Origin of the sequence: Myroides guanonis (genome assembly GCF_900114085.1) — a bacterium.
GTDB lineage: Bacteria > Bacteroidota > Bacteroidia > Flavobacteriales > Flavobacteriaceae > Flavobacterium > Flavobacterium guanonis.
The window spans coordinates 1-51,665 of sequence record NZ_FORU01000019.1 but is presented as its reverse complement, the minus strand read 5'-3'; the positions used below and the strand labels follow the sequence as shown (position 1 = coordinate 51,665).

Below are 51,665 nucleotides of genomic sequence, written 5' to 3'. Positions count from 1 at the left end.
AAAATAATTCATCAATTGCGGAAGTAGCTCAGTTGGTAGAGCTCCAGCCTTCCAAGCTGGTTGTCGCGAGTTCGAGCCTCGTCTTCCGCTCTTTGAAAAAGGTTATCGATATCGATAACCTTTTTTTGTTTTTATACAAAAGCAGAAAATCCTGTTATACTTCTACCAACAATTAAAGAATTGATTTCTTTAGTACCTTCATAGGAATAAATCGCTTCGGCGTCCGCAAGAAACCGTGCTACATTGTACTCTAAAAGAATTCCATTGCCTCCCATTACTTCTCTTGCTTTAGATACTATGTCTCTTGTTCGTAAAGTACAAAATACTTTTGCTAAGGATGCATGTTCGTCCTTCAATTGATCGGAATCTTGTAATTCAGAAAGTCTAAATACTAGGGTTTGCATAGCAGTTAGGTTGGAGAGCATTTCTACTAAATGGTTTTGTATGAGCTGAAATGAGGCTATCGGTTTGCCAAATTGTTCTCTTTTTTGAGTATAAGCCAAAGCATTTTCGTATGCTCCTCTAGCACATCCTACTGCCATCCAGGCGACTCCTGCTCTTGTTTTTTGTAATACTTTTGCAGTGTCTTTAAAGCTATTAGCGTGTTGTAATCTATCTGTCTCTTGCACAACGCAGTCTTTCAATGTTATTAAACCATTTTGTACTATACGTAACGCCATTTTGTCCTTTATCTTTTCTACACTAAAACCAGGGTTGTCTTTTTGAACTATAAAGCCTTTTACTTGGTCGTCGTCGATATCTCTTGCCCATATAATTACTATATCTGAGAAAGTAGCATTACCTATCCATTTTTTCTGTCCATTGAGAATCCAACCATTTGGTGTTTTTTTAGCGGTGGTTGTTAATCCTCCTGCAACAGCAGATCCTACTTCTGGTTCTGTTAATCCAAATGCCCCTATAACTTCTAGCTTTTGCATCTTTGGTAACCATTTTTCTTTTTGTTCTTCAGAGCCACAATGGTAAATAGATCCCATTGCTAATCCGCTTTGAACTCCAAAAAAGGTTGCAACAGAAGAATCTGTACGGGCCATTTCACTTGCTATTATTCCTTCCATTAATGATGATTTTCCTGCACATCCATATCCTTCATAGGTTAGTCCACAAATATTAAGTTGTGCTAGCTTGGGAATTATTTCAAAAGGAAATTCATCATGCAACCAATATTCATTTACAATAGGTTGTACTTCTTTCTCCATAAATGATCGAACCTTTAGTTGTAAAGTACGGTCTTCAACGCTTAATTTTTGATCCATTTCATAGAAGTCGGCGTGAATGGGAGGAAGGGTGTGTTTTTTGTTAGTTCCTTTTAGGAGTTTTTCTAGTCCTTGTAATTGGTTGTCATTCAAGTTTGAGACTGCTTGAATCATTTCAGGTAGGTTGAGTTTCTCGTTTAAATGCTCGATTTGTTTAAAATCGAGCATTTTTAAAAGCTTGAGAGTGCTTGTAAGTCTTTTAAACATAATCTTAATGTGTTGATTGGTACCATAATGTACAAAAAATATAAATTAAGATTGCTGTCTTAGTGGTATTTAATTCATTTTGTAAAAACAAGTTTATTTCAAATGACTCAAATCGCTATTGGTTGGAATTTCAATTGGAGTTTTTCCTTGTTCAAAGAGACGTGCAGACAAACTTCCTTTTAGGGTAATGGTATTTCCCAGTACTTCTAACCAGCTTCCTTCCCGTAATCCAACGACTGGCTGCGTATTGAAGGCGTGAAACTCAGCAATTCTAGTTTCTCTGGTTTCACCCATATGTGTTGAGTTTGGTATAGGGTCTAAATAATGTGGATTTAAATTAAATGGAACGAAACCAAATGTTTTAAATGATGGAGGGTAAACAATGGGCATGTCATTTGTCGTCTCCATTGTTAGTCCACAAATATTACTTCCTGCACTTGTTCCTAAGTAAGGGGTTCCCGAAAGTACTTTTTGTTGAATAGTTGTTATTAATTCGTTTTGATATAATTGTTTTACTAACAAAAAGGTATTACCTCCTCCTGTAAATAGTGCTTTTGCTTGATTAATGGCCTCTCTAGGGTTTTCATATTCATGGATTCCTTCTACATGGATGTTTATTTTTGAAAAAGTTTCACGAACTTTTGCTGTGTAATCATCATGACTTATACCGCTTGGTCTTGCGTAGGGTATAAATGTAAGAGTATCAATTCCTTCAAAATGTTTTTCTAATTCTGGTAATAGGTATTCTAAATAACTACCGCTGTGTAATGTTGAAGTGCTTGCTATAATTATACGTTTCATTTTTTTCTTCAAAAATATAGAATTTTGACAATACTATCTAATTACTGATTTGTCAAGGAGAGAATGGGAGATAAGATTGATATGAAAAAAAAATAAAAATGCAGATTCATTGTTTTGAGAGATATGATTGAGAAAGAGTTATTTTTTTCATTAAAATGTTGAATGATTTTCTAACTGATTTAATGGTTTTAACATATTTTTATCTTCATTAAGTTTTAAAATGAAAGATATTCGGATATTTTTACGGCTGTATTATTATACTTGGAATAGAATGAGATATATATATTTAATATTAGTTTTTTTAATTACTCTTGCTGGAGTGGCACAAGAACGTGATTTGGTTCAAGGAAAGATAGTTTCTCGTTCTAGAAACTTGGAAGGAATATATGTATCAAATGTAAATACGGGTGAAGCTGTTTTAACTTCTAAGGGCGGCTATTTTGATATCGAGGCTCAAATGAACGATACCTTAATGTTTTCTGGAGCTTTGTTTATTGGATATCGAAGAGCATTGGATGATATAGATTTTAAACGTGAGATTTTATTGATTCCTCTAGAAGAGAATGATTTAATGAACCAATTGGATGAAATTATTATTACTAAGATTACATCCGAATCATTAGGTTTAGTACCGAAGGGTATAAAAAAATATACGCCTGCTGAGAGAAGATTGTATACGGCTACTTCTGGAGGAGGACTTATTCCAATAGATATGATTGTAAATGCTATCACTGGAAGGACTAAGATGTTGAAGAAAGCATTGCAATATGAAAAGCAAGAAATGAGAAAGGAAAAACTCAGTGATTACTTTTCAGTTGAATATATTGTGAATAATTTCAATATTCCTGAAAAGTACGGGATTGGGTTTATGTATTATAGTGTTTCAGATGAAGAGGTAATTTCTTTATTGGGTGGTAAAAACGTAAATAAAGTTAAATTGGAAGAGCGATTGGGCGGTTTGGCTTTGAGCTTTTTGGATTTAATCAGTGATAAGGACAATGTGGAACATGTAAAAGTAATTGAGGAGTAATTTAACATGAGGTTTTACAAGAATAAAGACAAGATTTCTGAAATCTTCGTAGCTTTGTAGTCCTAATTAAAACGAAGTACTTATGTTTGGTATAGGAGGAGGGGAAATATTCTTCATCATATTGGTTATTTTAATGTTATTTGGTTCTGATAAGGTTCCTGAAATGGCACGTTCTTTTGCAAAGATGATGGCGCAGCTGAAAAATGCTACCAATGACATAAAGAATGAAATACAAAAAAGTGCGGAAGAGTCCGGTGTCGTAAAAGATATTAAGGAGGCTTTGGATGTGAATATTAATCCGGTTGATGATATCAAAAATGAAGTGGATAAAGTGAAGGAGGATATTGAAGATATCACTGGTCCTATTAAAAGACAGATGTAATGTTGGAGAATCTTATAGCGCTTGATAAAGAACTTTTGATTTATCTGAATAATCTTGGTTCGGAAACTTTTGACCCTTTCTGGTTGATTATTACTAAACAGCTGAATTGGCTACCATTTTTTTTGATGTTATTTTATTTCATGAAAAAAAAGTTGAGCTGGAAAAAGGTGGGGATAATAGTTTTATTCTTGGCATTTCTAATTCTGTTAACAGATCAGCTAACAAATTTGGTGAAATACAGTGTTGAAAGATTGAGACCCTGTAATACTGAGGATATTAAGAGTATGATTAGAATTGTAAAATCTAGTAGTAGTTTCAGCTTTTTCTCTGGACATGCTTCTAATTCTTCTGCGACCATGCTTTTTCTGTTTTTGATTTTGCGTAGATATTATAAACATGCTTATCTTGTGTTTATTTTTCCATTGATATTTGCATATAGTAGAATTTATCTTTCACTTCACTTTCCTGGCGATATTCTAGTAGGATTTGTGGTTGGAATTATTAACGGTACTATTTTCTATAAATTGTTTCAATGGGTAGAGCGAAAATATAATATATAGGTGTTACCTCTATAAACGAAAAAAGGTTGATGTTATATAACATCAACCTTTTTTCGTTTATAGTACTCTGCTTACAGTTAGTCCGTCTCTTATTGGTAATAAAATGGTTTCGACTCTAGGGTCGTCTTTTAAAAGCTTGTTATATGAATCAATAGCAATGGTGCTTTTGTCGCTTTCTTTTATTTCTTCTAATACCTTTCCAGACCACAAAACATTGTCAGATAGTATAATTCCTCCTTTGTTCATTTTTGGTATTATTAGTTCGAAATAGTTACAATAGTTTGGTTTATCTGCATCTATGAAAACTAAGTCATATTTTTTATCTAAAGTTGGGATGATATCTATAGCACTTCCTAAGTGCTGAGTTATTTGACTTCCCCAATTTGACTCATCGAAATATTTTCGCTGAAAATCTATAAGTTCCTCATTGATGTCAATGGTGTCTAAACTTCCTGTTTCCTTAAGTCCTTCGGCTAAACATAATGTAGCGTAGCCTGTATAGGTGCCTATTTCTAAAATATTCGTAGGAGCTACAAGTTTGGAAAGTATGCTTAGAAATCTACCTTGAAAGTGGCCACTTAGCATGCGGGGTTGTAATATTTTTTGATGTGTTTCTTTGTCGAGCTTTTTTAAAAGTTCAGGCTCATTTTCGCTGTGTTCTGCCGCGTATCTTTCTAATTCTTGTGAAATGAAATGCATAATTTTGGTTTCAATATTTCGAATTGTAAAGATAGTTAATTCATAAACATTAGGAACCGCTTAAACAATGCTTCTAAAAAAGTTGTATTTTAGTATTCACTTCAAAAAGACTGTATATGAAAGTTCTGTTTAAGATATTGAAAATAGTGTTAGTAATTATCGTGGCAATTGTTGGTTTAATGTATTTGTTTAAAGTAGATTATCTTCTAACAGCAGTACGGACTATTTACTTTAATGGGCATAAAACAGCTTTTTTAGAGGATTATGAATTTTTCCCGAATAGGGTAGTTGACAATGGAGTGGCTCAGCCATGGGCACTATCTAAAGATTATAATAGCGTTAAGTCTACTGAGGTTTTGGAAAAGACAAATAAGGAATTGCAAACAGTAGCTTTTTTGATTTTTAAGAATGACAGTTTGTGGTATGAGAGTTATTACGATAACTATACCAAAGATTCTAAGTCTAATTCTTTTTCAATGGCGAAGAGTATAGTTTCTGCTGCTCTAGGTAAGGCAATTCGAGAAGGTAAAATTCAAAGTTTGGAGCAACCTGTTATTGATTTTTTGCCAGAATTAAAAGGAACATTCAAAAAAGAACTGACTGTTGGTGATTTGTCTTCCATGGCTTCTGGATTAAAGTGGGATGAGGCTTATTATAGCCCGTTTTCTATAACGACACGTGCTTATTTTGATAAAGACCTTAGAGGGGTTATGATGGGGCTAGAAATAGTTGATAAGCCTGGGGAGAAATTTGCCTATAAAAGCGGTAATACAGAGTTGCTTGCAATGGTTTTGGAAAAGGCAGTTGGGAGTTCTTTGTCTGAATATGTTTCTAAAAGCTTTTGGGTCCCAATGGGAGCAGAGCATGAAGCGTTATGGCAATTAGATCATGAGGGGAATGGGATAGAGAAGGCGTATTGTTGTTTTGCTAGTAATGCACGTGATTTTGCGCGATTTGGAAAGTTGTATAAAGACTTTGGGTTTTGGAATGGTGAACAAATATTGGATAGTGCTTTTGTTGCAAAATCGATTGTTCCGAGGTTTTCTGAGAGTCCAGAATATGGTTATGGATGGTGGTTGGTTCATTATAGAGACCAAGATTTTTTTTATATGAGAGGACATTTGGGACAATTCGTAATTGTTTCTCCTAAAGATAATTTGTTGATCGTTCGTCTAGGTCATTTGAAAGGTTTGGAAGTTGATGGAGAGCCTCATAGTCGAGATTTATACGTTTATATAGATGAAGCATACGAAATGCTTATGAATAGAAAATAATATTTTTGCTTGTTTAAAGTTAGATGTAAGAGATATGTTTGATAAGGTGAGATTGGACCAGATTTTGTTTCTGGATATAGAAACGGTTCCTGAAACAGAAAATTTTGACTCATTGGATGAGGAAATGCAACAGTTGTTTGAGGCCAAAACTGCTTACCAAAGAAAGGATGGAGAGGAAGTTTCTCAATTTTATAATCGTGCTGGTATTTGGGCGGAGTTTGGTAAAATAGTATGTATATCTGTTGGTTATTTTGTTTTTAAAAAAGGTGATAGACAATTTAGAACAACTTCTTTTTACGGTGATGAAAAAGTCATATTATCTGATTTTAGTAACCTATTAAATACACACTTTAATCAATCTTATCATGTATTGTGTGGGCATAATGCAAAAGAATTTGATTTTCCTTTTATTGCAAGAAGAATGTTGATTCATGGTGTACTTATCCCTGAGAAACTACAATTGTCCGGCAAGAAACCATGGGAAGTAGCTCATCTAGATACTATGGAGATGTGGAAGTTTGGTGATTATAAACATTTTACTTCTCTAAAACTTCTTACTAAAATATTGAAAATTCCTTCTCCTAAGGACGATATTGATGGAAGCCAAGTTGCTGATGTTTTTTATAAGGAGAAAAATATAGACCGAATTATAGTGTATTGCGAAAAGGATGTTGTAGCTGTAGCTCAGGTTTTTCTGCGATTTAAGGGAGAGCAATTGTTGGGGTTGCATGAAATCATGTCAGTCGAGATTAGTTAAATAAAAGTTAAAAACAATATATTGTAATGCTTGTTCTAAATGCAATTGTCAATTTTGCAATTCAAATCAAGATAATGAAAACAATAAAGTGCCATACAAATTTTTATACCATGTGGATTTCATCTGCAAGGGCGTCTATGGAATAAACTTAATTGATAATTAATATATAATCCAAAAGCCCTTGCATATTTGCAAGGGCTTTTTTTATGCTTAAAACTATGATTTTTACGATTTCTAAACAAAATACATTTTATAAGTGGATGCACTGCACTCCTGAGGATTTGTGTTGTCTTAAAAGAACGTAGTTTTATTTTTAAATATAATAAAATATAAAAGTCCTTTTGTTCAACACTGACAAAAGGACTTTTTTTATACCATAGATTTACTAATTTAAAAGAAGAAAAAATGAAAAATGATGTTGTGAAAGTGCTGGGATTTACTACTAGAGATACCCAGTTCGCGTTAAGAACTGCTACGACTTCCTTAACAATAGGGCTACTAGCTGATGTGTCTAAGGAGGTTGGTACTGCTGAGGAATATGAGTTGGCTAAATTAGCAGTTAGTATTCACGCGGTTGGTAATCAACTGGGTTTAGCACTAGGTTTAAATCTAAAGTCTATTCAAATAGAGGTTTTAGGAGAGTTGGCTACAAATGAAACAGAGGTTGCTGATAAACAAATATTCAAAAAAGTTGATATTGTTGTGAAACCTAGTTCAGAACGTTCTATTGTTGCATTAAAACAGTGGATGGACGAATTGAAAAAAAGAAGTGCTGTTTTTATAGACTTTCACCAAAAAGTACCAACTATCTTAACTTTGGTTAAGGAATATGAGCAAGTTAAAGTAGCTTAATGTTGTAGTGAGAGCTTTATTAGGAAATCATTTTTTTGAGTACCTTGCCGTATCAAGTTTACATATTGATTATGTCTAAAGTTATTGAAGTATCTAATGTTCAGGTAGCCTTTAAAAAGGATGGAGAGTGGAATACTATTTTACATGATAGTTCTTTTGAAGTACTAGAAAATGAAATAGTTGGAATTGTTGGTGAGTCAGGTTCCGGAAAGTCCATTACTTCTCTTGCTATAATGGGATTATTACCAAAAGGAGTAGCTCGCATCTCACAAGGAAGTATTTTGTTTAAGGATATTGAATTGGTAGAATTAAATGAAAAGGCTTTTCGACAAATTAGAGGGAAAGAGATTGGTATGATTTTTCAAGAACCTATGAGTTCTTTAAATCCATCTATGAGATGTGGTGCTCAAGTTGAAGAAATTTTGCGTGAACACACTGCTCTTCGCAGGGTGGGTTTAAAACAAGAGGTGTTGAATTTGTTTGGAAAAGTTAAGTTACCAAATCCTGATGTAATTTATAAAAAGTATCCTCATGAGCTTTCGGGTGGTCAAAAGCAACGTGTGATGATTGCAATTGCAATTGCATGTAAACCAAAGTTGTTGATTGCAGATGAACCTACTACCGCTTTGGATGTTACCGTACAGGAAGAGATTATTTTATTGTTGAAAGAATTACAGCAAGAAACCAAGATGAGTATTATTTTTATTACTCATGATTTGTCTTTGATTTCAAAAATTGCTAAAAGGGTTGTGGTGATGTATAAGGGTGAAATTGTAGAGCAAGGATTAACTGAGGATATTTTTAATAATCCCATAGAACTTTATACTCAGGCTTTAATAAAGTCACGTCCAACCATGGAGTATCGACAAAGAAGACTTTCTACTGTTGGGGATTTTATGAACAATACAATTGAATTAGGGGTGATTGAACCAGAGGAAAGAGATGCTCGTTTAAAAACGATATATGCAACTGAACCTCTACTGCGAGTATTAAATGTTGAAAAGGAATACTTGAGTTCAGGAACTTGGTTTTCAAAAAAGCGTTTCAAAGCTTTGAAGGGGGTGAGTTTGAATATTTATGAAGGAGAGACTCTCGGGCTGGTAGGTGAGAGTGGATGTGGAAAATCCACTTTAGGTAACGTTATTTTGCAACTTGATAAAGCTACTAGAGGTCATATATTTTATAGAGGAGTAGATTTAACATTGTTAGATAAAAAAACCTTACGAGGCCTTAGAAAAGAAATTCAAATAATATTTCAAGACCCTTATTCGTCCTTGAATCCTAAAATGACGGTAGGAGAGTCAATTATGGAGCCTATGATAGTTCATAAGATGTATTTTTCTAATATGGAACGAAAGGAAAAGGTGTTGGACTTATTAAATGCAGTTGGATTAGATAAAGCGAGTTTTAAAAAGTACCCTCATGAGTTTTCTGGAGGACAAAGACAAAGAGTTGGCATTGCGCGTACAATCGCGTTACAGCCCAAACTGATTATTTGTGATGAGTCTGTTTCAGCTTTAGATATATCTGTGCAAGCACAGGTTCTTAACTTATTGAATGACTTAAAAGACCAATTTGATTTTACATATTTATTTATTTCTCACGATTTAGCTGTAGTGAAATATATGTCAGACTCAGTGGTAGTGATGAGGAATGGTTTAATCGAGGAATTTGGTGAAGCAGATAGCTTATATGAAAATCCTAAAACTAACTACACTAAGAAATTGATTGCATCTATACCAAAATAAGAAGTTAATCAGTCAATGTTAAAGGTGCCTTTTAAATATTTTTCAAAAAAGGTTTTCTTGTAAACTTCTCCTAATGGAATTTCAGATTCCTGAATGTATAATGAGTGATTGTCAAATGATTCTATACATTCTAAATTCACTATATAAGACTTACTTACGCGAAAAAAGTCATCGATAGGTAATTTCTGATGCATATTCTTTAGATTCATAGCTGTTATTAGTTTTTGATTTTTGGTGTGAATAATAACGTAGTCCTTAAGTCCTTCAATGAACAATACATCCTTAAAATATATTTTATGAAAGCGTCTGTCTGCTTTTATGAATAGAAATTCAGGTGTGTTTGATTCTATTGTATTTTTATTGTTTGAAAGCAATTCATTATATAAAATAGCTTTTTTGATTGCTTTATCCAATCGATGTGTGTCTATTGGTTTTAGTAAATAATCAATAGCATCAAGTTCATAGCTCTTTAAGGCGTATTGTGGATATGCTGTCGTAAAAATAATTAATGTATTTTCTGGAATTTGTTTAGCAAATTCTAGTCCATTCATCAAAGGCATTTCTATGTCAAGGAATATTATATCCACTTGCTGGTTATTTATGAATTCTAAAGCTTTTACTGCAGTTGAAAATTTATCTAGTATCTCAATACTAGATATTTCTTTAATCAATGCTTGAAGCTCTTCTCTAGCAAGAGGTTCGTCGTCTATAATAATACAATTCATATAGGTATGGTTAAATTTACACTGTATTCTTCTTGATTTGTTGTGATGTCTAATTGGTATTCGTCTTTATAAAGAAGTTCTAAGCGACGTTTTATATTGATGAGTCCCAATCCATTGCTTTTGTTTTTGTAAGTGGTGTTAGTTTCTATACTGTTTGAATTAGTACATGTGAAGTTAAGTTTTCCTTCTGTTATATGAAGATATGTTTTTACATATGTTTTATCCCCATTTGGGTTTACACTGTATTTTATAGCGTTTTCAATAAATACTGTGAATAGACCAGGGGGAATAAGAACGCTATTGAGAGTGTTCTTGCTAATAGTGCATATGGTTTCTATTTCAAAATCGTCTTTTCTTATTTTTTCAAGATTGAGAAAATTAGTTATGAATTCTACTTCGGATGCTAGAAGTGTTTTTTCTCCACTGTTTTCGTACAATTGATATCTTAAAAACTCAGATAGTCTAATAATTACTGTATTAGCCATTTCTGGATTAGTTCTTATTAGAGCTTTTACATTGTTTAGCATATTGAATAAGAAGTGTGGACTGATTTGGTTTTTTAATACATTCATTTCCATATTGAATGTAATGTTTTTTAACTCTGAGATCCGTTCATTGTCTTTAAGCCAACGTTGCAATAATTTTATAGTGGTTGAAACAGATATTAAGGAAGCACAGAGTATGATTACTCCATATAAATCTGGTCTTTGCCTCAGTACTCCATTTTGAACTATTTTATGAGAATCGAAGTAGTTAAGCTGAAAAAAACCTAAAACTTTTATACCTACCAATGCTAAAAATAGTAGAGAAATTCCATATAGAATATATTTAGAACGGAATAGAAGCTTTGGTATTAAAACATACATGTTTACATAGAACATAATTACAAATATTATATAGATTGTTATTGCTACATAATATCCAAATGGGGCTCCATAAACGTCAACAATACCTTCTCCATAAAGAATAAGAAAAAATACGGTTAGAAATAGAATGTGTCGTTTTAATCGATGTCTTTTTTCAATTAAAAATTCCAACATTTTCCTGTCTCTATAACCTTGTGTATCTGTAGTCATGAATCAGTATTTAATTTAAAGAAACAAATTTATAATATCTTTAATGACGGATCTCATATATTATACGAAACGATAAAATTATTATATCAAGCTTTTTATATTTAGTATAATAAAGTTACTGTTTTATATAAAAACAAAAAAGCGTTTCCTTTTAAGTGATTTCTTTGAAAACTTAAAATATGTAAAGCTATGAATATCCAAGTGTTTTTAGATAATTTGAATTCCAAACAGTTAATAGGTAATAAAAGCGAAATGGTAATCGAAACTAGGGTGTTTAGTCGTATTACTAAATATTATAGTGAGAGTATTAATTTATTGGGTTGTATTCAGCTTGAAATAAATATAGTAGAGGTGGATGGTTTGAAGGTTGGGGTATTGTTTTATGAATATAGTAGATTAAAAAACAATTTATTCCATTCATTTTTATACGTTCCTTCTTCCTCGGTTTTTTTTAGAAAAGAGATCGGTGTTGATGAGTTTTGGTTTGTTTTGATTGAAGAAAATTCATTAGATGAAGTAAGGGTGGCGAATGATTTTGTTGATAAGTTTAATCTTAGAGAACGTTACGATAAAGTGTTCGTGTCTAGTTATTCAAATTCAGTGTTGTCTCGTATAATGAGAGTTTGAGTTTTATAAGATAATATTAATGGGAGTGTTTTTTTGTTAAGGAGTGTAGGTGTAGAAGGTAAGGTTTTTGATTGTTTTTGATTTGTAAATCTGGCATGTAATTATATTTCATGCCAGATTTTGATGTTTTATGCCCCCTTGTAAGGGACTTCTTTTTCTTTGAATATAATTCCGTTTTCTTCTAATTCTTTTAGGATAGGGCCATAAACTTCTTTATCGATAGGAAGTTGTACTCCGGGAGTGTTTATGATTCCTTTGAGGATTTTTGAGGTAGCGATAGCGACTGGTAATCCTACTGTTTTTGCCATTGCTGTATAGGTTTGATCATCTCCTATACATACCATTGTTGAGTCTATTTGCTTTAACTCGCCATTTATCTCATATCCGATTTTGTGATACATCACAATCATATCTTTATCGTGTTCTTTAAGAGTCCAACTGTCAGTTAGAATTCTTTCTAGAACTTGAGCTGGAGTGGCATTTTTTAATCCTATGATCTTATTAGGATTGAAAATATCTAACTCTTCTAGTTTGTCCCATAAAATGTCATCCATGTCTATGTTTAAGGCTAGTCTTAATTTTACTTCTACAGAATCTGTAGGATGATATGGGAGATATAGATTAATGAATTCTCTGTAAGACATCGTTTCTGAATTATCTATTATATAGGTATCATCAGTAATACCTAATTCAACGAATACATTCCAAGCACGAGAGTATCCAACCCTACGAATAGTTCCTCTAAATACTGTGGATGCGTCTTCTAGCCCATAGATCTTTCTGTATTTTAAAGAATCTCTATTTGCATACCCTTCAAAACGGCCATACCCTTCAACTTGCATAAATTCGGTTCGTCTAAAAACCTTGTTATAAGGAATGTATTTGTATTGCCCTTCTTGTATGAATTTTGCTGCACCTCCTTGTCCTGCTAGTACTACATTTCTAGGATTCCATGTGAATTTGTAATTCCAGATATTGTCATCTGATTCTGGGGCAACCAAGCCTCCGCAATAAGACTGGAAAGATATTGTTTTACCTCCTTTTTCTTTAATTTCATCAAGAATACGCATAGCACTCATATGGTCTATACCTGGGTCTAAGCCACATTCATTCATAAACACCAATCCATTCTCTTTTGCAGCTTCATCTAGTGCAGCCATTTCAGGGCTTATATAGGAAGCGGTTACCATGTGTTTCTTGTAGGTGATGCAATCTTTGGCTAATTCTATATGGTAGGATGCAGGTAGCATAGAAACTACAATATCTGCTTTTTGAATTTCTGTTCTTCGCGTTTCAATGTCGAACAAATCTAATTGAATTGCTGTTGCGTTTGGATGGTTTTTCGTTTTTCTAATTGCAGATTCAAGAGAGAGGTCTGCAATTGTTATATGATATGATTCTTTGTTGGATTGTTCAAGTAGATATTTTATTAAAGAGGATGCAGATCGACCTGCGCCTACTATTAAAATGTTTTTCATTGTGTTTTGGGTTGGTTAACTTTAGCACTAAAATAGTTATTTTAAAGAATCTTAGGGCTTTTAATTTGAAAAATTAGCGTAACTTTTTTAATCAACTATCGTATCTTTGGAACAAAACACATGGGACGAAAAATAATTTTTCTTGGCTGTATCCTTGGCGCAGTCGGAGTAATTTTAGGGGCACTAGGAGCACATGCTTTAAAGGAAGTATTAACGGAATCACAACTTGTAAGTTTTGAGGTTGGAGTTCGATATCAAATCTATCACGCGATTTTACTGCTTTTCGTTGGTGGAACGACTTATTTGTCTGATTCTGTAAAAAAGACCGTATCTATATTGGTTTTTTTGGGAGTTTTGTTCTTTTCAGGTTCAATTTATCTTTTGTCAACTAATGAATTAACATCGATAAACTTCAAAATATTAGGTCCAATAACACCTGTTGGAGGAATTCTATTGATTTCAGCATGGTTATTAGTAGCATTTAAAGCTTTAAAAAGCGAAAAAAGCATTTATTAGAAGATTTATACACTTCATTTTAAATTTATTTCTAAGTTTGCATACAAAACTAAATATACAACACAATTTATTGAATATGGATATTTCTGAATCAATTTCATTAGAAAAATATGGTATTAAAGATGTTGTAGAAGTGATTTATAATCCTTCGTATGACTTTTTATATAGTGAAGAAACAAAACCAGAATTAGAAGGTTTTGAAAAAGGTTTCGTAACCGAATTAGGCGCTGTTAACGTAATGACTGGTGAGTTTACAGGTCGTTCTCCTAAAGACAAGTATATTGTTAAGGACTCTGTAACAGAAAATACCATTTGGTGGAATTCTGATAAATGCGCGAATGATAACAAACCTATTGATCAAAAGACTTGGGATGCGTTGAAACAGAATACTGTATCGCAGTTATCAAATAAAAAGCTTTACGTAGTTGATGCTTTTTGTGGGGCAAATGAGAATTCTAGATTAAAAGTTAGATTTATAATGGAGGTAGCTTGGCAAGCACATTTTGTAAAAAATATGTTTATCAGACCTACTGAAGAAGAATTAGCGAATTTTGGAGAGCCAGATTTCGTAGTAATGAATGCTTCTAAAACTTCGTTTAAAGAATACAAAGAATATCAGTTGAATTCTGATGTATATATAGCATTTAACTTGACTGAGAAAATCCAGATTATCGGGGGAACTTGGTATGGTGGTGAAATGAAGAAAGGTTTGTTCTCAATGATGAATTATTATCTTCCTTTGCAAGGAATGGCATCTATGCATTGTTCTGCAAATAAAGGAAAAGATGGTGATGTTGCTGTTTTCTTTGGTTTATCAGGTACAGGAAAGACAACTTTGTCTACAGATCCAAAACGTGAGTTAATCGGAGATGATGAGCATGGATGGGATGAAGATGGAGTGTTTAATTTTGAAGGTGGTTGTTATGCAAAAACAATTGATTTAAGCAAAGAAAACGAGCCGGATATCTATAATGCTATTAGAAGAGATGCGCTTTTGGAAAACGTAACGGTTGATGTTAATGGGGTTATTGATTTCAAAGATGGTTCTGTTACTCAAAATACTCGTGTTTCTTATCCTATTGATCATATTGAAAATATAGTTAAGCCAGTTTCTAAAGCTGGACACGCTACTAAAGTTATTTTCTTAACTGCGGATGCCTTTGGCGTAATGCCTCCAGTTTCGAAACTAACTCCTGAGCAAACAAAATATTATTTCTTGTCTGGTTTTACAGCTAAGTTAGCAGGAACGGAGCGTGGGGTAACACAACCTGAACCAACTTTCTCAGCTTGTTTTGGTAAAGCATTTTTATCATTACACCCTACTCAGTATGGAGAAGAATTGGTAAAGAAAATGGAAGAGCACAATGCAACGGCTTATATGGTTAATACAGGATGGAATGGTACTGGAAAGCGTATTTCTATTAAAGATACACGTGCTATCATTGATCGTATATTAGATGGGTCTCTTGAAAATGCAGAAACTAGTATAGTTCCAATTTTTAACTTTGAAGTTCCAACTGCTTTGGAGGGGGTTCATACAGAGATATTGGATCCTAGAAATACATACGCTGATGCTTCTGAATGGGAAGAGAAGGCGAAAGATTTAGCAGGACGTTTTGTGAAGAATTTTGTTCAATACACTGATACAAAAGAGGGAGAGTCTTTGGTTAAATCTGGACCTCAATTATAGAAATCTTACTGAGTTATATATGTTGAATGGGAAGAGTATTGAATTACTCTTCCCATTTTTTTATTCTTAGTCCATAAAAAAAGCACCCTATTTAGGATGCTTTTTTATAGTTATATTCTATTCTTTGTTATTTGTTCACTTTTGTAATATAGTTCTCTAAAGCCATAGTCATTGATGGTGATTCTGGATTAGGAGCCATGATATCAACTCTTAGGTTGTTGTCTAGTGCTTCTTTTTGTGTCGTGCTTCCAAAAACTGCAATTCTAGTATTGTCTTGGGTAAAGTCAGGGAAGTTCTTAAATAATGATTTTATTCCAGTTGGACTAAAGAATACTAATACATCGTATTTAACATCTGCTAAATCTGATAAATCGCTCATTACAGTTCTGTAAAAAACCCCTTCTGTCCAGTCTACCCCAAGTTCGTTTAGGATTGTAGGAACTTCTATATTAAGCTGATCTGACGCGGGAAGTAAAAACTTCTCGTCTTTGTATTTTTTAATCAATGGTGCTACGTCGGAAAAATCTTTTTGACCAACATAGATTTTACGCTTTCTATACACTACATATTTTTGTAAGTAATAGGCTACAGCTTCAGACTGACAAAAATATTTTAAAGATTCAGGTACTTTAAAGCGCATTTCTTCCGCTACTCTAAAAAAGTGATCAACAGAATTCTTGCTTGTTAAAATAATAGCAGTAAAATTGTTTAAATCAATTTTTTGATGACGAATTTCCTTTGCGCTAACACCTTCAACGTGGATGAAAGGTCTAAAGTCAACTTTAACTTTATACTTCTGCTGTATTTCGAAGTATGGGGAATTCTCTACTTTAGGTTCTGGTTGTGAGACCAAAATTGTTTTCACTTTCATAATAGTATTTTTCTAATGCTCTAAGATTTTGTAAACCAATAATACAAGAACAAATAAGGAGCTATTTCAAGAGTGCAAAGATACAAAATAAAATAGAACAGATTATTGGTAATTGTTTTTTGATATAATTTTAAAAACTGACTATATAATATGATGTTTGTTGCTAATAATGTAATAATTATAATGATAATTGGTATATTAGAAGCAATGTTGTTGTAGAAAAGGATGAGGTCAATAGGTAAAATAAGCATTGCAACGTAATTCCTATAGTTTACTTTTTGCAAATTAAATTGTTCTGCGAATTCTTCAATATTAAAAGTTGTAGCTATGATTCGTTCTATTAAAAATTTTGAGAGAATGAATAAACAAACAATATTAAAGACGCTTATGAAAGAGCGTAAAGAGTAATAATCTATAGCTCCGAAATTCTTTAAGCAGATTTGAATAAAGAATGAAATAGAGACAACTTGAATAAAGAAAAATGATAATGTAAAGGTACTTCTCAGATTAGTCGAGTCTTTGTATATCTTGTTGTATTTTGAAGAATATGCTAGCCGTAAGAATTCCGAAAACCGAACCTCATAAATAGTTTTATTCATAGCTATTATTCCAAAGCTAAGAAGGAAGATTATAGTAGCCCAATCTTTGCTTTCTATAATCCGTTCGGTTAAAATAATTTCATTCATAACGGATACAAAATTAGTAAATTTTTGTTTCCTATCGAGATTGTATTTTATTTAAGTATCAACTTTATAGAAAAAGGTTACTTTTGTAATCAAACGTAGTGCTATGGAATCAGGAATTGTTATTATTCCAACATACAATGAAATAGAAAATATTCAGGAAATAGTGGAGGCTGTTATGAGCTTGTCCAGTAATTTTCATGTTTTAGTTGTAGATGATAATTCACCTGATGGGACTGCTTCTTTAGTTTTTCAACTTCAATCTCAATATTCAGAAAGGTTATTTTTAGAAGTTCGTGAAGGCAAAAATGGTTTAGGAACCGCTTATGTTCATGGATTTAAATGGGCGTTGAATAGAAGTTATGATTACATCATTGAGATGGACGCTGATTTTTCTCATAATCCTTTAGATTTACCTAGGCTTTTGGATGCGTGTGTGGGGGGTACTGATATGGCTATTGGTTCACGTTATGTAACAGGAGTAAACGTAGTTAACTGGCCTTTAAACAGGGTTCTTTTGTCATATTTTGCTTCGGTATATGTGCGTCTTATAACTGGAATGGAGATAAAAGATACTACTGCTGGATTTGTATGCTATAGGAGAAAAGTACTTGAGTCTATTGATTTGAATAAAATACGTTTTGTAGGTTATGCATTTCAAATAGAAATGAAATATAGAGCTTACGTTAAGAAATTTGTAATTAAAGAAGTTCCTATAATCTTTACTGATAGAACCAAAGGACAATCTAAAATGTCTAAAGGTATTATTAGGGAAGCTATTTTAGGGGTAATTGTTTTGAGGTTTAAACAACTGGTAAATCGATTGTAATATGCAGAAATATTTAATTAAAAACGGAATTATTGTAAATGAAGGGATTCAGTTTACTGGTGATGTTTTGATAGAAGATGGGGTGATCTCCAAAATAGATTCAGTTATAGAAAACATTGATGGTGTTAAAACAATTGATGCTTCGGACTGTTATGTCATTCCAGGTATGATTGATGATCAGGTTCATTTTCGTGAACCAGGGTTAACACATAAAGGGGATATTGAGACAGAATCTAGGGCGGCAATTATGGGAGGAATAACTTCTTATATAGAGCAACCTAATACGGTTCCTAATGCTGTTACTCAAGAGTTATTACAGGATAAGTATGATATTGCTGCTCGCAAATCTTATGCGAATTACTCTTTTATGATGGGAGGGACTAATGATAACTTGGCCGAGGTTTTAAAAACAAACCCGCGAAATGTTGCGGGTGTGAAATTGTTTCTAGGTTCTTCGACAGGTAATATGTTGGTTGATAATCAGGAGGTTTTAGAGAAAATATTTTCAAGTACTTCAATGTTGATTGCTGTGCACGCAGAAGATGAAGCTACTATCAAAGCAAATCTCGCTATTCAAAAGGACTTATATGGTGATGCAATTCCAGTGCAATCACATCCGATAATTCGAAGTGCTGAGGCTTGTTATTTGTCTTCTTCTAAAGCGGTAGCTTTAGCGGAAAAGACAGGGGCTAGACTTCATGTTTTTCATGTCTCAACCGCTCGTGAAACCGAATTGTTTAGAAATGATATTCCATTAAAGGATAAAAAGATAACGGCTGAGGTTTGTGTACATCATTTGTGGTTTACGGATGCTGATTATGATGTTAAAGGGAATTTTATTAAATGGAATCCAGCAGTTAAGAGTGCAGAAGATCGTGAAGGCTTGTGGAAAGCATTATTAGATGACAGAATAGATGTGATTGCTACTGATCATGCTCCTCATACTTTAGAAGAGAAGAGTAAGTCTTATAGCGAAGCTCCGTCAGGTGGTCCGTTAGTACAACATGCCTTAATTGCATTATTCGAAGCTCATAAAAATGGGAGAATAAGCGTGGAGAAAATTGTTGAAAAAACGGCACATAATCCTTCAATAGTATTTCAAATAGAAAAGAGAGGTTTTCTTAAGAAGGGATATCATGCAGATGTTGTAATCGTAAATCCAAAAGCAGATTGGGTTGTAAGTAAGGAGAATGTTGCTTATAAATGTGGGTGGTCTCCTTTTGAAGGACAGCGATTCCATTCTGAGATTACGCATACTTTTGTAAATGGGAAATTAGTATTTGAAAATGGTGTAGTGGCTAGTGAAAAGGCTGGAGAGAGAATGCTTTTTGAAAGATAAGATTATGAAATACTTTTTAATAATAATTAGTTTTTTGACATTGTTGTCTTGTGAAGAAAAACATGAGAAGCCGACTCCGTTTATTGAAGAGGGGACAATGAAGGATATTATGTATGATTTTTCTTTGGTTTCGGCAATTGAGGGGGTGAGTGCTTATTATACAGATACAGTTTCAAAAATAAACGGTGCGTCTGTTTTGAGAAAATATGGGATAGATAGTTTGACTTATGTCAAGAATAGTGAATATTATCTAAATCTTGATAAAGGAGTTTATCTCGATATGCAATTAGAAGTTAAGAAAAGATTAGAAGAGCAAAAAGCGATTATTGATACTTTGGTGAAAAGAGAAAATGATGATAAAATAAAACTAGGAGTTGTGAAAGACTCGCTGGTATTAAAGGATAGTTTAGGTGTGAAAATAAATAGTTCTAAGGTTAATGATTTGAAGAAGGCTGCCAAAGGCTTAAAGCTTGAGTCAAAACTTCAGAAGTTGAATTGAAAGTGAAGTTGAGTTCTTTCTTAGCTTTGTTATTATCATAATAATAAATTGAATGAGAAGCTTTTGCGAGAGATCGTGTAAAGCTTCTTTTTTTTGTTGTAAGTAAACTAATAATAAAGTCAATACGCCAAGCTATTGAAGTTGCTAAAGTACCAGCTTGAAGTGTTGGTGGTTTCTTTTGTAGCTTTAAAGCAATTTCATTCATTAAGTCATGATAAGAAATGTTTTCAGCCACAAGAATGAAACGTTCATTAATAACAGAGCTCTTCATTAAATAAATCATTGACTTTGCCACATCTTTAACTCCAATAATAGCAGCGATTCCCTTTGTGTAGAATGGGAATCCCTTATTTATTTTTGTAAAAAACTCTTGACTTCCATCCTTAAATACCCCATTTCCAAAAATGATGCCTGGATTAACTATAATGGCATCTAATCCTTCCTGAGTTCCTCTCCAGACCTCAAGTTCTGCGCCGTATTTTGAGATAGCGTAATCACTGTGATGTTTGTCGGGGTTCCATTCAGATTCTTCATCAATTAATTCGCCGATTTTTACTGTATCACCTAAAGCAGCGATAGAGCTCACGTAGCAGAATTTAGTGACTCCAAATTCTAAAGACATATTTACTAAGTTGGCGGTGCCTTCAATGTTGATTTTACGAAGTAATTCTTCGTCTTTTGGGTTAAAGGATATTAGGGCGGCGCAATGATAAACATGACTTATATCTTTAAAAGCTTTTTCTAAAGCGGGGCAGTCTGTTACATCGGCTCTTACCCAATTGATTTGTAAAAATAAAGCTTCAGAATTTACACTTTTGAAATACTGTAATGTCTTTTTGATGCTATCCTCATGTCTATAAATAGCTCGGACTTCCTCTCCGTTTGAGAGAAGTTGGTGCAAAAGTGTTGCACCTAATAAGCCAGTACCTCCAGTTACTAAAATCATAGATAAAACAAATGTAAGCGATAAGTTTAATATACTAAAAGAAATAGTTTCAAATGTCCATTGTTTTGTGTTTTTATAATGTTTTCGAGGTTAAGGTGTAATTGAGAAGGGCTTGAGTTTTATTTTTGAATGCTTTAATGTTCCATTTGCTTTCTAATTGAACTATATTTGCGCAAAATATATTTAAATGAAAAATTTTATTGAAGAAGTGACTTGGAGAGGAATGCTCCACGACGTTATGCCAGGCACTGAAGAACATTTGTTGGAGCAAATGCGTGTAGCGTATGTGGGAATTGACCCAACAGCGGATTCATTGCATATTGGACATTTAGTAGGTGTAATGTTGTTAAAGCATTTTCAATTAGCAGGGCATAAGCCAATTGCTCTTATTGGAGGTGCTACTGGAATGATTGGAGACCCGTCTGGGAAGTCTAATGAGAGAAATCTATTAGATGAAGCGGCTTTGCGTCATAACCAACAGGCTATTAAATCACAGTTAGAACGTTTCTTGGATTTCAATTCTGGAGAAGCGAATGCTGCTGAATTGGTTAATAATTACGATTGGATGAAAGAATTTTCATTTTTGGAATTTATTCGTACTGTTGGAAAGCATCTTACTGTAAATTATATGATGGCGAAAGATTCTGTGAAGAAGCGCTTGAATGGTGAATTTGCAGAGGGAATGTCATTTACAGAATTTTCATATCAATTATTGCAAGGTTATGACTTCTTGCATTTGTTTGAAAAGAAGAGTGTTACACTTCAAATGGGAGGGTCTGATCAATGGGGTAATATTACAACAGGGACAGAGCTAATTCGTAGAATAGCTAGCGAAAAAGCATATGCTTTAACGTGTCCGTTAATTACTAAGGCAGATGGTACTAAGTTTGGTAAATCAGAAGGTGGAAATATTTGGCTTTCTGCGGAATATACATCTCCATATAAGTTTTATCAGTATTGGGTAAATACTTCTGATGCAGATGCAGAAAAATATATTAAGATATTTACGTTCATATCGAAAGAAGATATTGAATCTTTGATTCAAGAGCATCAACAAGCACCTCATTTAAGAGTGCTTCAAAAGCGTTTGGCAGATGAGGTAACTATTATGGTTCATGGTGAGGAACAATTGGAGAATGCAATAAAAGCATCAAATATTTTGTTTGGTAATTCTAATGCTGAAGATTTAAAACAATTAGATGAAAAGACTTTTTTAGAAGTGTTTGATGGAGTTCCTCAGGCTATTATTGAGATGAGTGATGTTGAAGCTGGATTGGGAATAGTAGATGCGTTGGCTAGTAAATCTGGATTTACCACTTCTAATGGGGAGGCTCGAAGAGCTTTACAAGCGAACTCTATTTCGGTAAACCGTGAGAAGGTAACTGAAGACTATGTTATTACTAAAGAAGATTTGATTAATAATCAATTTGTCTTGTTGCAAAAAGGAAAGAAAAACTACTTTGTATTACAAATTAAGTAGTCTTTTATAGTATTCAAAAAAAGCCCTCTTTGAGGGCTTTTTTTGTTATAATGAAAAGATTAATTGTCGTTTAGTTCGTTGCTTTTATAAAGCATTGTCTTTAAACATATTCTTGTTTATGTTGTCAATGTATTCTAATAGTTCTTCTCTTCCTAGTTTATCTTCGGATGAAGTAACAAAGTAAGGAGGCATTTCTTCCCAGCCACTTGCTAAAAGAGATTTTTTATAAGTAGCAACATGTTTGTCAATTTTGGTTTTTCCTATTTTATCTGCTTTAGTAAAGATGATAGAAAATGGAATTCCATTCTCGCCTAAATATCCAATGAAATCAAGGTCGATGTTTTGTGCGTCGTGACGTATATCTACCAATACAAATGCTGATATTAATTGCTCTCGCTCTTCAAAATACTTAGTGATGAATCTCTGAAAAGTTCTTTTGGTTTGTTTAGAAACTTTAGCATAGCCATATCCAGGTAAGTCAACTAAAAACCAATTAGAATTGATTTTAAAGTGATTGATTAACTGGGTTTTTCCAGGTTTCCCTGATGTTTTTGCTAGGTACTTACGGTCTGTAAGCATATTGATTAACGAAGACTTACCAACATTAGACCTTCCAATAAAGGCATATTCTGGTAAAGGTTCTTTAGGACATTTACTAACTTCTGAGTTGCTTATGACAAATTCTGCTGAGGTAATCTTCATTTTTATAGGTTTCTTTTAGTCAGCCAAGCTTCTAATAGTTCATTGAATTCATTAGGACGTTCCATCATAGCAGCATGTCCACATTTGTCAATCCAAAACAATTCGGAATCTGGTAATAATTCGTCAAATTCAACAGCCACTTCTGGTGGTGTTACTTGGTCGTTTTTACCCCAAATCAAACAAGTAGGTGTTTGTATTTTTGGTAAATCCTTAGCCATATTGTGACGGATCGCACTTTTAGCGATAGTTATGGTCTTAATTACCTTTATACGGTCATTGACAGTTGCAAAAACTTCATCTACTAATTCTTTAGTAGCAATAGAAGGGTCGTAAAACACGTCCTCTGCCTTTTTCTTTATATATTCGTAATCACCTCTTTTAGGGTAACTGTCGCCCATAGCGCTTTCGTAAAGCCCAGAACTTCCAGTTAGAACCATACCTTTTAGTAATTCAGGGTACATTTTTGCGTGATATAACGCTATATGACCACCCAATGAATTACCTAATAAAATCACTTTATCAAAACCTTTAAAAACAATAAAGTCCTTCACAAATCTTGCGAAAGCTTTTACATTAGTTTTAAGTAGGCTGTTAGTGTATAAGGGTAATTCGGGTATAATTATTTTATAACCTTTGTTATTAAAATAATCGGCAACACCATCAAAGTTACTAAGTCCTCCCATTAATCCGTGTAGAATAACGATAGGAGTGCCTTCACCTATTTCGTAATATCGGTATTTACCTTCTACTTTTAAAGTTCGCTCCATGTAATCTTTCATGCGATTTTTAAATTCATACAAATATAGGCTTTTAAAATTTACAAAATTTAGTATCGTTCTATAAAAAGAATTTTTTTAGACAGTTTAGTATTGTCTTTTATGTGTTTTTTGGAATATAAACTGTTGTTTTTTAGTTGATAATGATATGGTGATTAGGTTTGTATAGCTTTTAAAATGTTTATAGACTTCTGATTTTTGAATATGGTTGTTTTCTGAATGTGAAATTATGAGTTTTTATGAGGATTCGACTAATCGTTAAAACTTTGTATCATTTTTCCAATTTGAAAAGCGATTGTCCTGTGTTTTTTAATTTTGAAGATGGTGGGAATATATTTAAAATGGCTATGTATAAAATGTTTAAGAATGCTATTAATATGTAAATTTGATACTGCAAAATAAATTAAACGTGATAAAAGTACTGATTATTGACGATGAGGAAAAGTTGAGAAACTTGCTGTCCAAGATTATAGGATTAGAGGGATTTGAAGTTTTTCAAGCTTCTACTATTAGAATAGGATTTAAAAGATTAGACGTTGAAGATGTAGATGTGGTAATTTGTGATGTGAAATTACCCGATGGAAATGGTATTGAGACTGCGAAGCTTATCAAAGAAAAACACCCATTCCTTGAAGTAATTTTATTAACTGCATTTGGTAATATTGCTGATGGAGTCCAAGCTATGAGGAATGGTGCTTTTGATTATATTACTAAAGGAGATGATAACAATAAAATTCTACCTCTGGTTTACAAAGCATCAGAGAAGGCTACTTTAAATAAAAGAGTTAGAACGTTAGAAAAACAACTTGGAGAAAAATATACTTTTGAAAAGATTATTGGATCTTCTAAGGTTTTACAATCTTCTATTGAGCTTGCTCGCAAGGTGGCACCAACAGACACAACAGTATTGTTAACCGGAGAAACAGGAACAGGAAAGGAGCTCTTCGCTCAAGCCATTCATCAGGCAAGTGCAAGGCGTAGTAATAATTTTGTTGCAATAAACTGTGCGGCATTCAGTTCGGAGTTACTAGAGAATGAATTGTTTGGTCATAAAGCAGGTGCTTTTACAGGTGCTAACAAAGATGAAAAAGGACTTTTTGCAGAAGCTCACAATGGAACAATCTTTTTAGATGAAATTGGAGAGATGCCTTTATTGCTACAAGCTAAGATATTACGAGTGCTCGAAACGGGTGAGTTTCTTAGAGTAGGAGATTCAAAAATATCGAAAGTTAATGTAAGGGTTATAGCGGCAACTAATCGAAATCTAGAAGAAGAAATTGAGAGAGAGCATTTTCGAAGTGACCTTTATTACAGGCTATCTGTATTCACTATTAACGTACCTTCTCTTAGAGAGCGGAAAACTGATATAAAACTTTTAGCAGTGCACTATGCTAATTATTACGCACTGTTTTCAAATCGTAACCCCATCACTCTTTCCAAAGCCTATTTAACAGCGCTTGAAGATAATCCATGGAAGGGAAATATTCGTGAATTGCGGAATGTAGTGGAGCGCAGTGTTATATTGACGGATGGTGATGTATTGGAAATAGAAACCTTGCCTACAGAATTTCATCATAGTAAAACCGAAAACAAGCAACTGTCAGCATTTTCAATGGCAAGTGCAGAAAAAATTCATATTCAAAAGGTCCTTAACCATACAAAAGGAAATAAGGCAGAAGCAGCCCGTCTACTAGAAATAGGTGTTGCAACACTTTATAGAAAAATAGAAGAGTATGGAATTGGAAGCTCCAATGTGTGATTCCTTATAAGATTAATAAAACGCTCTTATTTTGAGAAAACCCTATCATTTTGATAGGGTTTTTTTATGATTTTTATTTAGTAAAAAAATGCTATCACTTGATTTTTAGTGGTTAAGAGGGTGTTGTCTGTTTTTGGAATAGAACTTGGCATATAGAATGTCGAAGACCTTCACGATGAAAGTCAAAAATTAAAAACAATCAAGAATGACAGCACTTTTTATAATCGCCATAGCAGTATTCGTATATATCTGTTATGTACTTATCAAGCCAGAAAAATTTTAATAAATAAAAAGATGAAAAGAATTAAGAATAAAAGAATATAGGAATGAACACAGAAATTTTAGGAATACTCGTCATGTTTGGTTTGTCTATAATCTTGGCAATACCATTAGGGAAATACATTGCAAAAGTTTACGCAGGAGAAAGAACACTGTTAGATCCCATTTTCAATCCTTTAGAAAAATTGTTTTATCGACTAAGTGGTATCAACCCAAAGACAGCTATGAATTGGAAACAACATATAGTTGCATTACTTATTATTAATGCTGTGTGGTTTGTATTGGGTATGATTGTTTTAATGATGCAAGGCAGCTTGCCTTTAAATCCAGATAAAAACCCGAATATGTCTGTGGATTTGGCATTTAATACTGTAGTATCGTTTGTGGTAAACTGTAATTTACAACATTATTCAGGTGAATCTGGTTTAAGTTATTTAGGACAGTATTGGTTGATGTTTTTACAGTTCGTTAGCGCAGGGACAGGAATGGCAGCGGCCGTTGTTATTTTTAAAGCTTTTAGAGAAAAAACAACTATATCACTTGGGAATTTCTATGAACATCTTGTAAAATCCTGTACTCGTATTTTATTGCCAATATCATTTATAGTTGCAGTTGTTTTAGTGTTTGAAGGTACTCCCATGACTTTTGAAGGAAAAGACACTATGACCACCCTACAAGGTGATACTGTATCGGTTTCTAGAGGGCCTGCTGCTGCATTCGTTGCAATAAAACATGTAGGAACAAATGGAGGAGGATTCTTTGGTGTGAATTCAGCTCATCCTTTTGAAAACCCCTCCTACTTGACAAATATGGTTGAGATGATAGCACAGATGGTAATACCGATGGCTATGGTTTTTGCTTTTGGGTATTTTATAAAAAGAGGAAAACTTTCTTGGATGATTTTTGGAGTCATGACACTAGGGTTCCTATTGCTTGTTATTCCTACTATTCGAACTGAAATGTATGGAAATCCTGCAATAACAGCAATGGGAGTCGAACCTGGTTTAGGCGCTATGGAAGGAAAAGAAGTCCGATTTGGAGCAGCAACATCTGGTTTTTGGAGTATTGCCACCACTGTGATATCGACAGGGTCTGTAAACGCAATGCACGATAGTATGATGCCCTTGTCGGGAATGAATGAGTTGTTAGCAATGATGACTAACAGCTTTTATGGAGGGGTAGGAGTTGGTATTTTGAATTTCTTCCTATTTCTTGTTTTGGCCGTTTTTATCAGTGGATTGATGGTAGGTAGAACACCGGAATTTCTAGGGAAAAAAATAGAAGCCAAAGAAATGAAGATTGCGATTATCATAACATTACTTCATCCTTTCCTTATTCTGGCTATTACAGCTTTAGCCGTTGCGCTACCTGATTACACAGTAGAATCGATAAATAATCCTGGTTTTCATGGTTTTAGCGAAATGCTTTATGAATATACCTCATCTGCTGCAAATAACGGTAGTGGTTTTGAGGGCTTGAAAGACAACACCCCTTGGTGGAATATAAGTACTGGGATTGTACTGATACTTTCCCGCTTTTTACCAATTATAGGACCTGTTGCTATTGCTGGACTATTGGCAGAGAAAAAGTTTATACCAGAGGGAGGTGGGACTTTGCAGACAGATACTTCCACATTTGGAGTTGTAGTATTCACAGTGATTGTAGTAGTAGCTGCTTTAGCATTCTTTCCGGCATTGGCATTAGGGCCATTAGCAGAGTATTTTTCAAAAATTTAAAAACATCTAAAGATATTTAAAATGAGTAATAGTATAACCATGTTTAAAAAAGATCTTTTTTACAAAAGTTTGAAACAAGCTTTTGTAAAATTGAATCCCAAAAGTATGTTTCGAAATCCCGTAATGTTTACGGTTTGGATTGGTACGTTCATTATGCTTATCGTAAGTATAGCTACTTTGTTTGGAGTTAAGGAACAAGGAAGCTTCGCTTATAATGTAGCGGTTTTTCTAACCTTATTCCTCACTTTGTTATTTGCAAATTTTGCAGAAGCCATTGCAGAAGCAAGAGGTAAAGCGCAAGCAGATAGCTTAAGAAAAACACGACAAGAAACACCTGCCAAACTTCAAAATGGAAGTGTTGTTTCATCTGCTGAGCTTCAGAAAGGGGATGTATTCATATGTGAGTCTGGTGATATAATACCGTCAGATGGGGAAATCATAGAAGGATTAGCTACTATTGATGAAAGTGCTATTACTGGAGAATCTGCTCCTGTGATACGTGAAGCAGGTGGTGATAAAAGTTCTGTAACGGGAGGAACGAAAGTACTTTCTGATAAAATTGTCGTTCAGGTAACTACGCAGCCAGGAGAAAGTTTTTTGGATAAGATGATTACCTTAGTGGAAGGGGCTTCTAGACAAAAAACACCGAATGAAATAGCTTTGACTATTTTACTAGCGGGTTTTACATTGGTGTTTATAATTGTTTGTATAACCCTAAAACCCTTTGCGGATTATGCAAACGTAAGCATTACAATTGCTTCATTTATCTCTCTATTTGTTTGTTTAATTCCAACAACTATTGGTGGGTTATTGTCAGCTATTGGTATTGCAGGTATGGATAGGGCGTTACGAGCTAATGTTATTACAAAAAGCGGAAAAGCTGTTGAAACAGCGGGGGATATTGATGTACTTCTTTTAGATAAAACGGGTACTATTACAATAGGAAACCGGAAAGCAACTCATTTTTATCCTGCTAATGCTATTGATGAGAAAACACTTATAAGAGCAGCGGTATTGAGTTCTATGGCAGATGAAACACCCGAAGGGAAGTCAATTTTAGAACTAGCAGGAATCAATCCTCTAAGTTATGAGGTAAAGAACCCTGTGTTTATCAAGTTTACTGCAGAGACAAGGAGTTCGGGAATTGATTATGAAAACACACGAATTCGAAAAGGAGCAACAGATGCTATTAAAGGCTTGGTTTTGACAGCTGGAAATCAATTTCCTTTAGAGGTAGAGAATAGGGTTAAAGAGATATCTCAGAATGGAGGAACTCCTTTGGTAGTTTCAGAAAATGAAAAAGCACTTGGAGTTATTGAATTGCAAGATATTGTGAAACCAGGAATACAAGAACGATTTGAGCGTCTTCGTAAAATGGGAATTAAAACGGTAATGGTTACAGGAGATAATCCCTTAACAGCCAAGTTTATTGCGGAGAAAGCGGGGGTCGATGACTTTATAGCAGAAGCAAAACCGGAAGACAAGATGAATTATATAAAAAGAGAACAATCAGAAGGACGGTTAGTAGCTATGATGGGTGATGGAACTAATGATGCTCCAGCTTTGGCTCAGGCAGATGTAGGAGTGGCAATGAACAGTGGGACTCAGGCAGCTAAAGAAGCGGGAAATATGGTAGATTTGGATAACGACCCTACGAAATTGATTGAGGTGGTGGAAATTGGTAAGCAGTTGTTGATGACTCGAGGAACGTTAACCACCTTTAGTATCGCTAATGATGTGGCGAAGTATTTTGCTATTATCCCTGCCTTGTTTATAACAGCTATTCCCGCTTTGCAGGGGCTCAATGTTATGAAGTTACACAGCCCTGAAAGCGCCATCTTAGCTGCGGTAATTTTCAATGCAATCATTATCCCACTCTTAATTCCGTTGGCTTTGAAAGGTGTTGCTTATAAACCAATTGGTGCAAGCGCGCTTCTTCGTAGAAATCTTTTGATATATGGATTAGGAGGTGTTCTTGTTCCTTTTGTGGGAATCAAACTAATAGACATGGTGTTGTCGATTTTCTTTTAAACCCGTTAAATCACTAAAAAATAAACTAATGAAAAATCATATTATTCCCGCAATAAAACTAACGGGTGTATTAATCGTATTCCTAGCAGTAATATATCCCTTTTTAGTATGGGGAATTGCGCAATTGGGTCCTAATTCAGGAAAAGGAGAGATTGTAGAGTATAAAGGGGCTGTCTATTATTCTAATATAGGGCAAGTCTTTTCTGAAGCTCATTATTTCTGGTCTAGACCATCTGCTGTAAATTATGATGCGGTTGGTTCTGGAGCTAGTAATAAAGGGCCTTATAATCAATTCTATTTAGAAGAAGTTCAAACAAGAATCAATACTTTTTTAAGACTTAACCCAGAAATAGATAAATCGGAAATTCCCGTTGACTTAATAACCGCAAGCGGTAGCGGACTAGACCCAAATATTTCAGTTCAAGCAGCAAAAATACAAGTTAAGAGAATTGCAAAGAGTAGAGCTATAAATGAAGCGAAGCTCTATGAATTGATAGATGCGCAAACAGAAAAACCATTATTTGGATTGTTTGGACCTGAAAAGATAAACGTATTAGAACTCAATATAGCACTCAATGAAAGTACTTCTAAAAGCAATCAATAAAATGCAGACTACAGTTAGTACAAGATTCAAGCTGTTTTTGGCTTTCTCGACTGGTATTGTTACAACCTTAAACGCTCAGGAAACAGAAAATAAGACATGGAAGATTCGGGGTAATGGAGAGTTTTATTATCAAACCGATTTTAATAATCCAAAGGCAAATACAAGACCGGTTTTTGTGTATAACCATAATCGAAACAACGAGGTAAATCTAAATTTGGGTTTGCTTAGAGTGAATTATGAAAGGGAACATCTTCGGGCTAATTTAGGTGTTGCGGTGGGTACTTATATGAATGCAAACTACTCTTCAGAATCAGGAGGGTTTAAGAATATTTATGAAGCGAATGTAGGTTTTAAATTGTCAAAAGAATATGCGTTGTGGTTAGATGTTGGTATTCTGCCTTCTCATATTGGATTTGAAAGTGCTATAGCAGGAGATAATTATGCTCTTACAAGAAGTATGATGGCGGAAAACTCACCCTATTTTGAAACGGGAGCTAAATTATCCTATAGAACTAGCAGTGGTAAATGGGAAATGGCAATTTTGGTATTAAATGGATGGCAGCGGATTCAGCGAGTGGAAGGAAACACTACCCCTGCAATTGGACATCAGTTAAGTTATCGACCTAACGAAAAAGTGTTGTTAAATAGCAGTTCTTTTATAGGTAATGATATGCCAGATGAACAACGTAAGATGCGATACTTTCATGATTTATATGGACAATTTCAGTTGATGGATAAGTTTGCTTTACAAGTGGGGTTTGATATTGGAATGCAGCAACGAGAAAAGGGGAGCGAACACTATGCTGTTTGGTACACACCAATTATAATAGCTAAATATGCTCCAACAGAAAGAATGAATGTTGCAGTTCGTGGAGAGTATTATATGGATAAAGAAGAAGTTGTTATTTCAACGGAAACAGCTAATGGTTTTCAGACATTTGGTGTGTCATTAAACATAGATTACCGCGTTTTACCCAATTTATTATGGCGGTTAGAAGTAAAAAAATTGAAAAGTAAAGACGCTGTTTTTCTTATGCGTGATGGTGGATTGAATGAAGACATTACAGGGGTTGTTACTTCAGTGTCGATAAGTTTTTAATAGTGCTAATATGAATCCTATTCCTCCTGAATACTAAAGAGGAATTTGTAAATTTGATGGTAATAATTCTTTGTTATGGATGAAAGAAAGAGTGCTGAGCATTTTTTGGGTTTAATTCAAAAATCTCGAAAGGGCAAATTCAAACTTTATATCGGTATGAGCGCAGGTGTCGGAAAAACCTATCGGATGCTTCAAGAAGCTCACTCTCTTTTAAGGAATGGTATTGATGTTAAAGTAGGTTATGTTGAAACGCATAATAGGGAGGAGACCCAAGCGTTATTAAGCGGGCTTTCTGTCGTCCCTCGTCGTAAGCTTTTTTATAAAGGCAAGGAGTTAGAAGAGTTAGATGTGCAAGCTATTATACATTTAAGACCAGAAGTAGTTATTATTGATGAATTAGCGCATTCTAATATAGAGGGAAGTAAAAATGAAAAGCGATGGCAAGATGTTTTAGATATACTAGATAATGGTATCAATGTTATAAGTGCGGTAAACATTCAGCACATAGAAAGTTTAAATGATGAGGTTAAAAATATCACAGGCGTTGATGTACAGGAACGTGTTCCTGATAGAGTGGTAGCGCTAGCAGATGAGGTGGTTAATATCGATTTAACAGCTGAGGAGTTAATAGACAGATTGAAAGAAGGAAAGATTTATGAAGCCTCGAAAATAGAATCGGCATTGAGTAATTTTTTTAAAAGCGAACATATTCTACAGCTCCGAGAATTGGCACTGAAAGAGGTTACTTCACAAGTACAGCGAAAAGTGGAAACAGAAGTTTTTTTGAATCCAAATATTAGAAAAGATTGTTTCATGGCATGCATTAGTTCGAATCATAAAACAGCCCGAAATATTATTAGAAAAACAGCTCGTTTGGCAAGCTATTACAATAGTAAATGGTATGTGATGTATGTACAGACTCCAAAGGAAAGTTCCGATAAAATAGCATTGGATAAGCAACGATATTTGATTAATAATTTTAAGTTAGCTACGGAACTCGGTGCGGAATTAATAAAAATACAGGGAAAAAATGTTACTAAAGCTATTATTACAGAATGTGAAGAACGCAAAATAACAACACTCTGTATTGGTAAACCACGTATTACATTTCTTAAAATTCTTGCAGCTTCCGACACCTTTAATACTTTATTGAAAAGTTTAGCACACGGTAAAGTGGATCTAATAATACTATCATAATGAAGATAAAAACAAAATTGACGTTTGGCGTAGGGCTTTTATTTTTAATGATTATTGCGCTTGCAACGATTAGTGGATGGTACGTAAACGAACTAAAGAAAGATACCAATAATATCTTAGTGGCTAATTACAACACTATTCAATATTCTAGAAGTATGCTGTTGGCATTAGAGGATATTGAATTAGATAATGAAGCATTGGATATTTTTCAAAAGTATCTCGATAAACAACAGTTGAATATGACTGAAATAGGAGAGGTTGAGGCTACTAATCTTATTCTTAAACATTTTGAACGGTTAAAAACAGCAGGATTAAAAGATACGAAATTAGTGTCGTCTATACGGAAAGACATCACGGAGTTGATGAGGTTGAATATGGAGGCTATCGAAAGAAAAAGCCATATAGCAGACGACACCGCACAGCATGCAATTGTGATTATTTCTTTTGCGGGAACTCTGTGTTTTCTAGTAGCTTTTGTGTTATTGATTAATCTACCATCAAATATCGCTAATCCGATTGAAGAGTTAACTAGAAGTATCAAAGAGATTGCTGGACAGAATTATAAGAAGCGTGTTCATTTCGAAAGCCATAATGAGTTTGGGGGTTTGGCTAAGTCTTTCAATACTATGGCGGAAAAACTAGAAGAATATTCGGAGAGTAAACTAGATAAAATTCTAAAAGGGAAAAAACGTATCGAGACGTTAATCGATTCTATGCATGACGCAGTAATAGGAATAGATGAAACAAACAAAATATTATTTATAAATGACGAAGCATTAAAAATAACCGGATTAGACCGTCAGCAAATTTTGGGAAGGCAAATTCAAGATATAGCGGTTACCAATGATTTAATTCGGGATATAGTCCGAAAAACAATAGAATCAAACAGCGATAAAGAATTAGAAGAACCGATGAAAATTTATGCAAATGGCAAAGAAAGTTATTTTGAAAGAGAGAGTATCGATATCAATATTGTTCCCACAGGAGAGGAAAGCAGTCAATTTATAGGACAGGTAATCATGTTGCGAAATATAACCCCATTTAAAGAGCTAGATATGGCGAAGACAAATTTCATAGGGACGGTTTCTCATGAATTTAAAACTCCTATTGCTTCTATAAAAATGGGTGTACAGCTGTTAGAAAATAAACAAGTGGGAATCCTTAACGAAGAACAAGAAGAATTGATTAATGGCATTAAAGATGATGTGGATAGATTGTTGAGAATTACTGGGGAACTGATATCTATAACCCAATTAGAAAGTGGAACAGTAAAAGTTGTTAAGACAAAAGTGCCAATATTTTCTATAGTTGATTATGCTATAAATGCTAATAAGGTAATTGCAGAACAGAAAAAAATCAGATTACAAGTATTGGTTCAGGAAGGTCTTGGGACTGTTCTAGCAGATAGTGAAAAAACAGCGTGGGTACTCACAAATTTAGTATCTAATGCGGTGCGGTATTCGTATGAAAATTCTGTCGTAAATATAGAAGTTAGTTTGAGAGAGAATCAAGTAAAGTTTTCCGTTAAAGATGTAGGGGAAGGTATTCAAGACGAATATTTAGAGAAAATATTTGAACGCTATTTTCGCATTCCAGGAACTAAAAAAGAAGGAACGGGATTGGGTTTGAGTATTAGTAAAGATTATATTGAGGCACAAGGAGGGACTATATGGGTTGAGAGTGATTATGGGGCGGGAAGTACTTTTTGTTTTACGTTAGACTTAGGTAGAGGTGATTAATGTTTAAATTTTGAAAAACTTAATTACTTTAATGAAAATATTCTGAGGCTAGGAGTTTTTTCATTTACACAAGGTGTTGAGTGATGATAAAAAAAACCACCTGAATAAGGTGGTTTTTATATAAGATAAAAATAGTTTTAGACTATTTAGCTGCAGCATAACGTTTTGCTACTTCATTCCAGTTAATTACGTTGAAAAAAGCTGTAATATAATCAGGACGACGGTTTTGGTAGTTTAAGTAGTATGCATGTTCCCAAACATCCATTCCTAAGATTGGTGTTCCTCCACATCCAACTCCTGGCATCAAAGTGTTGTCTTGATTTGGTGTTCCACAAACAGATAGTTTTCCGTTAGAAACACATAGCCAAGCCCATCCTGAACCAAATTGAGTAGCTCCTGCTTTTGCAAATGCTTCTTTGAAGCTTGCAAAAGAACCAAATTCTTTAGCAATTGCGTCTGCTAATTCACCTGTAGGTTCTCCTCCTCCATTTGGACTCATTACTTCCCAAAATAAATTGTGGTTGAAGTATCCTCCTCCATTGTTACGTACTGCTCCGTTAGACATATCTAGATTTTTAAGAATCTCTTCGATTGATTTTCCTTCTAAGTCTGTTCCTGCGATTGCAGCATTTAAATTAGTTGTATAAGCATTGTGGTGCTTTGAGTGATGTATTTCCATTGTTCTCGCATCAATGTGCGGTTCAAGAGCGTCGTATGCGTAAGGCAGTTTTGGTAATTCGAAAGCCATAATTCGTATTATTTAAAAGATTAGTATTATTTTTATTCAAATTTAGTGATTTTTCAATAGAATCAAAAGGTTTTGAACCTATTAACTCTAACTTAAAATAGTATTATATTTCGTGTCTATAGCCTCATTTTCAATTTATAATGCTTCCGCAGGATCTGGTAAAACGCATACTTTGGTGAAGGAATACCTGAAAATTCTTTTAAAAGATCGTCAAGATGACGCCTATAAGAAGATTTTAGCCATCACTTTTACGAATAAGGCGGTGGAGGAAATGAAGTCGCGTATTGTAAACTCACTGTATGCTTTTTCATTGGAGACTATACCTGAAAAGTTTGTTGGAATGTTTGAGCAGTTGGTGGAGGAAACGGGATTAAAAGAGTCTGAAGTTCAAAATAAATCGGCAAAAATAATAAAGAGTATTATTCATAACTATGCAGCTTTTGATATTTCTACTATTGATAAGTTTACACACAAGGTAATTCGGTCTTTTGCTTTTGATTTGAATTTACCGGTAACTTTTGATGTTACTCTTGAATCAGAGGAATTGTTGAGAGAAGCTGTTGATGCAATCATTTCTAGAGCAGGTTCTGATAAGCAGTTAACAGATTTGCTGATTGATTTTTCTTTGGATAAAGCCGACGATGATAAGAGTTGGGATATCACGAGAGAATTGTTAGAGATTGGATATCTATTGATGAATGAGAACAATCGTGAAGAAATTGCTCTGTTCGAAGAAAAGACTTTAGATGACTTTGTTAGAGTTAGAGATTTTCTGAAAAAAGAAATTAAACGATTAACAGAATATACTAAAAATATTGGGACCGAAGCATTGGGAATTTTAACTAACGAAGGAATTGATTTAAAATCTTTTTCAAGAGGAACGTTTCCTAATCATTTGGTGAATATTGCAAAGGATGATGTGAAGCCCGCTCATAAGAGGTTTATAGTCTTTGAAGATATTCAAATAAATAAAACTGCTAAAGACAGAGATTTAATAGAATCACATATACCTCGTTTGCTAAGCTTGTTAGAGAAAGTTTATGAAGGTTATAGCAAGAGAGCTTTTAATCAGGCATTTCTAAAAAATATAACTCCACTGTCATTGCTTAATGCAATAGGTGTAGAATTAAAAAAAATTCAAGAAGAACAGAAGGTTTTGTCCATTACGCAGTTCAATTCTATTATATATAACGAAATTCAAAACCAACCAGCGCCTTTCATTTATGAACGTATGGGAGAACGCTATCGCCATTTTTTTATTGATGAGTTTCAGGACACTTCCGAAATGCAGTGGTTGAATTTAATTCCTTTAATTGATAATGCATTAGCAGGAGAAGATGAGGCAGGGGTTAAAGGAACCTTAATGATTGTAGGTGATCCTAAACAGTCTATTTATAGATGGAGAGGAGGAAAGGCTGAACAATTTATAGAATTGAGTAAAGGGAAAAATCCATTTTCAAACCCTGAGAAGGAAACAGTTGTCTTGGGTAAAAATTATCGTAGTTATTCAGAAGTTATAGCGTTTAATAATAGTTTTTTTAAAACAGCATCTGAGCGATTTAATAACATTGATTATAAGGACTTATATGAAAACAACAGTTTTCAAGAATGTAATTCCAAAGTGGGTGGGTATGTCAGTATTCAGTTTTTAGAAGAAGAGGAGGAAGAATTAACCTCAGAAGAACAATATACACGAGCAACCTTAGGTGCGATAAAAAAAATAAAAGAGCAAGGTTTCGAATATAGTGATATTGTAATCTTAACTCGTAAGCGATCTGAAGGAGTTGCTTTAGCAAACTATTTAACAGAGGAAGAAGTGCCTATTCTGTCCTCTGATTCTTTATTGATTAATAATGCTACAGAAGTTCGTTTAATTATAAATGTCTTGCGCTTTTTGAGAAATGCAAAAGATGCTGAAGCTAAAGCAATGATGCTCTATTTTGTTGCCTCTAAGCAATTAGAAGGGCTCGAAGTACATGATTTTATAGTTGAAGGATTGTCGATGGAAGGTGAAGAGGAATTAGAGAAATGGTTGCTAACAAAGGAGGTCGCTATTTCATTTGAATCGTGCAGAAGGAAATCTTTGTATGAGGCCGTTGAGCAGATTATTCGCGCATTCTTACAGGAAAAGAGTTCTATTTCTTATGTGCTTTATTTCTTGGATTTGGTGTTAGAGCGAAGCATTAAAAATCACTATGGTATTTCAGATTTCCTTGAGTATTGGGGAGATAACTATCAGAAGTTTAGTATTCCAACTCCAGAGGGGGTTGATGCGGTACAGATTATGACGATTCACAAGTCAAAAGGATTGGAGTTTCCAGTGGTAATATTCCCTTTTGCTGAGGAAGATTACAGTCGTTCTAATCGCGATAAGCTGTGGTTGGACATAGAAGATGGTGAGCTTGATTTTCCAAAAGCTTTAGTTGATTCTAAAAAGGAGGTTATGGAATATGGAGGAATGGCATTGGAGCTTTATGAAGCCAAAGAGCAAGAAGAGCTATTGGATAATCTAAATGTTTTATATGTGGCTTTAACAAGAGCGGAAGAGCAACTATACATAATAAGTAAAAAAAATCTTACGACTAAGGGAGAGTTAAAGAATAATATGTCAACCTTTTTCATGGAGTTTCTAATGAAGAATGGTTACTATAATGACAATGATTTTTATTTTGATTTCGGAAGTCCAATAAAGTTGTCAGTAAAGCAATTGTCTTTACAAAATCAGGATTTTCAAAATAAGACTGTTCAATCGGTTAATTTACCTTTGGATTTTAAGTCGATAAAAATAGCTCAGCGAGAGGCATTGATGTGGGATTCTGTAAGTCAAAAATCTATAGAATACGGAAATCTAGTGCATAAAGTATTGTCATATGTTTTGAGTGAAGGGGATATTGAAAAGGCATTGGAGACTTGTGTGGAGAATGGCTATTTGACGGAAGCAGATACTGCGGGAATAGGAACTGTAATACGAGATATTGTAACGCACTCTGAATTAAAGGAGTATTTTGATTCGGATAAAACTGTTTATAATGAACGTGCTATCATGTGTGTGGGGCAAAAAAACAGTATTCCTGATAGGGTAGTTGTTGATGGAAATAGGGCTTATATTTTGGATTATAAAACAGGAAAACCCAATGAGAAGCATAAAGCTCAGATAGAAGGATATGGTGTTTTATTGGAAGAAATGGGATTTGAAGTTATGAAAAAAGCATTGCTCTATACGGGGGATGTTTTAAAAGTAATACATTTGTAAGTTAAGTAAAATAAACAATCGTTTAATATAAAAGATATGTACGGGAAAATTAAGGATCATTTGCAAAATGAGTTAGATGCCATTGTAGAGAATGGTTTGTTTAAAAAAGAGCGTATCATCACTTCACCACAAGGAGCGGAAATTACAATTTCTACAGGTGAGAAGGTGTTGAATTTTTGTGCTAATAATTATTTAGGACTGTCTTCACATCCTGAAGTAGTTCAAGCAGCAAAAGATGCTTTAGATTCGCATGGTTTTGGAATGTCTTCAGTTCGTTTTATTTGTGGAACACAAGATATACACAAAGAATTAGAACAGAAAATCGCTGATTTTTATGGAACAGAAGACACTATTTTATATGCGGCAGCGTTTGATGCAAACGGAGGAGTTTTTGAACCGTTGTTAGGTGAAGAAGATGCAATTATTTCAGATAGTTTAAATCATGCTTCTATAATTGATGGAGTTCGTTTGTGTAAAGCAGCTCGTTATAGATATGAGAATAACAATATGGATGACTTAGAGCAACAGCTTATTAAAGCAAATGAAGCAGGTCATCGTTTTAAAATCATTGTTACTGACGGAGTGTTCTCTATGGACGGATTAGTTGCTCCTTTAGATAAGATATGTGATTTAGCAGATAAGTATGATGCACTAGTAATGGTTGATGAATGTCATGCTGCTGGTTTTATTGGTGCAACTGGTAAAGGAACCTTGGAGGCAAAAGGAGTGATGGGACGTGTAGATATCATTACGGGAACACTTGGTAAAGCTTTAGGTGGTGCTATGGGTGGTTATACTACTGCTAAAAAAGAAATTATAGAATTGTTAAGACAACGTTCAAGACCTTATTTATTCTCAAATTCTTTATCTCCTGTAATTGTTGGTGCATCTATTAAGGTTTTAGAAATCTTAGGACGTGATACTGTTTTAAGAGATACTTTAGAATGGAATACGAATTACTTTAAGAAAGGTATGATGGAAGCTGGTTTCGCTATCATTGATGGTGATTCTGCTATTGTTCCTGTTATGCTTTATGATGCTAAATTATCACAGATAATGGCAGATAAATTGTTAGAGAAAGGTATTTATGTGATAGGATTTTTCTTTCCAGTTGTTCCAAAGGATAAAGCGAGAATTCGTGTTCAATTATCGGCTGCTCACACCCAAGAACATTTAGATAAGGCTATTGCTGCTTTCATTGAAGTTGGAAAAGAGCTAAAAATTATAAAATAATAGACAGAATTTAAGGTAATTACAGTGATTCTTAACGAAAAGTTTTGTAATTCACAATTTAACATTGTATTTTTGCTTCACATTACGATTTAGTAAATAAAATAAAAAAGTTATGAAACATCTCAACAAATTAATTGTAGCTGCACTTCTTTGCGCGGGATTTACGTCTCAAGCACAGAATGCTGATCACCCTTGGGCGGTGACTATTGGAGCGAATGCAGTTGATACTAAAATTAGTTCAACTAGTAATTTTTCAAATAGATTAGGAGGTTATTTTAATGTAAAAGACCAATGGAATATTCTTCCATCTGTATCTTACTTAAATGTAGCTAGACACTTAGGAGACGGATTCTCATTTGGTTTAACTGGGTCAGTGAATAAAATTGACAAGTTTGTGTTGACTGAAGCTATGGGATACGAAGTAGTTAATCCTGGTGATTTGACGTATTATGGTATTGATGCTGAGGTTAAATACAGCTTCAAAGATTTATTGAAATTCAAAGTAGTTGATCCATTCTTGTTAATTGGTGGAGGTTATACTTTTATGGGTGATGCTAGTGCTGGTACAGTTAATGGAGGTTTAGGATTTAATTTCTGGTTTACTGAAAATATTGCTTTAACAGTACAATCTACTTACAAGCATTCATTTGATGATACTAGAACTCCAGATGTTGATGTTGCGTCTCATATGCAACACTTTGCAGGTATTCGTTTCCAATTTGGTGGAAAAGATACTGATGGTGATGGAATCTTAGATAAATATGACGAGTGTCCAGAAGTTGCTGGTTTAGCTGAATTTAACGGATGTCCTGATACTGATGGTGATGGTATTCCTGATCATTTAGATGAATGTCCTACTGAAGCTGGTTTACCAGAATTGAATGGATGTCCTGACACTGATGGTGACGGTATTGCTGATCATTTAGATGCATGTCCAGATGTTTTCGGATTGAAAGAATTCAAAGGTTGTCCTGATACAGATGGTGATGGTACTCCTGATCATTTAGATGAGTGTCCAGAAGTTGCTGGTCCTAAAGAAAACAAAGGTTGCCCTTGGCCAGATAGAGATGGTGATGGTGTTTTTGATCATTTAGATCAGTGTCCAGATGTTGCTGGTCCTGCTTCTAACAAAGGTTGTCCTGAAATCAAGGAAGAGCAAGTGAAACAAATGAATGAGTACGGTAAAACTATCTTGTTTAATACTGGTAAATTCACATTCCAAGAATCTTCTTACAAAGTTTTAGACAATATCGCTAAAATTATGAGTGAGTATCCAAATGCTAAGTTCCACATTGCTGGACATACAGATAGTACTGGATCTGACAAAATCAATATTCCTTTATCTGAAAACAGAGCAAATGCTGTTAAAGTTTATTTGATTGAAAAAGGAATTGATGCGAAAAGATTAACTTCTGAAGGTTTTGGTTCTTCTAAACCAATCGATTCAAACAAAACTGTAAAAGGTAGAGAGTTGAATAGACGTGTTGAAATCCAATTAGTAAAGTAATTTGCTAAACTTAAATAAATTAAAACGCCTCGATATTCGAGGCGTTTTTTTGTTATATTTAAATTATGAATACCAATACATTTTTAAGCCGTTTAGCGGTACAAATTAAAGCGGATTTTCCTGAAGATCTAGATGGTTTAACTATTGTTTTACCAAATAAGAGGGCTAAAGTCTTTTTGTTAGAGCACCTTAAATCTCAATATGATAGACCTGTTTTTGCTCCTGTCATCATAAGTGTGGAGGATTTAATTCAAGAAGTGTCCGAGATTAGGGCAATTGACTCTGTTGAATTACTGTTTGAATTTTTTAATATTTATAGAACGATTGTTGAACCTTCTAAACAACAAGACTTTGATCATTTCGCTAATTGGGCAAAGATGTTACTTCAAGATTTTAATGAGATAGATAGGTATTTATTGGATCCTAATCATGTTTTTTCTTATTTAAAAGATATCGAAGATATCAAACATTGGTCTTTAGATTTAGAAAAGAGAACACAATTAATTGAGAATTACTTGGAGTTTTGGAATATGATGCCTGTGTATTATGATGCATTGTATTCTTATCTAAAAGATAAAAAAATAGGTTATCAAGGATTGATTTATAGAGAAGCGGTTGCTAGGCACAATGAGTTTATAAAGAAGTCAAAAGATAGTAGTTATTATTTTGCAGGATTTAATGCCTTGAATGCTGCAGAAGAAGTGATTTTTCAGAGCTTTTTAGAACAAGGTGTTGGAAAGGTGTTCTGGGACATCGACGAAGCTTTTTTGAATGACCCTTATCATGATGCAGGATTGTTTTTGAGAAGAATAAAGAAGTCTTGGAAATATTATAAAACAAATCGATTTGAGTGGATTATTGATGAGTTTAGAAAACCTAAAAACATTCACATTATTCAAACTCCTAAGACGGTTGGTCAAGCAAAGATTGTTGGTCAATTAGTCAATTCTATTGCTTTAGAAAATGGATCGTTAGATCGTACAGCTGTGGTTTTGGGTGAAGAGCAAGTGTTGATGCCTATATTGTATTCCTTACCTGACTCTGTTTCTAGTTTGAATATTACTATGGGCTATGACGGGAAAAGTAATCCCGTTCAGATTTTTTTGAATAAGTTGTTTAAGTTGCATTTGAATGCTCTTAAGAGAAATCAAAAATCTTCTGTTTTTTATTATAAGGAGGTGTTGGATGTTCTAACGAATCCTGTAGTTGCTCCATACATAAATGGTGAGAAAATTGTAAATGAAATCAATTCAAAGAACTTGACGTTTTTTGGATTTGAGCGTTTTGAGTCTTTGGGTTTAAGTTCAAATAGCTTGCGCTCTATGTTGTTTGCTTCTTGGGATAGGTCACCTTTGGAGGTTTTGAATTTATTGCTGGAAATCGTTTTAGAGTTAAAATCGCAATTAGGAAATGATTCTGAGGAAGAAAAGCTTTCTAAAACTTTTTTGTATTCAAGCTTTCAGCTTTTAAATCGATTGAAATCGTATTGTGAGAAATATGATGTAGTGGAGTCTTTAGATACTCTTTATGCGATTTATAAGCAGATAATGGATTTGGCTGCAGTATCTTTTGAAGGTGAACCTTTGCAGGGGTTGCAAATAATGGGAGTGTTAGAGAGTAGGGTGTTGGATTTTGAAAATGTGATAATCACTTCTGTTAACGAAGGGAAATTTCCTTCAGGTAAATCTCAAAATTCATTTATTCCATACGATGTGAAGAGGGAGTTGGGATTGCCTACTTATAAAGAAAAGGATGCTATTTATAGTTACCACTTTTATCATTTGTTATTGCGTGCTAAGAATATCTATTTGTTGTATAATTCACAGTCGGAAGGATTGGATGCTGGAGAGCGAAGTCGCTTTTTAACTCAATTAGAAATTGAGCGTTCTAAAAATCATAGTTTAAAACACGAAACTTATTCTGCTTATTTACCTGAAAAAGCTTATGAGCCTATAGAGGTGTCTAAATCTGAATTATTAAATAAGAGGTTGAAAGTAGTGGCTTCAGAGAAGGGGTTTTCTCCTTCTTCTTTATCGACTTTCTTGAGAAACCCAATTCAATTCTATATGCAGCGATTGCTAGGAATTCGTGAAGTGGATGAGGTGGAAGAAAGTGTAGCTTTGAATACATTAGGAACTATTATACACCAAGCTCTTGAGAATCTCTATCTTCCTTATGTAGGAAAGAATCTTGTTTTAATGGATGTAGAACAAATGCAAAAAAAAGCAAATGTTGAGGTGGAAAGGCAGTTTGAACTTGAGTATAATAGTGATAAGGATAAGTTAGGTAAAAACTTGCTGGCTTTTGAAGTTGCGAAAAGACATGTATTCCATTTCCTTGAACAAGAGAAAAATTCTTTGAAAGATGGAGATGATGTGCGAATCATTGCTTTGGAAACAGGTCTGTCTTATGTTTTAGAACACAAGGATTTACCTTATCCGGTTCGTTTGACTGGTTTTGTTGACCGAATCGAAGAGAGGGACGGAGTTATACGAGTAATTGATTACAAAACTGGTAAGGTAGAATCTAGGCAAGTTCGTCTTACAGATTGGGAAGGGATGGCATTGGAGTTGAAAAACGATAAAGCCATACAGTTGCTCTGCTATGCTTTAATGTATTTTGATTCATGTGCGGATAAACCTTTAGAAGCAGGGATTTATTCTTTTAAAAATAGGCGCGAAGGCTTTTTGTTCTTTGGAGTAAAAAATGGGAGCTCTGTAGATACTCTTATAACCAAAGAGGTTTTGGAAGATTTTAAGGATGAGTTAGCAGGATTGCTTAAACAAATTTTAAATCCAGAAGAGTCTTTTTTAGAGACTTTATAGTTTATTAGATTTAATAAAATATATAATAGCGTCTTTGAGCTCCTCTGTGTTTTCTATGTGTAACATATGGCCTCCAGGCAATGTTATAAGTTTAACCTGTGTGTCTTCAATTTGTGTTATGTTTTCTTCATAAGGTATGACGGAGTCTTTTTTACCGGTTATTAGTGTAATTGGATATGGAGCGAAATGTAAAATAACTTCTCTATCTGCACGAATTTTCATGCCTTCTAAGGCTGCAATAATGCCTTGTATTGGCATTTTTAAAGCTTCAGATTTTGTGGATTCTATTTCTTTTAGATAAGTTGTTCTTTCTTCTTCTCCAAATAGATTTGAGGTAGCTATATTGATAAAAGTTGTTCTGTTTTTTTTAATAAGTTCAATGGCTCTATCTCTATTAATTTTCCTTTCAGGACTGTCTGCTCTAGAAGTAGAAGCAATTAAAGCAAGTCCTTTGACATGGTCTGGATACAGCTCTGCAAAGGCTAGAGATACGTAGCCCCCCATTGAGTGGCCTAGAAGTGTGATTTTTCTTAGTTTTAATTCCGAAATCAAAGCAAAAACAGCATCCGCCATGTCTTCCATTGTGTGAATGTACCCCATGCATTCGCTATTGCCATGTCCTAGTAAGTCAATGGCTATGACACGATGCTTTTGTGAGAAAAACTCGAAATAGGGTTGCCACATATTTAAGTTTTCTAAGAAGCCATGAAGAAAGATAAGGGTGCTTCCTTTTCCTTTTTCGTAATAATGTATTTTAGTGTTTTTATAGTTTATATACTTGTAATACATAGCGATATTCTTTCAAAACTAATTACAAAAGTACAATTTTATATAGACTTTGTAAGAGTGATTTTTTGATGTTGTATAAAATGATTCTAAATAGCAAAATATCTTATATTTGTTGTTTCAAAGATTTTACATTTAAAGATAAAAGTATGTTGTGGATTAAGAAATTCGATAGGTTAAGTATTGCAATTTGTTTGTTGATCACTGTGGGAAGTTTTGCACAGAAAGGAATACCTTATAAGATATATTCTGAGAAGGGAAAATCTATTTCATTCGAGAAAATGACTCAAAAATTAGGACGAGCAGATGTGGTTTTGTTTGGAGAATTTCACGATAATTCTCTAGGGCATTGGTTGCAGTTGGAAGTGTTGAAATCATTACATGTAGGTAATCGTTTAATATTGGGAGCAGAAATGTTTGAGGCTGATAAACAAAATGGACTCGATGCTTATCTGAAAAGTGATATTTCTGAGGAAGATTTTTCGAAAGAAGTTCGTTTGTGGCCTAATTATAAAACGGATTATAAACCTTTAGTCGAATTTGCGAAAGAACATCAATTAAAGTTCATTGCGACTAATGTACCAAGACGGTATGCTAGTCAAGTTTACAAACAGGGAGTTGAGTCTTTAGATAGTTTGTCGATGGAAGAAAAGACATGGATTGCTCCGTTACCATTCCCTTATGACGCAAATCTTCCAGGTTATAAAAAGATGATGAGTATGTTTGAAGGAAAGCATTCTAATGACAACTTACCTAAAGCACAAGCTATAAAAGATGCTACGATGGCTCATTTTATAGTTGAAAACTTTGAAGAAGGTAAATTGTTTCTCCATTTTAATGGTACATATCATAGTAATTTTAAAGAAGGTATAGTTTGGTATTTGAATCGCTATAGTGCTGATTTACGCGTAGTAACGATTGCTATGATTGTTCAAGAAGATGTGTTTAAATGGGATATTGAGAATAATGGTATGGCTGATTTTATTATTGTAATAGACCGAAATATCACTAAAACTTTTTAGATAAAATATCAATTATGTAAGTTTTGAGTTTGTTTGCTTGTAAATTATTAGTGTTTTTATAAAATTACGTGTTTTTTAATTTGTTTATACTCAGTATAAATAATTGAATCACCTTTGTAAATGCGTGGAAATAACAGTACTTTTGAGTGATTTTTTACAAGAAAACTATTAAAATTACATTATGGCAAAATCTGCACTATTAAAGTCATCCATTGGTAAAAAATACTGGATGGCTCTTACTGGGTTATTTTTATGCGTGTTTTTGGTAGGTCACTTGGTGGGAAACCTTCAATTGATTTTTGGTGATGCATCGGCATTCAATGAGTATGCGTTGTTCATGACTACCAATCCAGCGGTGAAAATCCTTTCTTATTTAACTTACTTATCTATTCTTTTCCATGCAATTGATGGAATTGTTTTGACAATTCAGAACAAAAAGGCTAGGCCAATTGGTTATGCAAAAAACAATGCTTCTTCAAACAGTGCTTGGCAGTCAAGAAATATGGCTGTTTTGGGTACTTTAATTTTGATTTTCATTGCTACACACATGACTAACTTTTGGGCTAAAATGCATTTTTCTGAAATGCCATTACAGTCTGAAATTGTAAATATTCAAGGACAGGAATTAGAAATATACAAGACAGTGCAAGGTCAGCCAATCCCAGCGAACGCTGTTCAAATGGGACAAGTAGAAATTAAAGGAACTGGTTTCTATGAGACTGGAAGTGACTTTAAAATTGCTGATGGTTATAAAGACTTGCATAAGATTACAATCGAATTTTTTAAGGATCCAGCATATGGATTAGCTTTTACGATTTTTTACGTGTTTTCAATGATAGTGTTGGCGTTTCACTTGCTACACGGATTCAAAAGCGCATTTCAGTCACTAGGGGCTAATAATCCTAGATATAACGGATTAATAACAACAGTAGGAAATGGCTTTGCTATTATTGTTCCTTTGTTATTTGCTATTATTCCACTTTATATTTACTTTGTTAAGTAGTCATAAAAAATTTGATTATGAAATTAGATTCTAAGATTCCAAATGGACCAATCGACAAGAAATGGTCTGATTATAAAAACCATATAAATTTAGTTAACCCTGCTAATAAACGTAACATTGATGTTATTGTAGTTGGTACTGGTTTAGCAGGTGGTTCTGCAGCTGCTACTTTGGCAGAATTAGGTTATAACGTAAAAGCTTTTTGTTATCAAGATTCTCCTCGTCGTGCGCACTCTATTGCAGCACAGGGAGGGATTAATGCTTCTAAAAACTATCAAGGAGATGGAGATTCAGTTCACCGTTTATTTTATGATACTGTAAAAGGAGGAGATTATCGTGCGCGTGAAGCAAACGTATATCGTTTAGCAGAAGTTTCAGAAAATATTATTGACCAATGTGTGGCTCAAGGAGTTCCTTTTGCTCGTGAGTATGGTGGTTTACTTGATAACCGTTCTTTTGGAGGTGTTCAAGTTTCTCGTACATTCTATGCTAAGGGACAAACTGGACAACAGTTGTTATTAGGAGCTTATTCTGCGATGAACCGTCAAATCGGTCGTGGAAAAATCCAAATGTATAACAGACATGAAATGCTAGACATTGTCCTTGTAGATGGAAAAGCTAGAGGTATTATTGCTCGTAATTTGATTAATGGTGCTATTGAGCGTTATTCTGCACACGCTGTAGTAATTGCTACTGGTGGGTATGGAAATGTTTTCTTCCTTTCTACAAACGCAATGGGGTCGAATGTAACGGCAGCTTGGAAAGCTCACAAACGTGGTGCTTATTTTGCAAATCCATGTTACACACAAATTCATCCAACTTGTATTCCTGTTTCAGGTGATCATCAGTCAAAATTAACTTTGATGTCAGAATCATTGCGTAATGATGGTCGTATTTGGGTTCCTAAGAAATTAGAAGATGCTGCTGCAATTAGAGAAGGTAAATTAAAACCTACTCAATTAGCAGAAGAAGATAGAGATTATTATTTAGAAAGAAGATATCCTTCATTTGGTAACTTAGTTCCTCGTGACGTTGCTTCACGTGCTGCTAAGGAAAGATGTGATGCTGGATTTGGTGTAAATGCGACTGGTGAAGCTGTTTATTTAGATTTCGCTGCTGCAATTGATCGTTACGGTAAAGAGCAGGCTCGTTTACAGCATTTGAATGAAAATGATGCAAAAGTTGTATATAAATTAGGAAAGGATGTTGTAGAAAATAAATACGGTAACCTTTTTCAAATGTATGAGAAAATCGTTGATGAGGATCCATATACAACTCCAATGATGATTTATCCTGCTGTTCACTATACAATGGGTGGTCTTTGGGTTGATTACAACTTGATGTCAACTATTGAAGGTTGTTACGTTCTTGGAGAAGCTAACTTCTCTGATCATGGAGCTAACCGTTTAGGGGCTTCTGCATTAATGCAAGGTTTAGCTGATGGTTATTTTGTGTTACCTTATACTATTGGAGATTATTTATCAAAAGATATTCGTACAGGTGCAATCCCTACAGACTTACCTGAATTTGATGAAGCAGAGAAAAATGTTAAAGGTATTATCGACCATGTATTAGGTAATAATGGTACGCATTCTGTAGATTATTTCCATAAAAAGCTTGGGAAAATTATGTGGGATAAAGTAGGTATGGCTCGTAATGCTCAGGGATTAACTGAGGCTATGAGTGAAATTACTGCTTTAAGAGAAGAGTTTTATAAAGATGTTAAGGTTTCAGGTACTGCGGATAGTTTTAACCAAGAGTTAGAAAAAGCTTTACGTGTAGCTGATTACTTGGAGCTAGGAGAGTTGTTCGCTAAAGACGCACTTCATAGAGAAGAGTCTTGTGGCGGTCACTTCCGTGAGGAACACCAAACAGAAGACGGAGAAGCAAGACGTGATGATGAAAACTTTGCTTACGTTGCTGCTTGGGAATACAAAGGAAAACCTAGTGAGGCTGTACTTCATAAAGAAGACTTGGTTTTCGAAAACATTAAATTGGTAACTCGTAGTTATAAATAATATTGAGATTTTGATGGTAACATCAAGTCTTATTGTAAAAATTCGATGCAAATGAATCTTACACTAAAAATATGGCGTCAGAAAAACGCTAAAGATAAAGGTCAAATGGTTGATTATAAAATCAACAATATTTCACCTGATATGTCCTTTCTTGAAATGTTGGATGTTTTGAACAATGAATTGGTAGAGAAAGGTGACGATCCTGTTGCTTTTGACCATGATTGTCGTGAGGGAATCTGCGGTATGTGTTCTTTATTTATTAATGGAGAAGCACATGGTCCAGATAGAGGAGTTACTACTTGTCAATTACACATGAGAATGTTTAAAGATGGAGATACTATTTATATCGAACCATTTAGAGCAAAAGCTTTCCCTGTAATTAAAGACTTAGTAGTTGATCGTACTGCTTTTGATAAAATTCAACATGCAGGTGGTTTTATTTCTGTAAATACTTCTGGTAATACGCAGGATGCGAATGCAATTCCAGTTCCTAAACATGACGCAGATAGAGCATTTGATGCAGCTACTTGTATTGGTTGTGGTGCTTGTGTTGCTACATGTAAGAACTCATCAGCTATGCTTTTTGTTTCAGCGAAAGTATCCCAGTTTGCTTTATTACCGCAAGGTAAAGTGGAAGCTACTGAGCGTGTTTTAAACATGGTAGAAGAAATGGATAATTTAGGTTTTGGTAACTGTACAAATACAGGTGCATGTGAGGTTGAATGTCCAAAAGGAATTTCATTAGAGAACATTGCTCGTATGAATAGAGAATACTTAAAAGCTAGTTTTAGATAGTTTTTTTAAATTTTTCACAAAAAAGGGTAAGATATTAGTGTCTTACCCTTTTTTTATTGACTGTTTTATTGAGTTAATGATGAAATGAAATGTTAGATTTTATGATTTTTTTTTATAATTTTATGGATTAATTATTTATTATGAAAATAGCTCTAGTTAAAAAGGGTTTAGCCTTGTTTGTTATTTTTCTGGCATCTATCTTTTTGATGTATGGTAGTCAGAAGATAGCGTTTATGGATAAAGCATCAGCTGAAATTTCCACAATTACTTCTGCATTTGAAAGTATACTATTTGCAGCGCCAGATAACGATGATTGTAGTTCTGCTTTGGAACTATCGATTAATCCAACACTGACTTGTGTTGCTATGACACAAGCTACTTTTGTCGGTGCAACTTTGAGTACTCAGGTAAAGCCTGCATGTGCTGGAGCCATGACAAAAGATATTTGGTTTGAATTTACTGCTACTGCTACTTCTCATCGCATTTCAATGGAAGATTTTGGTGCGATTACATTTACTGCCTATGTAGCTGTATATGATAAAACATGTGGAGCAATGACGTCGGCTACTAAAGAGTGCTTTACATTGAGCAATTCTAATACTGGTAAACAAAAAGTTTTGGAGAAGTTAGTTATAGGGAGAAAATACTACGTGCGTATTGGAGTTGCAGGTACTGCTGAATTCGCATTTAAAGTTTGTTTAGCTACTATTCCACCTCCTCTTAAGGTTAGTCCTAGCGGTGAAATGTATTCTGTCGAAGGATTGGTTAAGGATGTATTAGTAAAGTCTGGTTGTAATTTGGTTTCGAATGTAACATACCAGGTTGGTGATGGAAGTGCGAAAACAAAGTCGGTAAATACGTTTGGATATTTTAATAAGAATGGATCTGATTTTCCATTCGAAGAAGGAGTTGTTCTTTCTACTAGTGAGGTTCAGTTTGTACCAGGTCCGTATAGAAATGGTGACAAGGGAACAAATACAAACAGATGGCTCGGTGATAAAGATTTAAATGATGCTATTGCTGATGCAGGTGGAGGAATTTCTGCTGATATGCGTGTAACTCAGGTAGAATTCGATTTTATACCTGTTAAGGATTCTTTGCAGTTTGAATACTTATTTACATCTAATAGTTATGATATAAGTTGTGGGAATGCTGGTTGTAATAATGGTGCAATGTTTGCTGCTTGGTTAATAGATACTACTACTGGAATTGGTGGAAATTTGGCGAAAGTACCTGGAACTAATAAACCTATTGCATTAAATACAATTAGGAATGCTACTATGTCAGGAAAGACTTGTACAAATGAAAATGAAAAATATTATTGGAAACATTATAGTAACAATCAATCAGATCCTTTAGAGGCATCAATTAATTTTGTTGGACTTACTACTGGTTTACAATCTTTAAATAGTAAAGTTGTTCCTGGAAGGAAATATCACATTAAGCTTGCTGTATTAGATTTCTGTACAACGCCTGATCATACTTCGGCTGTTTTCTTCAACGCACGTAGTTTCGATATTGGTACACCAAGTTTAGGAGATAACTTGGTTATCGAAGGAGGAAGTGCTTTGTGTCCGGGAGAGACGATGGTATTGAAAGCGGATTTGAATCCAAATGACTATGTTATTCAATGGACCAAAGACGGAATGGATTTAGTTGGAGAGAACGGTCCTACCTTAACAATTAGTTCTAAAGGTTTGTACGGAGTAAATTTGGATTACAAGAACGTTGCTTGTTACCTAGTAGTTGATCCTATTCAAGTTGAATACTACGACGAGATCATCATCGAAAAACCACCTTTAAATTTGGTTCAGTGTAAGTCACCAACTGCAACGACTCTATTTAATTTAGAGTCCAGTATGAAGGGTGTTACACATTATCCAGTAACGGCTATGTTCTATGAGAGCAAGTCCGATGCAGAGAACGATACGGGCCAGATTCCGAGTTACTATAATTTTGACAACACCTTCAGTTCAAAGACTATATGGGTTCGCATCCAAAGTGCGATTAGTCCTTGTTTTAAAGTATATAGTTTTACCATCAAGACCGAGACATGTGTCATAGGTTTGGTTCCGTTAAACGATATGCATATTTGTAATACACCGGGTTCTACCTTTGATTTAAGTCAATATGATTCGATAGTTTATCACGGAGCAGCCGGTTATACCGTAGAATACTTTATCAGTAACACCGATGCTATCGCTCGATTG

Annotated in this window: 44 protein-coding genes and 1 tRNA gene; 32 read left to right on the top strand and 13 right to left on the bottom strand. The window is 34.2% G+C overall.

Going from position 1 to position 51,665, the window contains the following annotated elements; translation table 11 throughout:
- Nucleotides 1–17: 17 nt before the first annotated feature.
- A tRNA-Gly gene (locus tag BM024_RS13090) sits at nt 18–90 on the top strand.
- 41 nt (nt 91–131) lie between these two features.
- Here the strand turns inward: BM024_RS13090 and BM024_RS13085 are convergent.
- Together BM024_RS13085 and pepE are read right to left on the bottom strand one after the other, a co-directional pair.
- The gene (locus BM024_RS13085) at nt 132–1,388 is read right to left on the bottom strand and encodes an acyl-CoA dehydrogenase family protein (RefSeq protein ID WP_394333278.1); all 1,257 of its coding nucleotides are present in this window, start codon (nt 1,386–1,388) and stop codon (nt 132–134) included.
- A gap of 186 nt (nt 1,389–1,574) precedes the next feature.
- Complete coding sequence (gene pepE / locus BM024_RS13080) at nt 1,575–2,282, bottom strand: dipeptidase PepE (RefSeq protein ID WP_090681273.1); 708 nt, start codon at nt 2,280–2,282, stop codon at nt 1,575–1,577.
- 271 nt (nt 2,283–2,553) lie between these two features.
- On the opposite strand from pepE, the gene BM024_RS13075 reads away from it, so the two are divergent.
- The 3 genes from BM024_RS13075 to BM024_RS13065 all read left to right on the top strand — a co-directional run bounded on the left by BM024_RS13075 (nt 2,554) and on the right by BM024_RS13065 (nt 4,254).
- The gene (locus BM024_RS13075) at nt 2,554–3,312 is read left to right on the top strand and encodes a hypothetical protein (RefSeq protein WP_090681270.1); all 759 of its coding nucleotides are present in this window, start codon (nt 2,554–2,556) and stop codon (nt 3,310–3,312) included.
- Nucleotides 3,313–3,394: 82 nt separating this feature from the next.
- Nucleotides 3,395–3,694: a Sec-independent protein translocase subunit TatA/TatB gene (locus tag BM024_RS13070; RefSeq protein WP_090681268.1), complete on the top strand. Its 300-nt coding sequence runs from the start codon at nt 3,395–3,397 to the stop codon at nt 3,692–3,694.
- Nucleotides 3,694–4,254, top strand: a complete 561-nt coding sequence (locus BM024_RS13065) for a phosphatase PAP2 family protein (RefSeq protein WP_090681265.1) — start codon at nt 3,694–3,696, stop codon at nt 4,252–4,254. The genes BM024_RS13070 and BM024_RS13065 overlap by 1 nt, the downstream gene beginning before the upstream one ends.
- 57 nt (nt 4,255–4,311) lie before the next feature.
- Here the strand turns inward: BM024_RS13065 and BM024_RS13060 are convergent, their stop codons facing one another.
- On the bottom strand, nt 4,312–4,953 hold the full coding sequence (locus BM024_RS13060; RefSeq protein WP_090681262.1) for an O-methyltransferase: 642 nt from the start codon (nt 4,951–4,953) through the stop codon (nt 4,312–4,314).
- 116 nt (nt 4,954–5,069) lie between these two features.
- On the opposite strand from BM024_RS13060, the gene BM024_RS13055 reads away from it, so the two are divergent.
- The 4 genes from BM024_RS13055 to BM024_RS13040 all read left to right on the top strand — a co-directional run bounded on the left by BM024_RS13055 (nt 5,070) and on the right by BM024_RS13040 (nt 9,584).
- Nucleotides 5,070–6,227, top strand: a complete 1,158-nt coding sequence (locus BM024_RS13055; RefSeq protein ID WP_090681260.1) for a serine hydrolase domain-containing protein — start codon at nt 5,070–5,072, stop codon at nt 6,225–6,227.
- Nucleotides 6,228–6,261: 34 nt separating this feature from the next.
- Nucleotides 6,262–6,984, top strand: a complete 723-nt coding sequence (locus BM024_RS13050) for a 3'-5' exonuclease (protein ID WP_090681257.1) — start codon at nt 6,262–6,264, stop codon at nt 6,982–6,984.
- Nucleotides 6,985–7,389: 405 nt separating this feature from the next.
- Nucleotides 7,390–7,836: a hypothetical protein gene (locus BM024_RS13045; RefSeq protein ID WP_090681254.1), complete on the top strand. Its 447-nt coding sequence runs from the start codon at nt 7,390–7,392 to the stop codon at nt 7,834–7,836.
- Nucleotides 7,837–7,907: 71 nt separating this feature from the next.
- Entirely contained in the window at nt 7,908–9,584 is a 1,677-nt protein-coding gene (locus BM024_RS13040) for an ABC transporter ATP-binding protein (RefSeq protein WP_090681251.1), read from the top strand.
- A gap of 8 nt (nt 9,585–9,592) precedes the next feature.
- On the opposite strand, the gene BM024_RS13035 is transcribed toward BM024_RS13040, so the two are convergent.
- On the bottom strand, nt 9,593–10,309 hold the full coding sequence (locus BM024_RS13035; protein ID WP_090681248.1) for a LytR/AlgR family response regulator transcription factor: 717 nt from the start codon (nt 10,307–10,309) through the stop codon (nt 9,593–9,595).
- Nucleotides 10,306–11,385 (bottom strand): sensor histidine kinase, encoded by a 1,080-nt coding sequence (locus BM024_RS13030; RefSeq protein ID WP_090681246.1) that lies wholly within the window; start codon nt 11,383–11,385, stop codon nt 10,306–10,308. Before BM024_RS13030 ends, BM024_RS13035 begins: the two co-directional genes overlap by 4 nt.
- A 189-nt stretch (nt 11,386–11,574) precedes the next feature.
- Between BM024_RS13030 and BM024_RS13025 the strand changes: the two genes are divergently transcribed.
- Nucleotides 11,575–12,012 carry a hypothetical protein gene (locus tag BM024_RS13025; protein WP_090681243.1) on the top strand — a complete coding sequence of 146 codons (438 nt, stop codon included), beginning with the start codon at nt 11,575–11,577 and terminating at the stop codon, nt 12,010–12,012.
- Between the two features lie 128 nt (nt 12,013–12,140).
- On the opposite strand, the gene BM024_RS13020 is transcribed toward BM024_RS13025, so the two are convergent.
- Nucleotides 12,141–13,490, bottom strand: a complete 1,350-nt coding sequence (locus BM024_RS13020; protein ID WP_090681240.1) for a saccharopine dehydrogenase family protein — start codon at nt 13,488–13,490, stop codon at nt 12,141–12,143.
- 120 nt (nt 13,491–13,610) lie between these two features.
- Here BM024_RS13020 and BM024_RS13015 point away from each other — a divergent pair, with 120 nt between their 5' ends.
- A complete protein-coding gene (locus tag BM024_RS13015) occupies nt 13,611–14,006 on the top strand; it encodes a DUF423 domain-containing protein (RefSeq protein WP_090681238.1) in 396 nt (131 codons plus the stop codon).
- Between the two features lie 76 nt (nt 14,007–14,082).
- The gene (pckA, locus tag BM024_RS13010; protein WP_090681235.1) at nt 14,083–15,696 is read left to right on the top strand and encodes a phosphoenolpyruvate carboxykinase (ATP); all 1,614 of its coding nucleotides are present in this window, start codon (nt 14,083–14,085) and stop codon (nt 15,694–15,696) included.
- A 127-nt stretch (nt 15,697–15,823) separates the two neighbouring features.
- Here pckA and BM024_RS13005 read toward each other — a convergent pair whose 3' ends face one another.
- Both BM024_RS13005 and BM024_RS13000 read right to left on the bottom strand, forming a co-directional pair.
- Nucleotides 15,824–16,567, bottom strand: coding sequence for a uroporphyrinogen-III synthase (locus tag BM024_RS13005; RefSeq protein WP_090681232.1), 744 nt, complete (start codon nt 16,565–16,567; stop codon nt 15,824–15,826).
- A 20-nt stretch (nt 16,568–16,587) separates the two neighbouring features.
- A complete protein-coding gene (locus tag BM024_RS13000) occupies nt 16,588–17,253 on the bottom strand; it encodes a DUF4271 domain-containing protein (protein WP_090681230.1) in 666 nt (221 codons plus the stop codon).
- Nucleotides 17,254–17,356: 103 nt separating this feature from the next.
- On the opposite strand from BM024_RS13000, the gene BM024_RS12995 reads away from it, so the two are divergent.
- From BM024_RS12995 to BM024_RS12985, 3 genes are read left to right on the top strand one after another with little or no spacing between them, the layout of a single operon-like run.
- Entirely contained in the window at nt 17,357–18,079 is a 723-nt protein-coding gene (locus BM024_RS12995) for a polyprenol monophosphomannose synthase (protein WP_090681227.1), read from the top strand.
- Nucleotide 18,080: 1 nt separating this feature from the next.
- A complete protein-coding gene (locus tag BM024_RS12990; RefSeq protein WP_090681225.1) occupies nt 18,081–19,418 on the top strand; it encodes a dihydroorotase in 1,338 nt (445 codons plus the stop codon).
- 4 nt (nt 19,419–19,422) lie between these two features.
- Nucleotides 19,423–19,917 (top strand): DUF4296 domain-containing protein, encoded by a 495-nt coding sequence (locus tag BM024_RS12985; RefSeq protein ID WP_090681222.1) that lies wholly within the window; start codon nt 19,423–19,425, stop codon nt 19,915–19,917.
- Here the strand turns inward: BM024_RS12985 and BM024_RS12980 are convergent.
- Nucleotides 19,853–20,863, bottom strand: a complete 1,011-nt coding sequence (locus BM024_RS12980; protein WP_090681219.1) for an NAD-dependent epimerase/dehydratase family protein — start codon at nt 20,861–20,863, stop codon at nt 19,853–19,855. The two genes, BM024_RS12985 and BM024_RS12980, sit on opposite strands and share 65 nt — an antisense overlap.
- A gap of 187 nt (nt 20,864–21,050) precedes the next feature.
- Between BM024_RS12980 and tyrS the strand changes: the two genes are divergently transcribed.
- Nucleotides 21,051–22,343 carry a tyrosine--tRNA ligase gene (gene tyrS / locus BM024_RS12975; protein WP_090681216.1) on the top strand — a complete coding sequence of 431 codons (1,293 nt, stop codon included), beginning with the start codon at nt 21,051–21,053 and terminating at the stop codon, nt 22,341–22,343.
- A gap of 84 nt (nt 22,344–22,427) precedes the next feature.
- Here tyrS and yihA read toward each other — a convergent pair whose 3' ends face one another.
- Nucleotides 22,428–23,045 carry a ribosome biogenesis GTP-binding protein YihA/YsxC gene (yihA, locus tag BM024_RS12970; RefSeq protein ID WP_090681214.1) on the bottom strand — a complete coding sequence of 206 codons (618 nt, stop codon included), beginning with the start codon at nt 23,043–23,045 and terminating at the stop codon, nt 22,428–22,430.
- Nucleotides 23,046–23,047: 2 nt separating this feature from the next.
- Nucleotides 23,048–23,812, bottom strand: coding sequence for an alpha/beta fold hydrolase (locus BM024_RS12965; protein WP_090681289.1), 765 nt, complete (start codon nt 23,810–23,812; stop codon nt 23,048–23,050).
- Nucleotides 23,813–24,230: 418 nt separating this feature from the next.
- Here BM024_RS12965 and BM024_RS12960 point away from each other — a divergent pair, with 418 nt between their 5' ends.
- The 8 genes from BM024_RS12960 (at nt 24,231) to BM024_RS12925 (ending at nt 34,265) form a co-directional block, all read left to right on the top strand.
- Nucleotides 24,231–25,580 carry a sigma-54-dependent transcriptional regulator gene (locus tag BM024_RS12960; RefSeq protein ID WP_090681211.1) on the top strand — a complete coding sequence of 450 codons (1,350 nt, stop codon included), beginning with the start codon at nt 24,231–24,233 and terminating at the stop codon, nt 25,578–25,580.
- A gap of 205 nt (nt 25,581–25,785) precedes the next feature.
- Nucleotides 25,786–25,863, top strand: a complete 78-nt coding sequence (locus BM024_RS12955) for a potassium-transporting ATPase subunit F (protein ID WP_090681287.1) — start codon at nt 25,786–25,788, stop codon at nt 25,861–25,863.
- A gap of 43 nt (nt 25,864–25,906) precedes the next feature.
- A complete protein-coding gene (gene kdpA / locus BM024_RS12950) occupies nt 25,907–27,595 on the top strand; it encodes a potassium-transporting ATPase subunit KdpA (RefSeq protein WP_090681208.1) in 1,689 nt (562 codons plus the stop codon).
- Between the two features lie 21 nt (nt 27,596–27,616).
- Nucleotides 27,617–29,626, top strand: a complete 2,010-nt coding sequence (kdpB, locus tag BM024_RS12945; RefSeq protein WP_090681205.1) for a potassium-transporting ATPase subunit KdpB — start codon at nt 27,617–27,619, stop codon at nt 29,624–29,626.
- Nucleotides 29,627–29,654: 28 nt separating this feature from the next.
- Nucleotides 29,655–30,230, top strand: a complete 576-nt coding sequence (locus BM024_RS12940; protein ID WP_090681202.1) for a K(+)-transporting ATPase subunit C — start codon at nt 29,655–29,657, stop codon at nt 30,228–30,230.
- Nucleotides 30,202–31,329, top strand: a complete 1,128-nt coding sequence (locus tag BM024_RS12935) for a porin (RefSeq protein ID WP_245753892.1) — start codon at nt 30,202–30,204, stop codon at nt 31,327–31,329. The genes BM024_RS12940 and BM024_RS12935 overlap by 29 nt, the downstream gene beginning before the upstream one ends.
- 75 nt (nt 31,330–31,404) lie before the next feature.
- On the top strand, nt 31,405–32,526 hold the full coding sequence (locus BM024_RS12930; protein WP_090681200.1) for a sensor protein KdpD: 1,122 nt from the start codon (nt 31,405–31,407) through the stop codon (nt 32,524–32,526).
- A complete protein-coding gene (locus tag BM024_RS12925) occupies nt 32,526–34,265 on the top strand; it encodes a HAMP domain-containing sensor histidine kinase (protein WP_090681197.1) in 1,740 nt (579 codons plus the stop codon). Before BM024_RS12930 ends, BM024_RS12925 begins: the two co-directional genes overlap by 1 nt.
- Nucleotides 34,266–34,407: 142 nt before the next feature.
- Here the strand turns inward: BM024_RS12925 and BM024_RS12920 are convergent, their stop codons facing one another.
- On the bottom strand, nt 34,408–35,013 hold the full coding sequence (locus BM024_RS12920; protein ID WP_090681195.1) for a superoxide dismutase: 606 nt from the start codon (nt 35,011–35,013) through the stop codon (nt 34,408–34,410).
- A gap of 112 nt (nt 35,014–35,125) precedes the next feature.
- Here BM024_RS12920 and BM024_RS12915 point away from each other — a divergent pair, with 112 nt between their 5' ends.
- From BM024_RS12915 to BM024_RS12900, 4 genes are all read left to right on the top strand, one after another.
- Nucleotides 35,126–38,266, top strand: a complete 3,141-nt coding sequence (locus BM024_RS12915) for a UvrD-helicase domain-containing protein (RefSeq protein ID WP_090681192.1) — start codon at nt 35,126–35,128, stop codon at nt 38,264–38,266.
- A 36-nt stretch (nt 38,267–38,302) separates the two neighbouring features.
- Complete coding sequence (kbl, locus tag BM024_RS12910) at nt 38,303–39,499, top strand: glycine C-acetyltransferase (protein WP_090681189.1); 1,197 nt, start codon at nt 38,303–38,305, stop codon at nt 39,497–39,499.
- 112 nt (nt 39,500–39,611) lie between these two features.
- Nucleotides 39,612–41,006, top strand: a complete 1,395-nt coding sequence (locus BM024_RS12905) for an OmpA family protein (RefSeq protein WP_090681187.1) — start codon at nt 39,612–39,614, stop codon at nt 41,004–41,006.
- A gap of 65 nt (nt 41,007–41,071) precedes the next feature.
- On the top strand, nt 41,072–43,831 hold the full coding sequence (locus tag BM024_RS12900) for a PD-(D/E)XK nuclease family protein (RefSeq protein ID WP_090681184.1): 2,760 nt from the start codon (nt 41,072–41,074) through the stop codon (nt 43,829–43,831).
- Here BM024_RS12900 and BM024_RS12895 read toward each other — a convergent pair.
- On the bottom strand, nt 43,826–44,620 hold the full coding sequence (locus tag BM024_RS12895) for an alpha/beta fold hydrolase (RefSeq protein ID WP_090681181.1): 795 nt from the start codon (nt 44,618–44,620) through the stop codon (nt 43,826–43,828). The genes BM024_RS12900 and BM024_RS12895 overlap by 6 nt on opposite strands.
- A 146-nt stretch (nt 44,621–44,766) precedes the next feature.
- Between BM024_RS12895 and BM024_RS12890 the strand changes: the two genes are divergently transcribed.
- The 5 genes from BM024_RS12890 to BM024_RS12870 form a co-directional block, all read left to right on the top strand.
- On the top strand, nt 44,767–45,639 hold the full coding sequence (locus tag BM024_RS12890; protein ID WP_090681281.1) for a ChaN family lipoprotein: 873 nt from the start codon (nt 44,767–44,769) through the stop codon (nt 45,637–45,639).
- Nucleotides 45,640–45,820: 181 nt separating this feature from the next.
- Nucleotides 45,821–46,642 carry a succinate dehydrogenase cytochrome b subunit gene (locus tag BM024_RS12885; RefSeq protein ID WP_090681179.1) on the top strand — a complete coding sequence of 274 codons (822 nt, stop codon included), beginning with the start codon at nt 45,821–45,823 and terminating at the stop codon, nt 46,640–46,642.
- 17 nt (nt 46,643–46,659) lie between these two features.
- Nucleotides 46,660–48,660 (top strand): fumarate reductase/succinate dehydrogenase flavoprotein subunit, encoded by a 2,001-nt coding sequence (locus BM024_RS12880; RefSeq protein ID WP_090681176.1) that lies wholly within the window; start codon nt 46,660–46,662, stop codon nt 48,658–48,660.
- Nucleotides 48,661–48,711: 51 nt separating this feature from the next.
- Nucleotides 48,712–49,455: a succinate dehydrogenase/fumarate reductase iron-sulfur subunit gene (locus tag BM024_RS12875; RefSeq protein WP_090681279.1), complete on the top strand. Its 744-nt coding sequence runs from the start codon at nt 48,712–48,714 to the stop codon at nt 49,453–49,455.
- Between the two features lie 140 nt (nt 49,456–49,595).
- The coding region (locus BM024_RS12870) for a choice-of-anchor L domain-containing protein (protein WP_143077782.1) at nt 49,596–51,665 on the top strand (2,070 nt) is incomplete at its 3' end.

Coding starts and splice junctions, on each gene's coding strand:
- BM024_RS13085 (WP_394333278.1), bottom strand. CDS start 1,388: ATGATTCAAGCAGTCTCAAACTTGAATGACAACCAATTACAAGGACTA.
- pepE (WP_090681273.1), bottom strand. CDS start 2,282: ATGAAACGTATAATTATAGCAAGCACTTCAACATTACACAGCGGTAGT.
- BM024_RS13075 (WP_090681270.1), top strand. CDS start 2,554: ATGAGATATATATATTTAATATTAGTTTTTTTAATTACTCTTGCTGGA.
- BM024_RS13070 (WP_090681268.1), top strand. CDS start 3,395: ATGTTTGGTATAGGAGGAGGGGAAATATTCTTCATCATATTGGTTATT.
- BM024_RS13065 (WP_090681265.1), top strand. CDS start 3,694: ATGTTGGAGAATCTTATAGCGCTTGATAAAGAACTTTTGATTTATCTG.
- BM024_RS13060 (WP_090681262.1), bottom strand. CDS start 4,953: ATGCATTTCATTTCACAAGAATTAGAAAGATACGCGGCAGAACACAGC.
- BM024_RS13055 (WP_090681260.1), top strand. CDS start 5,070: ATGAAAGTTCTGTTTAAGATATTGAAAATAGTGTTAGTAATTATCGTG.
- BM024_RS13050 (WP_090681257.1), top strand. CDS start 6,262: ATGTTTGATAAGGTGAGATTGGACCAGATTTTGTTTCTGGATATAGAA.
- BM024_RS13045 (WP_090681254.1), top strand. CDS start 7,390: ATGAAAAATGATGTTGTGAAAGTGCTGGGATTTACTACTAGAGATACC.
- BM024_RS13040 (WP_090681251.1), top strand. CDS start 7,908: ATGTCTAAAGTTATTGAAGTATCTAATGTTCAGGTAGCCTTTAAAAAG.
- BM024_RS13035 (WP_090681248.1), bottom strand. CDS start 10,309: ATGAATTGTATTATTATAGACGACGAACCTCTTGCTAGAGAAGAGCTT.
- BM024_RS13030 (WP_090681246.1), bottom strand. CDS start 11,385: ATGACTACAGATACACAAGGTTATAGAGACAGGAAAATGTTGGAATTT.
- BM024_RS13025 (WP_090681243.1), top strand. CDS start 11,575: ATGAATATCCAAGTGTTTTTAGATAATTTGAATTCCAAACAGTTAATA.
- BM024_RS13020 (WP_090681240.1), bottom strand. CDS start 13,490: ATGAAAAACATTTTAATAGTAGGCGCAGGTCGATCTGCATCCTCTTTA.
- BM024_RS13015 (WP_090681238.1), top strand. CDS start 13,611: ATGGGACGAAAAATAATTTTTCTTGGCTGTATCCTTGGCGCAGTCGGA.
- pckA (WP_090681235.1), top strand. CDS start 14,083: ATGGATATTTCTGAATCAATTTCATTAGAAAAATATGGTATTAAAGAT.
- BM024_RS13005 (WP_090681232.1), bottom strand. CDS start 16,567: ATGAAAGTGAAAACAATTTTGGTCTCACAACCAGAACCTAAAGTAGAG.
- BM024_RS13000 (WP_090681230.1), bottom strand. CDS start 17,253: ATGAATGAAATTATTTTAACCGAACGGATTATAGAAAGCAAAGATTGG.
- BM024_RS12995 (WP_090681227.1), top strand. CDS start 17,357: ATGGAATCAGGAATTGTTATTATTCCAACATACAATGAAATAGAAAAT.
- BM024_RS12990 (WP_090681225.1), top strand. CDS start 18,081: ATGCAGAAATATTTAATTAAAAACGGAATTATTGTAAATGAAGGGATT.
- BM024_RS12985 (WP_090681222.1), top strand. CDS start 19,423: ATGAAATACTTTTTAATAATAATTAGTTTTTTGACATTGTTGTCTTGT.
- BM024_RS12980 (WP_090681219.1), bottom strand. CDS start 20,863: ATGATTTTAGTAACTGGAGGTACTGGCTTATTAGGTGCAACACTTTTG.
- tyrS (WP_090681216.1), top strand. CDS start 21,051: ATGAAAAATTTTATTGAAGAAGTGACTTGGAGAGGAATGCTCCACGAC.
- yihA (WP_090681214.1), bottom strand. CDS start 23,045: ATGAAGATTACCTCAGCAGAATTTGTCATAAGCAACTCAGAAGTTAGT.
- BM024_RS12965 (WP_090681289.1), bottom strand. CDS start 23,812: ATGGAGCGAACTTTAAAAGTAGAAGGTAAATACCGATATTACGAAATA.
- BM024_RS12955 (WP_090681287.1), top strand. CDS start 25,786: ATGACAGCACTTTTTATAATCGCCATAGCAGTATTCGTATATATCTGT.
- kdpA (WP_090681208.1), top strand. CDS start 25,907: ATGAACACAGAAATTTTAGGAATACTCGTCATGTTTGGTTTGTCTATA.
- kdpB (WP_090681205.1), top strand. CDS start 27,617: ATGAGTAATAGTATAACCATGTTTAAAAAAGATCTTTTTTACAAAAGT.
- BM024_RS12940 (WP_090681202.1), top strand. CDS start 29,655: ATGAAAAATCATATTATTCCCGCAATAAAACTAACGGGTGTATTAATC.
- BM024_RS12935 (WP_245753892.1), top strand. CDS start 30,202: ATGAAAGTACTTCTAAAAGCAATCAATAAAATGCAGACTACAGTTAGT.
- BM024_RS12930 (WP_090681200.1), top strand. CDS start 31,405: ATGGATGAAAGAAAGAGTGCTGAGCATTTTTTGGGTTTAATTCAAAAA.
- BM024_RS12925 (WP_090681197.1), top strand. CDS start 32,526: ATGAAGATAAAAACAAAATTGACGTTTGGCGTAGGGCTTTTATTTTTA.
- BM024_RS12920 (WP_090681195.1), bottom strand. CDS start 35,013: ATGGCTTTCGAATTACCAAAACTGCCTTACGCATACGACGCTCTTGAA.
- kbl (WP_090681189.1), top strand. CDS start 38,303: ATGTACGGGAAAATTAAGGATCATTTGCAAAATGAGTTAGATGCCATT.
- BM024_RS12905 (WP_090681187.1), top strand. CDS start 39,612: ATGAAACATCTCAACAAATTAATTGTAGCTGCACTTCTTTGCGCGGGA.
- BM024_RS12900 (WP_090681184.1), top strand. CDS start 41,072: ATGAATACCAATACATTTTTAAGCCGTTTAGCGGTACAAATTAAAGCG.
- BM024_RS12895 (WP_090681181.1), bottom strand. CDS start 44,620: ATGTATTACAAGTATATAAACTATAAAAACACTAAAATACATTATTAC.
- BM024_RS12890 (WP_090681281.1), top strand. CDS start 44,767: ATGTTGTGGATTAAGAAATTCGATAGGTTAAGTATTGCAATTTGTTTG.
- BM024_RS12885 (WP_090681179.1), top strand. CDS start 45,821: ATGGCAAAATCTGCACTATTAAAGTCATCCATTGGTAAAAAATACTGG.
- BM024_RS12880 (WP_090681176.1), top strand. CDS start 46,660: ATGAAATTAGATTCTAAGATTCCAAATGGACCAATCGACAAGAAATGG.
- BM024_RS12875 (WP_090681279.1), top strand. CDS start 48,712: ATGAATCTTACACTAAAAATATGGCGTCAGAAAAACGCTAAAGATAAA.